Below are 57,671 nucleotides of genomic sequence, written 5' to 3' on the forward strand. Positions count from 1 at the left end.
TAGCGTCTCACTAAGACTCCAATTTCAGTAATTCTTCGTAAGTATCTCCCTCAATCCCTAACAGTTTTGCAAAGGCCGGTTCTGTTTTATAACCTTGCTTTTTTAAGGAGATAATTTTCTGTCTGAATGCTTCTCCTTTTTCCAAAAGTAATTTATATTCAATTAACATGTGGCGGTAAGCATTTTGCTGCGTAGTGGGGATGTTTTGTCCGAATATTTCTATTTCAAAATCCTCAATTTTAAATGTCGCTTTGATTGCATCGAATTTGATACTTTCGGTAACCGAGAAATCTTTTTCGGGGCCAAAAATGGCCATTAATTGATCAATAAATTCATTTTTGTCATATACTTCACAGATAATATCCAGGTCGCTGTTTTCGATGTCAATATTGATTGGAATGGTACCCACCAGGATTGGATGATAGAAAGCAAGTTTTTCTAAAATCTTATTATCCATTAAAACCTGATAAGCTTTTATCTGTTTTTCGTTACCAGATTGGAGATAAGATATATCGAGGAAGTTGATCATTGTTCTTTTATATTTAGCTTTAGGTCGGTGGGCCACCGACCTTGGAATTCGGATTTTTTTGTTATGCCTATTGCTTACCAAACTTTTGTTGGCTGGTGTGACACCAAATAATAGAGAAGTGCAGCTAACCAATGGGTTTTATTCTAATTGCACGAAAGATCCTGAAATAAATTCAGGATGACGATCTGGTGCGTTGATTTTTCTTTCGTGCATTACCCAAAGTTACTAAACCCGATAGGATGAATGCCAATGCTTTCTGGTATTATCCTGATTTTTTTGATGAAACACAGTTAGAGCACAGGCTTCAGGCAGTAAGGATAGCGGGAACGAACTTAAATAGCTGCTGCTGTACCTGCTTTCCAAATGAATTTAAGGTATGTTCTCTTTTTGGTCGGTGTGACACCAACCAATAGGATTTAGATAAAAAAGCCCATCTCAATTAAGAAATGGGCTTTTCAATATTATAGGCAAAGATGCTGAAACGAGTTCAGCACGACGAGTAGTTTATTTAATCTTCTACAATTTCACTGTTAATGCTTACCTCATCTTTTACATCTTCTTTAAAGTAGTTTTTCTGGAAGATTAGGATAAGTATTACACCAACTGAAATGGCTGCATCTGCGAGGTTAAAAACAGGTCTGAAGAAAACAAATTCTTCTCCTCCCCAAATCGGTAACCAGCTAGGGAAGTGGCCTTCTGCAATCGGAAAGTAGAACATATCTACCACACGGCCGTGAAACCAGCTTTCGTAGCCATAAATCTTTCCGTAAAATACAGAATCGATAATGTTTCCTAATGCGCCAGAAAAAATCAGTGCCACATTTAGGATTAAACCACGATGATATTTATGCTTAATTAGGTAATGTAAGCCATAACCAATTCCTGCAACAGCGGCAATACGGAAAAGCGATAAGGCTAATTTGCCAAATTCGCCACCAAACTCCATTCCAAAGGCCATCCCATTATTTTCGGTAAAATGGATAATAAACCATTTACCAATAATATGGAACTCCTGCCCAAGGTACATGTGTGTTTTAACCCAGGTTTTAACCAGCTGGTCGGCCAGTAAAACCAAAAAGATAAGAATTAAAGGTTTTGTATAGCCTTTCATTAACTCTGCTTTAATTTAGCTTCCATGCTTAAAGTAGCATGAGGAACAGCACGTAAACGCTCTTTTTGGATTAATTTACCCGTTTCGCGGCAAATACCATAAGTTTTGTTCTCGATACGCACCAATGCGTTCTCCAGGTTGTCAATAAATTTTTTCTGACGGGCAGCCAACTGATTGATCTGCTCTTTTTCCATTGTTGCCGAACCATCTTCCAATGTTTTGTATGCACCAGAAGTATCTTCCGTACCATTTGCATTTGGATTACTCAACGATGATGTTAAGGCATTAAGTTCTTCTTTAGAACTGCGTAATTTATCTTGAATTAATTCTTTAAATTCTTGTAACTCACTGTCTGAGTAGCGTGTTTTGTTGCTGTTTTCCATGTTTTTAATTTAGTTTTCTAATATATGGATTTATATTTTAGTTACTGAAATGCTTAACTCAACATCGTCGATAACGATTTTGTTTGCATTATTTACAGTATCTGTTAATTCTAATTCATCAGCCAATATTTCCGCGCAAATATAGCCCTTGTTTTTAGCAACTGCATTAGCTACCAAGTTATCATTTTGTAACGAAACTTTAATCCTATCGGTTACTTCGAAGTTTAATTCTTTGCGTAGATTTTGGATACGATTAACCAATTCGCGGGAAATACCTTCTTGTTTCAGTTCTTCTGAGATGGTCACATCCAAAGCCACAGTTAGACTGCCCAGGTTGGTTACCTGCCATCCCGGAATATCTTCGGCAAAAACCTCTACATCATCATTTATGTTGATGGTAAATTCTTCTCCGTTGCTTCCAACTACGATGATGAAACCATCACTTTCTAAACGCTGGATGTCATCCTGATTTGAGTTTTCTAAAGCCTGTTTAACCAGGCTCATGTCTTTACCTACTTTTTTACCTAATGATTTAAAGTTTGGTTTCAGCTTTTTCTTAACAATACCATGCGTATCAGTAATAAACTCGATATGTTTTACATTCGTTTCAGAAAGGATATAATCTGCAACCTTTGATATTTTTTGTTCAAAATCGCCACTTAAAGATGGGATTAAGATTTTTTCAAGTGGTTGACGTACATTAATGCCTGATTTTTTACGGAGCGATAAAACCATTGATGAAATATCCTGGGCGTAAACCATACGCTCGTTCAAATCGGTATCGATTAAACTTTGATCAGCCTCTTTCCATAAAGTTAAGTGGACAGATTGCTCCGCATATGCATCGGTAACAGTTAAGTTTCTGTATAACCAATCTGCAAAGAAAGGCGCTACAGGGCTCATCAACTGTGCTAAGGTTTCTAAACAGGTATATAATGTTTCGTAAGCTGCACGTTTATCATCCGTCATTTCGCCTTTCCAGAAACGGCGGCGACTTAACCTGATGTACCAGTTACTCAAATGTTCATCAACAAAAGCCTGAATAGAGCGGGTAGCTTTCGTTGGTTCGTAAGTGTTGTAACTTTCATCAACTTCGTTAATTAAAGTTTGCAATAACGAAAGAATCCAACGGTCTAATTCCGTTCTGTCTTCCACTTTGCTTAAATTATTTTTATCGATCTCAAATTTATCGATATTGGCATACAAGGCGAAAAAAGCATAGGTATTGTAAAGTGTTCCGAAGAATTTACGGCGCACTTCAGCAATTCCATCAATGTCAAATTTCAGGTTATCCCAGGGATTTGCATTCGAAATCATGTACCAACGCGTTGCATCAGCACCGTATTCGTTAATGGTTTGGAACGGATCGGCTGCATTGCCCAAACGTTTAGACATTTTTTGCCCGTTTTTGTCTAGTACCAGTCCATTCGAAACTACATTCTTGTACGCTACTTTATCGAAAACCAATGTAGATATGGCATGCAAGGTATAAAACCAGCCACGGGTTTGATCCACACCTTCGGCAATAAAATCTGCTGGAAAATCTTCATTTCCATCAATGGTTTCTTTGTTTTCAAAAGGGTAGTGCCACTGCGCATAAGGCATAGCACCAGAGTCGAACCAAACATCAATTAAATCACTTTCGCGGGTCATTGGTTTACCTGATGGAGATACTAAAATAATTTTGTCGACCACATTTTTATGTAAGTCGATCAAATCATAGTTCTCTTCAGACATGTTTCCGATTTCGAATCCTTTAAAAGGATTTTCTTTTTGGAAACCAGCTACTATAGATTTTTCAATGGCGTTATAAAGTTCCTCAACAGAGCCAATTAATACTTCTTCTTTTTTATCTTCCGTTCTCCAGATTGGCAAAGGAATTCCCCAGTATCTCGAACGTGATAAGTTCCAGTCGTTAGCGTTTTTAAGCCAGTTTCCAAAACGACCTTCGCCAGTCGATTTTGGTTTCCAGTTAATGGTTTCATTAAGGTCGAACATTCTGTCTTTAACATCCGTAACTTTAATAAACCATGAATCTAAGGGGTAATATAAAAGTGGTTCATCAGTTCTCCAGCTGTGTGGGTAACTGTGGACATATTTTTCTACTTTAAAAGCTTTATTTTCTTCTTTTAATAAAATGGCGATTTCTACATCAACCGATTTTTCAGGTGCTTCGCCAGCATTGTAATACTCGTTCTTTACATATTTGCCTGCAAATGGGCCAACATGTTTGGTGAATTTACCCTGTAAATCTACTAATGGAACGGGGGTATCATGTTCATCTAATACCAGCATTGGCGGTACTTCAGGAGTAGCTTCTTTAGCTACTTTAGCATCATCTGCGCCAAAAGTAGGGGCAGTATGCACAATACCGGTACCATCTTCTGTAGTTACAAAATCTCCTGCAATTACCCTAAATGCATTTTCAGGGTTTTGATATGGTAATGCGTAAGTTAAAAGTTGTTCGTATCTAATGCCAACCAACTCAGTTCCTTTGCATTCTGCAAGTATTTGGAACGGGATTTTTTTATCGCCAGCTTTAAAATTTGTAAAATCCTCATCTTCATTGCTTTCGAAGAAAATTTTACTGAATTGCTTCCCAACCAGGTTTTTTGCCAGAATTACATTTGTTGGCAAGAAGGTGTACTGATTAAACGTTTTGACTAAAACATAATCGATTTTTGGTCCAACCGTTAAAGCAGTGTTTGATGGTAAAGTCCATGGTGTAGTTGTCCATGCCAATAAATAAATATCATCAAATCCCTGTAAGAAGCTTGGTAACGTATCAGCTAATGCTTTAAACTGCGCAACAATTGTGGTGTCAGTAACATCACGGTAAGCGCCAGGCTGATTTACCTCATGCGAACTCAATCCTGTACCGGCTTTTGGAGAATAAGGTTGGATGGTATAACCTTTATAGATTAGTCCTTTATCGTAAATCTGCTTTAAAAGCCACCATACCGACTCCATGTATTTAGACTTATAGGTAATGTATGGATCATCCATATCTACCCAATAGCCCATTTTTTCAGTCAATTCGTTCCACACATCAGTGTAACGCATTACTGTTTTTTTACAAGCTTCGTTATAATCTTCAATAGAAATAGTTTTACCAATATCTTCTTTAGTAATTCCTAATTCTTTTTCGGTTCCAAGTTCAACAGGCAGGCCATGTGTATCCCAACCAGCTTTTCTTTTCACCTGGTAACCCTTAATTGTTTTATAGCGGCAAAAAATATCTTTAATTGCACGTGCCATTACGTGGTGGATTCCAGGCATGCCATTGGCAGACGGTGGGCCTTCGTAAAAAGTAAACGGATTAGATTTCGGACGGGAAGAAATACTTTTTTCAAAGATATTTTCCTTTTTCCAAAAATCCAGTATTTCTTGCCCTATTTTGGCAAGTTCCAATTGTTTAAATTCGCTATACATCAATCAAGTACCTCAAAAAATTAAAGGTTGCAAAGTTAACAGAATTGACTGAATTTTGGTAGTTTTGGTGTAAATACTTTTAACGTGAAATTATTTAATATCGGGCTTACACTGATGATTGTTGCCGTAATAGCCTTGCCAATTGTTGCGGTAATAAGTCCTTCAGACCGGGATTTTGTACTTTATGCTTTTTATTTCTGCGGCTTGCTCGAACTAATTGGGCTAATTTTTGTTTTAATCCATATTGTAACACTAAAAAGAAAGAATCCATGATCAAGCTGTTAAAATTGCAGAAAGCCGTTTTCCTACTCATCGCTGGCGTACTTTCTTTTATTGCCTACAAAATTTTAGATGCTTACGAAGTAAAGGGAAGCATCTATCTCCAAATGCTGGCCGGTGTATTTATCATCATTGGTGCTTTGTGGTTGTTATATCCAATTTTATTCGCCAAAAAGGATAAAGATGGCAATGCCGAAATCATTACTGACCCAACAGTTGAGGTTCCGGTAGATGAAGAGGAGCAAAAGCCTGCAACAGAATAAACCTCACCCTATCTACGCTTTTTGCTTTATCATCTGTCTGTTCGGTCCCTCTCCTCGTGGAGAGGGATGCATAGTTTCTGCGTCTAACTACTAACTTGCATAGGGAGAGGTTTTGGAAAGCAATGCCTGTAATCATTTTAATGTTCGTCCTGCTGTATGCTTGTCCCGATGAAAAAAGACCTATAAGGTTTTGAAAACCTTATAGGTCTAAATCTATAAACACTTCTCTTTGATGAAAAGTTATAAACTCTTCGATTCCTCCAAACCAATCAAAAACGGCATTTCGTTCAAGTTTTGAACTTTTGTTGATTGCGATTATTGAGTTGTAAGAAGAGTAATCCCATTCTGACGGTGATTTGCAAAAACCATGATGTACTGGGTTTTGATGGATATAATTGATTAATCCGGAAAAATAAAATTCATCCTTAATTTCTTTTCTTCGAGTGAAATCTAAAAATAAAGCCCCTCTTCTGTTATACTGTTTGTTAAATGCTTTAGCGTAGCTATTTAAAAAATTACTAAGTTGTTGCATAATGAATTTATGAAAATCAAATTCATCATTATCGTTTTTTGCTAATAGTCTGATTGTATTTTCATCCCTTACCTGTATAAGTGTGTGGAAATGGTTAGGCATTAAACAATAGCTAAATGTCTTAGCAATTGGATATATATATTTATCATATCTGCTTAGGAAGAAAATAAAATTATCATGTTTTCTGAACAGATTCTCATCTCCTACGGCGTGATTATAAATATGGTAAAAATTGTCGGGATGAAATTTATCTAAATATTTCATGGCAATTTTTTTCATAAATATAACAATCCTATTAGGTTTTCCAAACCTAATAGGATTTAAAATCGACGTTTAATGGTCAAACTCGCCTGCATTCTTCGCCGATTCTTCATCAGATACCAGTTTTCTTACCTTCTTTTTATCCAGCCATAAAACCAGTGCCGGCAATAGTGTTAAATTGAAAATTAAGGCTACCAATAAGGTGATGGATAAGAGCAAGCCCAGCACTACTGTTCCTCCGAAAGTTGAAGCCGTAAAAATTCCAAAACCGAAGAATAAGATTAAAGCAATATGCGTCATACTTACGCCTGTTTCGGTAATGGTATCCGTAATTACCTTAGGTACACTGAAATTGGTCAGGTTTAATTCCTGTTGATAACGTGTTAAGAAATAAATGGTCTGATCGGATGCCAAACCAAAGGCAATTGTGAAAATTAATATGGTCGAAGGTTTTAAGGAAATTCCAAAATAACCCATAATTCCTGCGGTAATAATTAAAGGAACAATGTTCGGAAGCAAGGAAATAAACATAATGCCCAAGTTCTTAAACTGTGCCAGCCTTAAAAGAGAGATCAATACAATGGCAAGCGCAATACTTTCTACCAGGTGCCGTAACATATAATCTGTTCCTTTAGAAAAGATAATGCTTGATCCCGTCAGCTCTACATCAAATTTAGATGGAGGCAAAATGCTATCGATGCGCGGTTTTAACTCGGCCATAATGGCGTCCAAACGTTTAGAGCCAACATCAGCCATTTGAAAACTGATCCTGGTGCTTTGATTCCCTTTGCTGATAAAGTTGGTTAACAAACTTGCATTTCCTTTTCCGCCATTGGCAATGTAGGCCAGGATAAAGTTCTTTTCTAAATTGTCTGGTAAACGGAAAAAGGTAGAGTCATTATTGTAGAATGCCTGAGTGGCATATTTTAAGCCCATGTTTACCGAAATAGAACGAGAAAACTCCGGATAGGCAGAAATCATCTTCTCCAGTTTTTCCATTCTTTTCAGATTGGTTAGGTTGAAAACGCCGTTTTTTTTCTTGGTATCTACACTTACTTCTAAAGGTAAAATACCTTCAAAATTTTTCTCAAAGAACTTTAAGTCAGTTAAAATTTCAGAGTTTTTGGGCAGGTCATCAACCACATAGCCGTTTACATTTATTTTCATCACCCCAATAAAGGCAATGATGGAGATGATAAGCGTTCCGATATAAATTAATCCGCTTTTACTTTGAACAAGTGTATCGGTTTTAACTAATAGTTTATGCAAAAAGCCTTCCTCAACATGGTTTTGCGCTTTTAGTTTTGGCGCTGGTAAGTAGCTGAAAATAATTGGAATTAAACATAAACACATTAACCAGGTAACCATTACGTTGATAGAGGCTACACTGCCGAATTGCATCAATAACTCACTTCCTGTAAAGTATAACACCCCAAATCCGATAGCTGCAGTAATATTAGCGATCAATGTGGTGATGGCGATCCGCTCGATGGTTATGCTTAAAGCTTTTTGTTTATCGCCATGCTTTCTGAGCTCATTCTGATATTTATTTAACAGCAAAATACTGTTAGGGATACCGATAATTACGATCAATGGTGGAATCAATCCTGTTAAAATAGTCAGTTCGAAGCCAAACAATACTAAAGTACCAATGCTCCAGATTACACCCATTATTACCACTAAAATAGGGAAGAATACGGCATAAAATTTCTTGAAGAAAATCAATAAGATTAAGGCCGAAACCAGGATTGAAAGACCCAGAAACAGTACGAATTCGTTACTCACCAATTTACTCACCGCCGTACGGATATAAGGCAAACCGGAAATGTGCACCTGAATTTTGGTAGATGCCTGAAAAGCTCTTGCTTTAGCTTCAATTTCCTTTAAAATGGGGTTACGTTCGGCGGTATTTAGGATTTTGGTATCGAAAGTGATGGCCATTAGTGTGGCATTCTGCCGGTTGTACACCAGTCCTTCGAAAAACGGGTTGCTATAAATGGTATTCCTGATCGAATCCATTTCAGCATCGGTTTTAACCAGACCGCCAGGGAGCGGTTTTAAAACAAATTTTTGGTTAACGGTATCTTTTTCCAGTTGAAAAATGCGTCCTGAAGATAAAACCTGTTTAATGCCCTTTAATTTCTGAATATCGTTCGAAAGCTGAACCCATTGGTTGTAAACTTCTTTTTTGAAAATATCAGGCGATTGTATCCCTACCACCATCACGCTTCCGTCTTCTCCAAAAGTCTTTTTAAAAGCATTGTATTTTACAAATGCGCTATCAGTAATGGGCAGGATTTTGCTCCCTGTATAAGAGAGTTTTACATTTTTGGCCTGATAAGCCATGAAAATTGTTCCTAATACGAAAAATACGATGATTGCGATACGATTCTGAAGAATAAATCTCGATAGCTTAACCCACATGTGCAGCTTGGTTTAATAATAATATTAACGGCAAAACTAATCTTATTTGTAAAACCTGATTACTTTTTGCGCAATTAAATTTGCACAAATAACATACTTTTGAAAAAATTGTTTTGATCGGATGTTGCACAAAGTAAGAGGCATTGTTTTAAAGACTACAAACTACAGCGAAAGCAGTGTGGTGGTGCAGGTACTTACCGATAAATTTGGCATGCAGTCTTACCTCATTAATGGGGTTAAAAAACCAAAAGCGAAGATAAAGATGAACATGCTTCAATCGCTGCATTTGCTTGATATGGTGGTTTATCATAAAGCAAATACCAATATTCAGCGGATATCGGAAGTTCGGCAAACACCTGTTTTTAAAAGTATCCCTTACGATATGATCAAAACCAGTATCGTTATTTTTTTAAATGAGGTACTTTATAAAAGTATCCGACAACAATCAGCAGATGAAAGTTTATTCGACTACATTTTCAATTCGATAGCCTGGTTTGACGAAGTGGAAGAGATAAACCCAAATTTTCATTTATCCTTTTTATTAAAGCTTACCCGTTTTTTAGGTTTTTCGCCCAATGAGAAAAGAAGAACTGACCAGATTTATTTCGATCTGCAGGAGGGGGCGTTTACCTCCAGGCTACCAATCCACTCTAATTATTTACAATTAGAGGATGCGATTGATTTTGTTTTACTTTTTCATACCCCGCTCGAAAAAATTTATGAAATAAAAATGAGCAATGCAAAGCGACGATTTTTGTTGGATAAGGTATTGGTTTTCTATACCTTACATACCGCCTCTTTTGGGGTGGTGCAATCGCACAAAATCCTCGAAACTTTGTTAAGTTGAAAAAAAAGAAAAAAAGATTTGCAGAACAGTTTTATAGCGCTATATTTGCATTCCCAAACGGAGGATGGGGCATTAAGTTTGACAAAATTATAAAAGGGAAATTAGCTCAGCTGGTTCAGAGCACCTCGTTTACACCGAGGGGGTCGGGGGTTCGAACCCCTCATTTCCCACTAAGCCTTTCAGTAAAACTGAAAGGCTTTTTTATCAAACTTTGAAATATACCTTAAAAGGGAAATTAGCTCAGCTGGTTCAGAGCATCCCGACATTATCAGTCGGGAGGGTCGGATCGAAAAGGCCGAGGTGATTTTAAAACATTACCAACAGGGAAATTAGCTCAGCTGGTTCAGAGCACCTCGTTTACACCGAGGGGGTCGGGGGTTCGAACCCCTCATTTCCCACAACTAAAGGTCTTCGATAATATTGAAGACCTTTTTTAATTCATACAGAAATCACTGTTCTATTAAGATTTTTAAAAACAATAGACATCCCAAAATAATTTTCCAGTTGTAAAAGATGTTTTACGCCTATATTCTATATTCCAAAACGCGCGATAAATATTATATTGGTTCTACTGTTAACCTAACGGAACGGTTAAAAAAGCACAATACCAACCATTCAGGTTTTACCGGACATACTGGTGATTGGTTTATTGTATGGTTCGAGATTTTCGATAACTTAAGAGATGCAAGGATTAAGGAAAGTCAGATCAAAAAATGGAAAAGTAGGGTTATGATAGAAAAATTGATTGCATCAACTGGTTTATAGCACCTTCTTTATGCCGAGATGGTCGTCCCGATTGAAATCGGGATCATTTCCCACAACAAAAAGCCTTTCAAGTTATTGAGAGGCTTTTTTTGTGCTGTCATTCTGAACACAGTGAAGAATCTTTCATCTGAATTAAAAGTTATCTTGACTTGGAGTATATCTAAAAGGATTAGATTAACGTAAAATATTTTAAACTATGATAGTTTATTTCGTAAAGATCCTTCGCTGCGCTACCATTGACAGGACACCAATAGAAAGGTCGTCATCTCATCTCGACTGTAGCACAGCGAAATGGAGAGAACTATTTAGTTAGATTTGGCTTCGCTGAGCACTGCGTGGTTCTCGACTGCGTTGCACTCCGCTCGAAATGACGCCAACTCGAGATTTAACTAGGCTCCCATAACTCAATCTTATTACCTTCTGCATCCATAATATGGATAAATTTTCCGTAGTCATAAGTTGCAATTTCATCAAGTATGGTTACGCCGTTTTCTTTAAGTTTCTCAATAAGACCCTCAATATTCTGTACGCGGTAATTAATCATGAAATCTTTTTTCGATGGAGAAAAATATTCATCGCCTTTTTTGAACGGACTCCATTGAAGGGATTCGATCTCGTCAGGGTTGTTTAGATTTCTGGATTCAAAACTCGAGGTACCCCAGGTACTCATTTCAAATCCTAAATTTTTAGCATACCAATCTTTCGTTTCCTGAGGATTATCGGAAAAAAAGAAAATGCCGCCAATTCCTGTCACTTTTGGAGTGGTATCTGCAGTCGAATTTGAGTTGTCTTTTTGTTCTTCCATATTATTTTCTATTTAGCTGAATGTAAGTGGTGTTGCAATAAATATCGTTATTTTTAATTTTTCTTAATAGCCCAATATAGCAGAAAATTACTTTTTCTCCAGTATGTTTTTTCTCCACAGAAATGGCCTTAAAATAGAATGTAATTTATTTACCTTATTCAATTATATATCCGAAATTGCCTGACGAAAAACAGCGGTAAATGCTCGGTAAAATAATCAGGTTTATTTTCTTTGGAAACTACTTTGTAGGAATTTTGGCAGTAGCCCTTACCCTCGAAGCTACCCTGCAATTAAGGCTGCCTTTTAACTCCCTCAATTATTACCTGTTATTGTTTTTGGCACCGACTATTTATTATACCTACGCTTACAATAAAGTTTCTACTGCACCATCCACCACCAATCCCCGTAACCAGTGGTATTTCGAGCATAAGAAATTTATCAATTGGAGTCAGGTAGTGCTTTTTATTTCTTGCATGCTGTTGGCCATTAATCTGCTTTACCAAAACTTTCAGCATATTCTGGCACTTCCGCTCAGTTATTGGATAGCCATTGTAATTATCATTGTTGCAGGAGGTTTATACTACGGTTTATTGCCTAAATCTTTCTTAAAATTCAATCTGCGCAATACTGGTTGGTTAAAAGCTTTCGTCATCGGTTTTGTTTGGGCCTGTTGTGCCAATGTGCTGCCCTTAATTATGCTTAAAATTGAAACAGGGGTAGGCTATCATGATTCCGTGCTTTGGACCTGGCTGTTTATTAAAAACTGGATGTTCTGCACGGTAAACGCAATCATTTTCGATATTAAAGATTACCCAACCGATGCCAATAAACATTTAAGGACCTTTGTAGTGCGATACGGCCTGAGAAGGACAATTTTTAATATTTTGATTCCGCTATTAATTATCGGTTTAATCTCGCTAGGCATATTTGCCAGTTACAAAGGCTTCGGAATACCGCAGGTTTTATTTAATGTTCTGCCATTTATATTAACCTTTTACGTGGCCTATTCTATGCACAGGAGAAAAAACATCCTCTATTATCTGATGGTAATTGATGGATTGATTTTGTTTAAGGCAATATGTGGAATGGTAGGGATGCAGTTTGTGCATTAAGCTGAAATACCAAAGCGTATAGTCCATTTGAGAACCCTGTCTTGATACTTGATTCTCAATACCTGATACTGAATACTATGAACAACAACTACGATAAAATAGCCAAGCATTACGATACCTTAAGCCGCCTGGTGTTTTTTAAATCGCAGGTTAATGCGCAGATCAATCAGCTTCAGTATCTTCCAAAAGATAGCTCCGTTTTAATTGTAGGTGGTGGAACAGGATGGATTTTAGAAGAAATTGGAAAGATATATCCCAGTGGCTTAAAGCTGGTTTATGTGGAAATATCAGCTAAAATGATAACACTTTCTCAAAAACGGAACTGTAAAAACAACCAGGTCGAATTTGTGAATCTTGGCATTGAGGATTTTAGAACGGATACCCTATTTGATGTGATTTTAACACCATTTCTTTTCGATAATTTCGCAGAGCAACGGGCCGCAAAAGTATTTGAACAATTGAATGCATGTTTGAAAAAAGATGGCCTGTGGTTTTTGGTCGATTTTTCGCTAAACAAAAATAATGGGAATTGGTGGAAATGGCTGTTGCTCAAATCGATGTACAGCTTTTTTAAATTACTGGGAATTGTAGAGGCAAATCACCTGATCGACATGAATCCTTACTTTATAAATGCAGGTTACAAGATCTTAGAACTGCGTTTGTATTATGGGAACTTCATTAAGGCGGTAATTTTCAAAAAATAAAATGACATTTATTTAATGCATCTGTGTTGCATTTGATGTTTCAATTCAGATCTTTGTGTCAAAAGATAAGAATATGGATTTTGATGTAATTATAATTGGCGGCAGCTATGCAGGTTTATCTGCCGCATTAACTTTAGGCCGTTCAACCCGGAATGTTCTGGTAATCGATGCGGGCAAACCCTGTAACCGGCAAACGCCACATTCGCATAATTTTTTAACGCATGATGGCGATCGGCCAGCCGAAATTTCTAAGGCAGCAAAAGCCGAAGTGTTAAAATATTCAACGGTTAAATTTTTAAATGCAAAAGCCGATTCAGCCAAACAAATTGAAGGTGGTTTTAGTGTTGGCCTGGAAGATGGACAATATTTTACTTCCCGCAAATTATTATTGTCCACAGGTTTAAAAGATGTACTGCCTGATATTAAAGGTTTGGCTGAGTGCTGGGCCATTTCTGCTATACATTGTCCTTATTGCCATGGCTACGAAGTAAAGAATGAAAAAATAGGACTGCTAATGAATGGCGATCACGCGTTTGAGATGGCCAAAAACCTTCACCTTTGGAATAAAGATTTAACCATTTTAACCAATGGGAAATCCGGATTTACAGCCGGGCAGGTAAAAAAACTGAAATCTAAATCGATTACCGTTTTAGAAGAGGAGATTATCCAATTGGAACACCAAAATGGTCAGCTGGAAAATATTGTTTTTAAAAATGGAGAAAAGGTAACCTTTAAAGCGATTTACGTTAAACCTGAAATAGAACAGCATATAAATTTTAGCGTGCAACTCGGTTTTGAATTAACAGATCTAAGAACGATAAAAGTAGATGAGCAGCAGGAAACTACTGCAAAAGGCGTTTATGCAGCAGGAGATTGTACAACCTTGTTCAGGTCGTTGTCGATTGTTACAGCCGCAGGAACCGTGGCCGCAGTAATGATAAATAAAGCGTTAATTTCTGAAGATTTTTGATCAATCATCTGAAATTAAAATAAGATGGCGCCAATAATAGTGACAATAAACATCGCTGCCATTACAATTCTGTCAGCAGTAATCCATTGGTCTTTTGTAAGTGGTGTTGCAACTTTTTTTACGGTTTCAGCTTTGTGTCTCGAAAGTCTGAAAACTGATGTGTCTAATTTAATAATCATGGGATAATGTTTTAATAGGGTTGATTTTATTAAGGCAAATCCCAAGCCAAAAATTCAGAAAAATGTTAAATTGTGGATAACTAATATTTTTTCTTAACGAATTGATATTTATGCGGTTGTAAATACGATATGCAATTAAAAAAGGGCAATCAGATTGTATGGAATATCCAACAACCTGACTGCCCAATATGTATAGTAATATTTTATTGTGGCTTTTCGACCTGCTTTGCTACAGCATTTAATTTACTGTTCTTTTTACCATAGCCGAAGTAAATGGCTAATCCAATAATTAACCATACAGCTAGTCTAACCCAGGTTTCCCAGGGTAAAAATACCATCATGGCTATGCAGGTTAAAATGCCCAAAATTGGGATTAATGGCACCAAAGGGACCCTAAATGGGCGTTTGGCTTCAGGATCTGTTTTCCTTAAAATCAGGATACCTACACAAACCATCAAAAAGGCCAGTAAGGTTCCAATGCTGGTCATTTCGCCTACTACATTCATGGGTACAAATGCAGCAAAAAGTCCAATAAATACACAGAGTATAATATTCGATTTGTATGGTGTTTTAAATTTTGCGTGTACATCAGAAAACATTTTTGGCAATAAACCATCTTTGCTGATGGAATAAAACATCCGTGATTGCGCCATTAAATCGATCAGGATTACCGAAGTGTAGCCGATCAGAATGGCTAAAATAATGGCCTGACTTAACCATGCATAAGGAGTTTTTTCGATGGCTATAGCTACAGGTGCGCCGCTATTGGCAAATTCTTTGTAATTGGCCAACCCTGTCATTACATGACCAAACAAACCGAATAAAACCGTACAAACCACTAGCGATCCTATGATGCCGATCGGTAAATCTCTCGCCGGATTCTTTGTTTCCTGTGCGGAAGCAGCAACGGCATCAAAACCAATAAATACAAAAAATACCAATCCGGCGCCGCGTAATACACCACTCCAGCCAAACTGACCAAATGTTCCGGTATTTTCTGGAATGTATGGATGATAATTTGCCGGATCGATATATTGCCAACCCAGTGCAATAAATACCAATACTACGCCAACTTTAAGAAATACAATTATTCCGTTTACAATAGCCGAGCCTTTAGTGCCACGGATGAGTATGGCCGTCATTAATACCACAACCAATGCTGCAGGGATATTAATAATGCCATTAACGGTAGAGCCATCGGCAAGTTTAGCGGTTTCGAAAGGAGATAAGGTTAACTGTGGAGGGAGATAAATGTGTAAACTGGCTAAAAACCGGGTTAAATACTGCGACCAGCTAATGGCTACAGTTGCACAACCCACAGAATATTCCAATACCAGATCCCAGCCTATAATCCAGGCGAACAGCTCGCCCATGGTGGCATAAGAATAGGTGTAGGCACTACCTGCAACCGGAATCATAGAGGCGAATTCTGCATAACAAAGTGCAGCAAAACCACAGCCTAAAGCCGCAATTACAAATGATAGCGTAACCGCAGGGCCGGAATGATTGGCTGCTGCCAAACCCGTAATCGAAAATAAACCGGCGCCAAGTGTTAAGCCAACCCCAATTAAAATGAGGTTGATGGGGCCTAAAGTTCTTTTAAGCGTTCCTTCGCCGCTTTGGTTTGCCTCGGCAACAATGCTGGCAATAGATTTCTTCATGAAAATAAGTTAATACGCTACAAAATTATTAAAATATATTAAATCTATCGTATTTATGTATTTAATTCCTATGGCCAACTTCCGCAGTCTGAAATGGGCGTTTGTGATAAAAGACTTCGGAAGTTTAAAGGGCTTCAGAGAAATCTGTGGCCGCGCCAGGCTGACTTACGAAGTTTCCTTAACGCCAAGCCGGGCAAACTTCGTAAGTCTGAGCGCTCGGACTACCAACCCCTCCCCAATAAACCTGATAGAACCAAATAGCTCCCGATTTTAAGGCAGGCCAGCTTACGAAGTTTAACAGGCATGAGCAGGGCAAACTTCGTAAGTTTAGCACAGGTCCAATCGGGACTATAGGTGATAGCAGGACGGCAAAAACCGAAGCATTACAGAACCTTGCTTTTCTAAAAAACATCAAAAATTTTCAGCTTTTACAGAATTATTTCTGAAACACAAAATTTTATTTAAAATTATATGATTGATAGTCAATGCTTTAATAATTTACTTTAATTTATTTTAGTACTATGTATTGCATAGTAGTATATAAAACATATATCTTTGTTATATGATAGCAGAAAATACGCAAACGCAAATGCGGAAGGGAATTCTGGAATACTGTGTTTTATCAATCATCTCCCGGGGCGAAATATATGCTTCGGATATTATTGCCGAATTGAGGACGGCAAAGCTATTGGTGGTTGAGGGTACATTATATCCATTATTAACCAGGCTTAAAAACAACGGTTTGTTAAGCTACAACTGGGTAGAATCTACCTCAGGCCCACCGCGTAAATATTATACCTTAACCGAAGATGGTAGGGGTATTTTATCACAATTAGATCAAACCTGGCAGGAGCTGGCTTATGCTGTAGGTATTTCACAAAAAGGAGCCAATTCATAATTAGTAAAAAAGGAAATGGAAAAGACCATCATCATCAATATAGGAAACACAATTATTCACATTGAAGAAAGTGCCTACGAACGCTTAAAGGCCTACCTGAACGAAGTAAAACACTATTTTGCCAATCATGCAGATGACCTTGAAATTGTAACAGATATTGAAAACCGGATTGCCGAGTTGCTTACCGAACAATTGGAAGAACAGAAAAAACAGGTGGTAGATTCGGCCAATGTAAACGCTGTGATTGCGCAAATGGGCAGGGTACAGGATTTTGATACAGCTGAAGAAGGTGAGGAAGAACCTGTAATTAACAGTACCTACCAACACCAGTATGTAGAGAAAAAATTATACCGCGATATGGACGACCGCGTGGTTGCAGGTGTTTGCGCCGGTATTGCACACTTTGTAAATGCAGACCCTAAGTGGATCAGGCTGGCAACGTTACTGATCAGTTTTGCAGGTGGATTTGGAATATTGGTATATGCCATACTCTGGATCATCATGCCGAAAGCAAAATCCCGGATCGAACGCATGGAGATGAAAGGCGAGCCTGCAAATCTTCAGGGATTTCAAAAGAACCTGGATGAAGAATTACAAGCGGTTAAAGAACGTTTAGGAGAGGTAAACAAACATGCCCAACCAATATTTGCCCGCCTGGGCATTTTTATCGGTGAGTTTTTTGAATGGCTGGGTCGTTTTATTTCAGGCACCGGTAAGGTTATTTTTAAAGTAATTGCAGGTTTCATTATTGTTTTTGGCGTACTCTTTTTACTTACTTTAATTATCGGTACAGCTGCTTTTCAGGGGTTTTGGGATGCGAGTATTTACGAATATTTCCCCTTCTCTATTATCAATGAAGGCAATAGGGGGGCAATTTTATTTGGTGCATTTATTGTTTGCTTTGTACCGGTTTTGGCTCTGGTATTATTCTCCATCAGGGTAGCTTTTAACAAACAGGCCATTAATAAAACATTTTCTTTCGCTTTGTTAATTATCTGGTTGGCTGGTGTGGCTATAACAGGTTATCAGGCAGCCAAAATTTCATCAGAATTTAAGCAACATGCAGAGTTAACACAAACAACCGACCTGAAAGCTTATCCGGTATATACCATCAATATCGATAAAAGTAAATATTTCAGTAAAGAAGATAGTGTGGCTTACCACATTGATGCGAACAACCGCCACCAGATTGTAGTTGATGATTTTGAAGATGGACCATTTGTTTCACCGAACCATATCCGCATTGATATTAACAAAAGCGAAACCGGTACTACCCGTTTAACACAGAAGTACGAATCGCAGGGTAAAACTTTTCAAAGTGCCTTACAAAATGCGCAGAACATTAGCTACAATTATGTAGTGAAAGATTCTGAACTGACTTTTAGTCCGCGGTTTCAATTGAGAAAGGGAACCATCTGGAGAAACCAGGAAGTAAGGTTAAATCTTGAAATCCCGGTGGGAACCAGATTGATTTTAAAGCAGGATGCTTACCGTTACGTTAATAATTACTGGACATGGGATTGCAACAACAGAGAAAATGACCACAATGATTATAGTGTTTGGATCATGACAGATGATGGATTGAAATGCGTTGCGCAATTAAAAGAAGAGGCGTTAAAAAAGGAAAAGTTAGAGCAGGAGCTACGTGATTTAGACCACTTGCACCAAGATAAACCTAATGATACCCTGTATCAGGATTCTGTATCAAACCGGATTAAGGAAGTTAAAGAAGAGTTGGGTATTGAGCCTGAACAATAATCCTGGCCGACGAAACCTAATCATTCCCATACAAATTGGCATTAAGATTCCCGCCTGCGCGGGAAAGACGATCACTGATTTTATCTCCGTAAAAAAATATAACACCTAAAAAGAAGAAACCATGAAAACATTATTTACGCTAATTGCATGCCTGATGGTGTGTGGGGCTTCTTTTGCCCAAAAATTAAACATACTAACGGGGAAAATCGTCGATGAAAAGACTGTCCCGATGTCGTTTGCGATTGTAAGGGTGTTGAACTATCCGGATACCACGGTTGTGAAAAGTGTATCCACCAACATAGATGGTGAGTTTAAAATCGACCAGTTAAAAGGTGGCGATTATGTCCTTTCGATCTCGATCGTCGGTTTTAAAAATAAAAAGACTGATCGTTTTTCGCTTAGCGGAGATTTAAATCTACCTGCTATCAGTATTGAAAGTTTAACTAAACAGCTGAAAGAAGTGAGCGTACAAGGTAGAAAACCTTTTGTTGAACACCAGATTGATAAAACGGTGCTGAATGTAGAAAACAGTATTGTTTCGTCAGGCAGTACCGCCCTCGAAATTTTAGAGAAAGCACCTGGCGTGCAGGTGGACAGGCAGAATGAACAGATTTTATTGAATAATAAATCTGGTGTGATGGTGATGATTGATGGAAAGAACAATTTTTTGTCAGCATCAGACTTGACCATTTATTTAAACAGTTTAAACAGTAGCCAGATTGCAACCATTGAAATTATTACCAATCCATCAGCCAAATACGATGCGGCGGGTAATTCAGGTATTATCAACATTAAACTGAAAAAGAATAAAGCATTTGGCACCAACGGAAGTGTCTCGTCAACCTATCGCAATGCGATAAGGGCTAATCTGCCTACCAATATTTATGGATCGGAGCTTAACTTCAATTTAAATCACCGCGTAGAAAAGTGGAATTTTTATACCAATGCAAATGCCTCTAAAAACAATAATTTTTCGAATTTATTTTTAGACAGGAATACCAATTCCAACGGTTTGCAAAGTGCATTTAATCAAAACTTTCAAAAAATATATACCGGATCGCGCTTGGCTGCAAAAGTAGGGGCAGATTATTATGCCAGCGAAAAAACGACGATCGGGATTATGCTGGATGGCAGCACCAGTACACGTAAACTGGATAATTTCTCTCAAACATTTATAAACGAAACTCAGGCTGGTGTAGTAAGCAACAATTCATTGATCCAATATTCCGATGCCAATACGCCAAACAAAAATTATAGTGTAAATTTTAATATCAAACATGATTTTAAAAAGGAGGGTGCGAGCTTAAATTTCGATGCCGATTACTCTGGCTTCGATTATTCTGGTCTTGAAAATTTTAACACCAATTTTTACGACGAAAAAGGGGTGGTGTACAACAATACTATCATTAAAAATGATAGTAAAACAGCAATTGATATTTATGCGGCAAAAACAGATTTTACCTGGCCATTATCAAAAACTGCGAAATTGGAAACCGGCCTGAAAAGTACTTATGTTAAAACCAATAACGATTTTCTGTCGTCGGCATTTCTCAATAACGAATGGCAGAATATTGTAGGGCAGAGCAATAACTTTATTTATAAGGAAAATGTAAATGCAGCTTATGCAAATTTATCTAAAGATATGGGTAAATGGCAAATTCAGGCTGGTTTACGGGCAGAGTATACACAATCTACAGGCACATCGGTAACCAATAATACCGTGGCAAAACAGCATTATTTATCATTGTTTCCTACGGTTTTTGTTAGTCAGAAAATTTCAGAAAGCAGTAATTTACGTTATTCGTACGGCAGGCGGATAGATCGCCCCAATTACCAGCAGTTAAATCCTTTTAATTTTTACATGGATCCTTACACGATACAACAGGGAAATCCATATTTGAAGCCCCAGTTTACCAATAATTTCGAAGTGAGTTATAATTATAAAAGTGGGTTATCATTTTCGTTAGGTTACTCAAAAACCAAAGATCTCATTTTGGACAGCAAAACCGCACAAAACGATAGCACCAGGATTGTTACGGTTGGACAGGGTAATATAGGCAGCGGACAATATTATACAGCCGGATTATATTTTCCTTTGGCCATTACCAAATGGTGGAATTTACAAAACAATTTTAGCCTGTTTTACAATAAATTTAATGATGATAACTTAGAAGGTGCACCTTTTATGCTCAGCAAAGTATCTTACAATTTTAACATTACAAGCTCCATTACTTTGCCCAATAACTGGACTTTCGAAACCAATTTCTGGTTAAATTCTCCCCGGGTGCGTGGTTTAGAGCGGACCATTATTTACCAGAATGCCTTAAATGTGGGCGTACAAAAAAGTTTCTTAAACAAAGCTTTAAAACTTAAATTAAATGTTGATGATATCTTCCAGACCAACTACTGGAAAGGAACGCTCGATTATCAAAATGTGAATTTAAGGGTGCAGAACAATTACATTAGCAGAAGGGTATCTTTCAATATCAGTTATAGTTTTGGTAATCAAAATCTAAAATCAAACCATGACCGGAAAACGGCGGCAGATGATATTAAGAACAGAGCGGGAGGATAGCCTTTTAGTCTTTAGTCTAAAGTCAGGAGTCGGAGGTCTCGGTGAGAACCCAGTCCCCCTTTGAAGGGGGCAGGGGGATGAAAAAACAAAAATTATCCAAAAAACATGAAAAATATCTTTTACAGTATCGGAATTTTACTTGCCACTTTAATATATGGCTGCCATAATGGTGAGGGGAATTTATCGCTAAGTACGATGGATAACAATACCGATTTTAACTTTGAAGCAAAGTATGATGAAAACAAAACCGCTAAACTGGAGAAATATCTTGATAGTGCATTGAATAACGAACTTCCACTGGATCAGCATATCGACTTGTTCGTGAACTTAAATGGCAGCGACAAGTTTAATCTTAAAGCCAAAAAAGGCTGGCTGGAGATCAATTTCGATAAAAGAAATAGTTCTTTAGCAGGTTATATGAAAGTGAAAAAACTGACGGAAGGTATTAAAAAGAAGTTATCGGAATAGGCGCGTTTTTAACCGCAGAGTACACAAAGAGAAAGGCACAGAGGACGCAAAGCTGGGTGGTCTTCAACTACGCTCAGACTGACAATTTAAAAGGAAAAATCTGTGGATATCTGAGAGATCAGCGGGAGAATCCTTTCTTAATATTTTCCCGCAGATTTAAGGTGATGGGCGCAGAACTAAAGCTGTCGTCATTCCCGCGCAGGTGGGAATCTTAATGCTTACGTGCTGCTGTTGCTTTTTTAATCATGAAAGTAAAATAAGAGAAAAGGCTCAGCGGGCACATCTTTGGCTGGTCTTCGACTCCGCTCAGACTGACAATTTAAAAGGAAAAATCTGCGGATATCTGAGAGATCAGCGGGAGAATCCTTTCTTAATATTTTTCCGCAGATTTAAGGTGATGGGTGCAGAACTAAAGCGGTCGTCATTCCCGCGCAGGCGGGAATCTTAATGCTTACGTGCTGCTGTTGCTTTTTTAACTATGAAGTAAGATAAGAGAAAAGGCTCAGCGGGCACATCTTTGGCTGGTCTTCGACTCCGCTCAGACTAACAATTTATAAGGAAAAATCTGCCTATATCTGAGAGATTAGCGGGCAACTCTTATTCTTTTCTCCCACCGATTTAAGATGATCAGCGCACAGTTACGATGAATAAACATATTAATCGTCATTGCGAACCGAAGGACTGATTTGTGGGGAGCGTGAAGCAATCTATTTTGTGGATTATTCCGATTCTGGATTTCTAAAATGAGAACTGGAAGAGGATCAGTTTGGGGTTTAAAGTTTTTTTGGATCGCAAAGGCTTATGATCCTTGGGCTGGCTCCGGTCCTGCTGTCCGTCTTTTATCTCATCAAGTTTTAAGTAAAGAAATGATTTATAATTTAACGAAAGCACAAGTCAAGCCATGGCTAAGCCTGAATAAGCTAAGACTTGCGCTAGAAAGGATGTACTTGATAAAGGGTAAAGATATCTACTGCAACAACTAAATTTTTTCTAATATCGGTTAAATAGTTTTTTAAAGAACCGTTTAAAATCACTGTCATTGCAAAAGGTATTGTTTTCTAATATTCTGCAATTATTGCCAACGGTATTAGGAAAGGGATTTTCTTTACATGGAATGAATCTGTTATTCTCGTTATTATAAGTAGCATAAGCATATAAATCGGGTGTTAATGGGCCTTTAAATACCACTTTAAAGATACTTTCTCTTGAAGGTTCATCAACCCAAAGCCTAAAGCCATAAGTGTTATCACTGCAGTACGAATAGCTATACATTCGATCATTTGGCCATTTTTGATCAAAGCCAGTGTGTCTATATAGGGGGGACGCAATTTGCATCCACTGGCAAGATCCGTCTATGGAGCTAACTGCTTTGTTTAATATCGTAAAGTTCGAATTATCTTCATCTGGATATAGCGTTTTACCATAAGCGGTTTTTTTATTGCCCAGATAATCTGAATGCAGCTTATTTAAGCTTTGCGCATTCAGAATAGAGAGCTTTGATAATTGCAAGGCGTTGTAAAGGGTAGCAAATTGATCAAAATCAATCTTTTTATGTTCGTTGGCGATCCCCATTTCTTTATTGATGAGTACTGTTACATCTTTAAAGGTTAACAAATTTTTCCCCGATCCGTCTTCTTTAAATATGGCTATAAGTTTTTCAGTTGTAACAGTTTCTCTACCGGAAACCATTAAGAAGAAGTCGGTTGTTTCTTTACCGAAAATGTGGTTTGAGATTTGTACCGCCGCATATTCCATACTTTTTTTAGCTTCTTTTTCTAATTTTTCTTTTAAAGCTTTTGTAGGGTTTAACAAATATTGCAATGGGCCTAATTTTGCCATGGCTTTATCAATTTCTGAATTGAGTTTGGTATAATAATCGCTTATGGTACAAATGCTTTGCGGAACTTCGCTTGGAATGGCTGTAAATACTGGCGACCAGCATTTATACCAATCGGCATAATATGAAAAGCCATTCCCTTTATTGGATAGGATATCTTTTGAAAAATCTTCGCCCGCATTAATGTATTGTATGCAGGCCTTTTCGATATCTCCTTTCCAGTTTTCGAGCAGTAAGTGCATCAGGTTGTAACGTGCGATTAAATCTTTTGCCACATTTATAAACTGATCAACATAAGCTTCAAGGCGCCCCCTTAATTCGTCTTCTTCCTTTTTAGTTTTTTCATATATTTCACTGGCTTTGTCATAACTGAGCTGCAAAGCCTCAATTTCCTTTTCCAAAGCCTCCTCCTGCATTTTATAATTTAATTCATTTGCTTCTGCAAGGGCTATATTTGTGGCCAGGTTACTTAGTTCTTCTGTTTTTTTTGAAATTTCGTTGGTGGCGTCAACAATGCCTGATTTTGTGTTTGAGATTGTTTTTTCTGCATTGGCTATCTGATCAATTAATTTGTTTTTGGTTGTCTTAAGGTTTTCGATTGCCGGGTTAGCTATACTAACAGTCTTTTTAATAATTTCTTTAACCCAGCTACCTGTACTGCACATCTTTACACCGCATGGGTATTTTACACCCCATTTTTTACACCACTTGGTACCGCACGGATAAGGAATACCAGGAATCCATTTACTTACCTCTTCCAGTATCTCATGCTGGATGGTTAATGGGAGCAATCCAATATCTGTAGTCAGTTTTACAACACTGGCTCTTTTATCAATAATTTCATTTTCAAGGTTATTAACCAATTGGTTGCCATTGCTAATTAATTGGTGTTTTTGTTGAATGATATTTTCAATATCCTTTTTGGTTTTAATACCGTTATCAATAACGTCCCGTTCAAATTTTATCTTTTTGAGCAGGATATCGTTTGCTGCTTTTTTTAATTCGAGCGCTTCTTTTGCAAGTTTTAACTGCATACCCGCCTGGGCAGTTAGCCCTACTTTTTTGTCTAGCTCTAATATTAGCCTCTGTTCTTCTTTTAATAGGTTTAAGTAATTTGAACTTAAGGTAGAAATGATGTTTTGGTTGGCATTATCGATTTCTTTTACCACGTTATAAACACCGTTCATGGCAACTAAATGTAGGGAGCCTGATTTTAAATATTCGCCAGTTACGCTATTATTCAGGATAAAAGTCTTACTTAAAAATCCAGAGGGAGCACTTATCAATGAGCTATAATTAGTAATTATCTGGCCATCCGGCGTTACAAAGTCAGGCAGGTGATTGCCGATGTATTTTTCAAGTGCAAAATGTCTTCTTTCAACAATAATTTCATCAGTTAAAAGAAATATATCACCCGAATAAGCATTTACATAAGTGTGGGCAAAAATATCCATTGCCGCATGACAAGCATAACCGTAAGCAAAGGAAATTTCAGCAGGGGTTGTTGCCGAGTTTAATACGTGTTGTATCCAGGTGTCTGTTTTCCATCCATTATTTAATCCTGGATGGGCAGTTATCTGGCCAACTATAGGATCGGGGAAGACGTCAATGCCTAGCGTTCCCATTCTAAAATGGGCAGGATGGTTAATGAGTGAAGAAAGAACTTTGTTATTCAGTTCATACGTTTTGTTATTAATGGTTATGGTTTTGTTTTTTACAATGTCATTAAGTAATTGTTGCGCTATCCATAAATGTGTTTTCAAATCGAAGGAGTAAGCTTTTGTAGCAGTTAATATTATTATAAATACGAATAAGAAATATTTTTTCATGTCGCTCTGTATTTAAACTGTTTAAAAAATAAAAATGTGCTGTTTGGCCCTGGCCTGCATTTACTTTAAATTGTATCATAAAAAGATGTTTTTGCCATTTAATACTTTTTAAATTGGCTTGCTAGTAGGGCAAATGGTTATTCGCCAGAATAAATAATCATATCATGTGAGTTTTAATTTAGGGTTTGGTTTATGGCTTCGGGCTGGTATTACTAATACCACATAGTAAAGATGGTTACTCAAAAAACATAGTGCAATACCCGCTATTGGGTATAATCTAGTAAGCTATAAATCCAAACCTCTAATTTTTTACTATATTTAATCAACCAGACTTCTTAGCTCAGTTGGTAGAGCAACAGACTCTTAATCTGTGGGTCCAGGGTTCGAACCCCTGAGGGGTCACTAGCCGTAATAAAACAAAAACGCCCATACTTTTCAGTATGAGCGCTAGTCGTTTGTTCATTTTCTTTAATTTTTTACATCTGCCGGGGCATTCGTGGTCGAATCTGCTGTAGAATCAGTACTTGTACTATCAATTACCTTGCCTGTATCTGTGTATTTATACATACTATCAGCGTTTTCCTGATCGGCCTTTTTACCGCTACAGGCTGACAATGCCAGGCCAAAGGCGGCCATTAAGATTATTATTTTCGTTTTCATATCAAATTGTTATAGGTGTACTTATATAATTCTTTTTAAAAGGCAATTGTTTTGGGAATGGTAAATTAGTCGGGGAGTCGGAAAGACTGGGGGCCGGGGTTTGGTGCGTTACCGTGATCGTTCAATATGCGATCGCTGTTTGATCATTGAAGTTTGGTTATTGGTAATTAACTGACCCGCTTCGTCATTGCGAACTGAAGGGAAGGGCTGTTATGGTGGCGTGAAGCAATCTTTTTGGTCGGGAGTCGGGTGATCGAGGTCGAAAGTCTGGGTTCATTTTTCAAAACCAAAATCTTTTTCATCACCCTCAATTTATTTCTGCATCTGATAATATTTTACTATATTTATATCGCGAACACAGTTGGAGCAATTCAACGAATAATTTTCTTAACAATATCCCAGGCATACCGGTGAAAGTCCGGGAACTCTTCGGCTTGCCGACTGTGTTCGCGGTGACCTGGGCTTTAATTTAATTTTTCAAAAAATGCGAACACAGAAAAATCAAATTGCTTTAGCTGAACTAGAGTTCAGTTATCAAGCACTCAAAAGGCCGGTAAACGTAAACCTGGCCCAAAATTCAACTCAATTTTTAAAACAGCTCCGCGGCAAACCATCATCCGGTAAAGCCTGCGATTGGTATGTGCTGTTTGTAAACCAAAGCCACGAGGTTTTTTGCTGGTACAAACTAAAGCGGCAGGCAAAACCGATTAATTGCATACAGCAACTGGCGGGTTTGGCTGTTGCCTGCAATGCTTATGGTGTACTGGTGTTAAACTATTGCGATGTTAAAAACATTAAGGTTAACCCTCTCGATGAACTTTTTGTAAGCACCTGTTTTAATACCTGCGCAAAGCTAAACATCGAAATTATTGATTATATAATCTGTAATGCGCAAACGCATTATAGTTTTAGGGATGGGTATAGGGATTAAAATACTACTGGGCTGTTGAAAGACAGCCCAGTACATGTCTTCGTTAGCTACTTCGTCATTGCGAACCGCAAATTATGGGCAATGAAAGAATCTTTTGAAGAACTTAAAATTATCTTAAGAACTAGTCTAGCCCTTGCACGAGATAAGGCGTTAAGACTTATGCTTTCAAAAAATCTTATATTATACCTTCAAATTTAATTTCTTCCTTTTGCCGGTCTATTTGTAATTGAAAGTTATATTGTTCTTTTGTTTGTATAAAAAACCAACCGTCTATCGGCTCCTCAGCAATTTTTGTATTGCACGAAGGGCAAATTATATTTGCAACTTTTCTTTCTTCTGTGAAGAAAAGTCGGTTTTCAATTATGATTGTTTCTACATCACACTTGCTACATTTAATTTCTTTTTCCATATTAATATTCATTTTAATCAAGAAATAATCTTTTTATCTCTGATGACGATCTTTGATTTAAATAATTGTCAGTACACCAACACGATCCACAGGTTCTCATAATAAATTTACCTTTCAACTGATGATCATCAGGAATGGTTGCCTTAATCCTATGAAACATCTGGTTAAAAACATGAATTTTATCATATCCATCTGTTATCGAGACTTTTGGGTCGTCTACAATAATTCTTCGAACATAATTAAACAATATTGGTCCATTGGCATTTCTTATTGTAATCATCTTTCGTTGCCTTTGAATCCCGTCCCATTTATCTTTCAACTCGTCAATATCCTGAAAATACCTTTGCTCTAATGGGGTTTCTTTTTTCCAATAGATAGGATTATTTTTTGTTATCCAAATTTCAAAACTCTCATCTTTAATTAATTCTCTATCAAGTTCGAATAAAACCGGGCCATAATGGTTTTCACGATTAAAGTATGAATGTAAATCAGTTGTATCTATGAAAATATCATTCCAAACATCTAATACCTTGTCTATATCATCAGATGACTGAGGTGTTTGAAACAATCCTTTTGCTTCTACATATCCTCTTGAAAGTATTCCGCCACTTGAAAAATAAGTTGCCGCTGTTCCTACAGTATTAGCATGATAAAGTGCTAAAATTTCTTTCTCGACAAAAAAATTATATAGTTCTTCATTATTTAATCTCATAAATTTAATTGCTTAATATTTTAATAGATCTAAACACACGAACTTCTATTAGTTATGACATAATTTATAGCTGATATGATGTTCATATTATAGATCGATTTTTGACAAAGCTTGGGTTAAAATTTAAATAACACCAAGAATACAGTTAGATATCGACACTATTTTTGTTTTTTCCTGATAACAGCTATATAGTGATTTTGTGATACAATATTAATGTTATCCTTATTTAAATCCTTTTTAGGCAAAACGAATTTAGGAGCTGTATTTTCGGCTCTTGATAACCCATTTTCATTGTATTTAACTGCTTTTATTTTCACAATTTTAATGCCTGCTTAATTTTAGACAAAACGTTTGAACTATTTAAATTGTTGTGGCAATGAGCTTTTTCATGTTGAGTCTTTATCGTGGTGTTATTGGTTTTGGTTGTAATAATACTAATATTTTTAGGATTCCCGAAATTAACTTCCACTTTGTAGGTATGAGTTCCATTATTACGTTCCCATTGTTCTGTTGATTTACCAGCAAAAAAACGCCAATCTAGATTTTCTTCAACATCACTTAATTCATTGATCAATTCCAATACGTTTTTGTGTCTGTCAGTAATATTAATACTTAACGCCTTATTTACAATTCTTTGAAGCTTTAGGGGGATGTGTGGTAAATAATCTGTTCTACTAGGAAAATTCCCTGTTGATACTGAATTGATATAATCAGATTGGGATTTAAAGACCGCTAACTGATTATGGAAATGACTTTCTCCATTTAGAAGTCTATAAATAGTTAATCCAGCCAAATATATATCAAAATGAATGGTTTTGTCTGAGCTTGTAAAGGTTTCAGGCGGAACTTGTTTGCTGTAAATTTGTTCTGGGGAAGCAAATCCAAACGTATTCATTGCTTTAGTTAATCCAAAATCTGACAAGTGGGCTTCGTCACTGTCAGAAATTAATATATTATCAGGCTTAATGTCAAAATGTATTAAACCCTTAGAGTGAATATGGTGAAGACCAGATAAAAATTGAATTGAATATCTAATAATTTCCCTAATTGTCAGATGTTTCTTCGCAATCACTGATTTGAGTGAACCATTTTTATAAAACGGCATCGCAATATATACATGATCAGCATCTGAGCAACCGTAATTAACTCGGACTACATTACTATGGGTTGAAGTATATAGTTTCTTTGCTTCATCGTAATATTCTGTTGGATTAATAATCTTAATTTTCTTAATTTTTTTTACTACTATTTCTCCATCAAGCTGTTTGTCGTGCGCTAAAAACACTTGTGAGTTTTTACCTTCTTGACCAATCTCTCTTATTGTCTCAAAATTTAATTCGGTAGTATATAATCCTAATGGCATAATTTAAATATTTAAAGCACTAATGGCCGACATTAAACTTTCTCTTTCCTCTAGGGAATATGTTTTCCAATCATCTATCTCAAGGAAAATTTCTTTGCCTTCTGCAAATGGTTTAAATTTTACCCTGTCTATTTCTAAGTTTGCACTTATACTAGAAATTTGTCCAACATAGTATTTTATAATTGTGGAGCTGGCAAAAAGCTCCTGTATTACTCCCTCGATATATATTCTCGGAATACTAATTGATTTGGCATTTGATTCAGTAATTCTTATACAAGCATTAGTAATATTAAATTCATTAACGATATCACAGAGTGTATTTCTTAAAAACTTCAATTGTTCAGGTATATTTAAAGCTTTCGGATTGTTGATTTTATCAACAATAATAATTTCTAGCACTTCATTTTCATATGATACTATAGAGAAGTAAAGCGTTAGCGGTGTTACCCTGATTCCTATTGATTTCTGCATTTCTATTTATAATTATGCTTAATTCTATGAACTTCTGTTTTTGATTTTGTCTTAATACAAAAGTGATTTTTCGTGTATTAACTATTTCTGGCCTAAACGTTTTATATGTTTCATCCTTTAGTAATTTTAAGCATGGATGTCCTGGGGTATTAAATTATGAGATATTTTAATTTTCACTAATGTATAAAAGAAAAAATAAATGTCATTACGGGAATCAGTAAATACTCATTTTTAGTAAGAAGCATTTTTTTTCTAAAGTCCAAAGAACAGATTGGTATCTGGTTTTGTGTAGCCATTTGTTATGCATGCATTATAAATCTGTTATCTTTGCAGCTTTTATCAATTATCAGCATTCATACACCTATTCATGGGCAAAAACAGCATCGGCTCTACCATTTCGTATTTCTTTTTGGGTGAGTACTTTTCTGATGCCCTGCGCACCACCATTACCGTGGTATTGCCTATTATTTTATTCTTTTACCTGGGCAATCCCGAGGCAGCAAAAGGAATAGGGGTTGGTGCTTTATTGATCAGCCTGACCGATTTGCCCGATAACCGGCTGAACAAACTGAAAACAGCGTTATGGAGCATCATCGTTTTTTTCGCTACTACGCTGGTGGTTTCATCGGTTTTGGATCATATTTACCTTACCGCAGTTGTGGTGATTATCGCTGCTTTCAGCTTTTCGATGCTTGCGGTATACGGGCAGAAACTCTCACTGATCGGTACCATGGCCTTGATTGTGTGTGCCTTCGTGATGGGGCTTCACCCGGCGCGGCCGCTATATTTTAGCAGTTATATGCTGGTTGGTGGCGTTTGGTATTACTTGATTAGTTTGATCCAGACCCTGTTGCGGCCTTACCGCTCGCTTCACCATGCCATTTTCGAATGCCTGATGAGCAGCGCGGTATTTTTAAATGCCAAAGCGAAGAATTATGATGTGGATGTTCCGCTCGATCTGCAACAGAAAGAAGCGATAAAACTGCACATTAAGGTAAACCAGAAACACGAGCTGATCCGGAACCTGTTGCTTACTGATAAATACGCCATGAATCCTGATAATCCCAAAGGCCGATTGTTGTTGGAGCGGGCGCGGTTACTGATCGATTTGTATGAGCAGTTGAATGCGGTACATTACGATTATGCTTTAGTTCGAAAAACTTTGGCTATCGGTTCGAGTCTGAAACTGATTGCCACCTTAATTGAATTGTTGGCCAAAGAGCTGGAGCAGTTGGGCAGGCACGTTCGCTCGGCAAAAGCTTATAAAGGTGAGGTAGCTACCAATATGGAATATCACCAGAAACGCGTGATGTTATTGCAGGAAATGGAGCGTTTAAACGAAACCGAGCGATCAATTGTACTGAAGGTGGTTTCGAATATGAACGATATTGTGCGCATTATCGAAATGATCAGGGGTAATGAGCGCACGCCAGCAAAACACTTGCGGGAATTGAGCGGATCGATTTCATATCCTTTATTTATTACCGGCGATCGCTTTTCCATTAAAGAGCACCTGACTTTAAAATCGCCCATTTTCAGGTTTTCACTGCGACTGGCCATTTGTTTCCTGTTTGGTTTTTTGCTAATCTGGCAATTAGAACCCAGCAAATACAGTTACTGGCTTTTTCTTACGCTGGTTATTGTAGCCAGGCCTAAATTTTCAATTACCTGGAAACGGAATTTACAGCGTTTAAAGGGGAGTATGGGGGGCGTTGTAATCGGGCTGATCATTGTCTATTTTGTCAAGAGTCCTGCCGTGCTCTTGTCTTTTTCAGTGGTTTTTTTACTGGGCTTTTATGCCTTTAACCGGTTAAACTATACGATAAGTGTGTTGTGTATTACCCCCGCGGTAATTTTAACCCTGGGCAGTTACCAGGGCCATTTCGATCATATTGTACACGACCGGATTATCTTCACGCTGCTGGGCTGTGTAATTGCTATTTTTGCCACTTATTTGTTCCCGATTTGGGATAGCCGGCAGTTAAAGGCAAAAATTGTTAATGCAGCTAAAGCCAGTCTGGATTACCTGGAGGTTGCCATTCAAAACCGGATTGAACGGGATGAAAATCAATCGCGCATGGCGCGAAAAAATGCCAATTTAAGTTTGTCGGCCTTAAGCGAAGCGATTGAATCAGCCAGTCAGGAACCTATGCGGAAACATATCGATTTTAATGGCTTGTATGGTATCCAGTCGACCATTTACCAGATCAATGCGATTATAACCTCTATTTATCTTTCTGTTAACCATAAACCCGGGCAAGTCGATCCTCTGCTGGTTGATCGGATTGTGAGCAATTTAAGTGATGGTGAGGTGATACAAAGCAATACCGAATGGCATGCTGATGAGGTTTGTCTGGTTGATGATGGTGACCATTCCACTAACCAGAAGTTATCACATATTGGAGCTTTATCGTTCGATTTTAGCAGGTTTAGTGCTGGTTTCAAGGGATAAATTTATTTATTGTCATTCTGAACGACACAGCCATACACCAACAATACCTTAAGATAACTTTTACTTTACCTTTTATTTAGCTATTATTAACCTGCAGAGCTAAAGCGAGTTAAATCTTTGGTCTACTTGATCTCCAACAAGGGCATCACTCAACCAAAGCAAGGGTTAAGCAGTGTGCAAGCAGGTGTAAGGCAAGCCTGGCCGGAAGGTGGCATAAACGTGGGGTAAATGTGGCGTAAAGGTGGAGTTGGAATGTTTTTTTTGGGAATCTTAATCAGACGGATTGATTTGGGTTATCATCGCTTTTGATTAATCTAATATAAAAAATTATGGTGAATCGGGCAAAAAAAGAGCTTCGTAATTTTTGGCACGGGCAGCAGAAATGCAATTTGTTCGTGTCTGTCCGTAGAGTTAAACATAGCGTCTCTACGGACAGAGCGGTTTATTGCTGGTTTCCAGGGATAAATTTAATTGTTTGTCCGTCTGAGCGGAGTCGAAGACCCTACCAATCGTCAATTTTGGATTGTAACCTATCGTAAAAGATCCTTCGACTACGCTACTATAGACAGATTCCAATAGAATGGTCGTCATCTCGACTGAAACGCAGTGAAATGGAGAGATCTATCAAAACAGATTTCTCGACTGCGTTGCACTCCGCTCGAAATGACGGTAACTCGGGAGGATTTTTACACGTAGATTAATTGCTATCATTTATATTGATTTTTATAAAATAAATTACCCCTACAATAGACAGAATCCATAGCACGGTCGTCATTCCCGCGCATGCGGGAACCACTAAGTGCTCAGCGAAGCTAATCTTAAAGCGCGCTGCAATAGCATTAGGATTCCCAATTAAATTGGGAATGACGAGCTCACGCAGCATACCATTTGCCAAAGTTTTGAATAACCGGGCGTAATAAATTTGATTGAATTGATTGTAAAAAACAGGATATTGGTATATTGTGAGCCTTAAAACCTTATTCTTATGAAAAAAATATTTTTAAGCTTCCTTTTAATTTCTCTTTTAACCATAACCACTTTTGCACAAAAGAAACCCAACTTTTGGGATGATGTGCAGACCATTAAAAAATACGATCAAATGTATAAACCACCCGTTCATCCGGTGCTGTTTGCAGGCAGTTCATCTATCAGAAAATGGGACGATTGTACACGAATTTTTGCCAAATACAATGCCTTGAACCGTGGTATTGGTGGTGCGGTAATTAATGATATTACCTATTACTTAAATGATGTGGTTTTTCCATATCAGCCAAAACAGATTGTACTGTACGTTGGCGAAAATGACCTGCCAAATGAAACGGTAACACCTGATACAGTTTTAAACCGCACCATCAAATTATACCAGGCCATCAGGGCAAAACTGCCAACGGTGCCTGTTGTGTACATCTCGATTAAACCGAGCCCAAGCAGGGATAAATTTAAGGAGAAAGCAGTAGCATCTAACGCACTCATTAAAAAGTTCCTTGCCGGAGAGACCAACACCACCTTCGTTAATGTTTATCCTTTAATGTTAACGAAAGATGGAAAATTAAGACCTGAATTATTTGTAGAAGATATGTTGCACATGAATGCTAAGGGGTACGCAATCTGGCGCAAGGCGGTTGAACCATATTTACTGAAGTAGTTTTTTTGTTTAACACTTTAAGTGCCTAACGATATTTTTACCATGTAAGACATATAAGAACACATAAGCTTATATGCCCTTAAATTTCTTATGTGGTTAAAAAAACTTTTTTTTGCACATGGCTTTGGAAAAAATAACCTTTTTTTCTCACCACCTTAGCACACCTAAGTATTAAGGCATGCCTTGGTTTTATTGTACTGTCTTTTGTTAGCTAGCCCCGATTGAACGGAAAGCCCGGAGCGAAGTGAGGACTTGAAGTGAAAGCGGGATCGGAACACACCCAAGAACCACGGGTAAGCCGCTCCAAGAAAATAAAGATAAAATTTTTACGACCTCAAACAAATATCCTTACCTTAGAAATCTCTGCCAACGGATTTCTATCAATTTTACCATGTAAGACATATAAGAACACATAAGCTTATATGCCCTTAAATTTCTTATATGGTTAAAAAACTTTTTTTTGCCCGTGGCTTTGAAAAAATAACCTTCTTTTCTCACCACCTTAGGCACCTTAGCACACCTAGGTATTAAGGCATTCCTTGGTTTTATTGTACTGTCTTTTGTTAGCTGGCCCCGATTGAACGGCTCAGACTGACGACCGCAGTGCTTAACTTAATGACATTGGACACGCGCAAGCCACTGAAATTGTAAGCGCGGCTAACCGGAATTAAAATTATATATTTATTATTGCGTTTTAACCGTTCCCTAACTAAATGAAGAAACTTCTACCCGCTATATTATTTTTTTTGACTGCTTATTGTGCCCAGGCCCAGGTGCTTTTGGGAATCCCGCAGGTAGTAAACTACAATAACGAGCAGTATAGTGGGGGGATTCAAAATTGGGATGTAGAGCAGGATAAAAATGGCATCCTTTATTTTGGCAATAATGAGGGGTTACTTACTTTTAACGGCCGCTATTGGAACCTGTTCAGGTTGCCCAACTTTACCTCGGTACGTTCGGTAGGGATCGATTCTAAAAACCGTATTTACGTTGGCGGGCAAGATGAGTTTGGTTATTTCTACCCTAATGCGCAAGGTGTTTTAAAATATACCTCGCTGTTAAATCTATTGCCCGAAAATATGCGGAAACTAGCCGATATCTGGGGTGTTTCAGTTGTTCGGGATGAAGTTTTTTTTAGGTCTATACATGCTATTCTACATTACAAAGACGGGGTAATTAAAAGTTATAAAACCAATACGAACTGGCTGTTTATGGGGGCTGTAAAGAATAAGGTTTTTTCGCAGTCATCTGATTCGGGCTTGATGATTTACGACCATGCTATGTGGAAGCCATTTTGCGTGGATAGTGTTTTAAACCGTTCGGGCATTACCGCGGTGCTTCCTTATGGTGGCGATACGCTATTGGTTTCGATGTTAAAAAAAGGATTCTTTTTAGTGATTAACCATCGACTAAAACCTTTGAGGACCAGTTTAGATCAGGTTTTTTTAAACGAAAGGATTTATTTTGCCACGCAAATCAGTCCTGATTTATATGGGGTGGCCACCACTTCGGGTGGGGTGTATATTATGAACAAGCGCGGCGACCTGGTACAGAAATACAATTATAAAGAAGGCTTGCAGAACAATAACGTAAGGGGCATATTGCTTGATAAAGATAAGAACATGTGGCTGGCGCTTGATGACGGAATTGCTTATGTAGCCATAAACAGTGCGGTTAAAAATATTTTTCCTGATCGAAATAAGCAAATTACCAGCTATACTTTCCGCAAATACGATCAATCTATCTATATCGGTACCTCTAATGGTTTGTACCGGGCAAAAATTAATACAGCCATGCCCGATTTAAGCTATTCGCCAGCCAATTTTGAGGAGGTAAAGAACACCAAAGGGCAGGTATGGGGACTGGATGAAATTAACAACCAACTGTTAATGGCCCACGAAGATGGAACCCTCCTGGTGAAAGATAATACAGCCACCCCACTATATAGCCTGATCGGCACCTGGACGTACCAAACCATGGATAATGTTTATCCCAGCAAAGAGGTAATTGCAGGTACTTACGCCGGATTGCAGGAAATAACCTACGCCGGTGGCCACTTTGTTAACGGCGGTAAAATTGCCGGCATTAACGAAACCCTGCGCTTTATTGTAGCCGATAACAATAACCCCGATCTAATCTGGGCTTCGCACCCCTATCATGGCGTGTATAAAATAGAACTCAACCCCGATCATAAAAGCATCTTGCGCGCTACACTGTTCTCTGATCGGGATGGTTTACCAACTAAGCTCTTTAATTACGTGTTCTACATTAAAAACAGGGTAGTAATTGCCACTACAAGCGGGGTTTTTGAATATAATGCCGCGAGCAAAAAGTTTACCCGTTTTAAATTGTTCGGCCCGGCACTGAAAGGTGTCCCTATTCAATATCTTAAAGAGGATAACGATGGTAACATCTGGTTTGTAACCAATAAAAAAGTAGGGGTAATCGATTTCCACAGGCCGAATGGAAAAGATGCCTTCAGTATTTTATACCTGCCCGAGCTAAACGGCAAAGTGGTTGGCGGTTTCGAATCGATATACACGCCTGATAGCAAAAATATATTTATTGGGGCCAATAAAGGTGCTTACCACATCAATTACCAAAAATACATTCAGAATATTACCCGGCCAAACGTGGTGCTGGGCACCGTTAAGCTAATGGGAAATAAAGATAGCGTGGTTTTTGGAGGGTATTTTGTAAATAAGGGTGCTATTACAGCCAGGCAAGACCTGCACGAGATTCCCGAATACGTGTACAGCTTAAATTCGATCCATTTCGAATACGCTTCAACACTTTTTGAACACGATAAGAACATCAAATTCAGTTATCAGCTTATGGGTTTTGATAACGAATGGTCTGCATGGGGGACGAAAAGCGAAAAAGATTATACCAATTTACCAGCCGGAAAATATACGTTTAATGTAAAGGCGAGTACCGGTATCAGTAATGAATCTGAGGTGGTAAGTTATACTTTTATAGTGCTGCCAGCCTGGTACAATACCATTTGGATGCGGGTTTTTTACCTCATCTTAATTGTGATGGCTTTAGGGCTGATTATCAGGTGGCAGAAAAAGAAACACATTAAAGAGCAGGAGCGCATGAGTTACCTGCATCAGCTGGAACTGGACAGGAACGAAAAGGAAATTGTGCGGCTGCAGAACGAAAAGCTCGAAGCGGATGTAAATTATAAAAACAAAGAGCTTTCTACCATGACCATGCATTTGGTACAACGTGGTAAGGTATTGGCTAAGATTAAGGATGTGATATCGACGGTAATTAAAAACCACGATTTAAATGAGAGCTCGCCAAGTTTCAGGCACCTCATCAGACTGATTAAGGATGTAGAAAAGAAAGACCAGGAACTGGATCATATGAGCGTTCACTTTAACCATGTAAATACCGAATTCTTTAATAAACTCAAAGATCTTTATCCTGATTTAAGCCAGAACGATCTAAAGTTTTGTGCCTATTTATCGATGAACCTGTCTTCAAAGGAAATGGCTCAGCTGATGAATGTAACCATTAAAGCCATTGAAGTGGGCCGATATCGCTTAAGAAAGAAGCTTCAGCTTAAGCCGGAGACGAATTTATACGAATTCCTTATCGATATTGCCCGTCAAAAAACACCTTAAAAACAATGTTTTCGTTACAAATTATGATGTTTTGGGTTGAAATGTTTAAGTTTCTGATATTCAATTGTTTTCGATTTGTGTGTAGGGCTTATGTAGGTCTAAAAATTCTTTTTTTTGGTTAATTGAGTGCTGCTGTATGGTTGGTGTAGTAGTGCCAAATTGTGCTAATGCATAACACCTCTTTAGATTTGATTTATGAAACGGGCTACCAAAAGCCCCGGTCATTAAATAACCAAATATTAACCTTAAAATTAATTTCTATGAGAGGAAGATTTACATTCGTATTCTTCATTTACTGTATCATGGCATTGCCGCTGGCCTTATTGGCACAAGACATTCCCGTTACAGGAAAAGTAACAGAACAAAATGGGAGCCCTTTACCTGGCGTAACCGTTAAGCTTGATGGAACAACCAGAGCAGCATCTACCGATGCCAATGGTGTTTTTAGTATTCAGGCACCTGTTGGCGGCAAATTAACAATCAGTTTAATTGGTATGGCAACACAAACGGTAACTGTTCCGGCAGGCGGCCGTATCAATATTTCGCTGGCAGCCAGTTCGAACGATTTAACCGAGGTAGTAGTAGTGGGCTACGGTACACAGAAAAAAGCCCTTGTAACCGGATCCATCTCCAGCGTAAAGGCAAAAGATCTGGAATCGATGCCGATTAACAGAGTGGAGCAGGCTTTACAGGGAAGAACATCTGGTTTAACGATTGCCAGTGGTAACGGACAGCCAGGATCTGCATCAACAGTGCGGGTAAGGGGATTTACCTCTTTTGCTTCTTCAGGTAATAACGATCCGCTTTGGGTTGTTGATGGTGTAATTGTAGATAATGGTGGTATTGGTTATTTAAATCAATCAGATATCGAATCTATTGAGGTTTTAAAAGATGCAGCCTCACAGGCAATTTATGGCGCCAGAGCGGCAAATGGTGTAATTATTGTTTCTACCAAGAAAGGTAAAGAAGGAAGGTTATCAATAAACTACAATGGGTTTTATGGTACACAAGCTCCGGCTAAAAAGCTAAAACTACTCAATGCCAATGAATATGCTACGATCAGGAATGAAGCCTATTCAAATAGCTTTAATGCCGCAACTGATGGAACTTTTACACTTCCATATGCAAATCCATCATCTTATGGAGAAGGTACTGATTGGCAATCGGTTGTTTTTAACGACGATGCCCGCAGACAAACGCATGAGTTTAGTGTTTCAGGTGGAACCAATAAATCTACCTTTTATACTTCTTTTGGTTATATCGATCAGGAAGGTATTGTAGCCACACCAATTTCTAATTTTAATCGTGCAAACATCCGTCTTAATTCTACATTTAAGCCTGCAAAGTGGATAAGCTTTGGAGAGAACTTAGGTTATAGCCATTCAGTTAACAGCTCTTTAGGTAATACCAATAGCGAGTTCGGTGGTCCTTTAAGTTCGGCAATTCATTTAGATCCGATAACCCCGGTCATTCAAACCGACCCAGCCCTTATCGGTAAATCTCCTTATACCATTGCCAATATTATAAAAGATCCGGCAACCGGATTTCCTTATGGTATTTCGGGCCCTGTTGGTCAGGAAATGAGTAATCCGCTGGCTTATATTCAAACCAGATTAGGTAACTATGGTTGGGATCATAACATTGTTGGTAATGCTTTCTTAGAAATTGAGCCTATCGAAAATTTAAAATTCAGGTCATCGCTGGGCGCTAAACTTGCCTTTTATGGTTCGGAATCTTATACCCCATTATTTTGGTTGAGTCCGTCAAATACTAACAGTAAGGCGAATTTCTATCGCGAGATGAATATGACCTTAAATTATAACTGGGAAAATACCATTAGCTATTCTAAAAGCTTTGGTAAACACCATGCATACGCAATCTTTGGTCAGGGTTATTATATGGACAACAATAACCGCGGTTTAAACGTAAGGTTTAACAATATCATTGCTCAGAATTTTTATCAGGCCAATTTAAACTATAAACCGGCAACAGCCGATATTCAGGGCGATGGTAGTGATGCTACTTTGCATGTTGTGAATTCTCTCTTTACACGTGTAACGTATGATTATGATGAGAAATACCTATTTACAGGTATTATCCGTCGTGATGGTTCTTCACGCTTTGGTACCAACAACCGGTTTGGTTACTTCCCTTCAGCTTCAATAGGCTGGGTGCCTACAAAAGAGGCTTTCTGGAAAGAAAACAAAGTCTTTAATTTCTTGAAATTACGTGGAAGTTATGGAATTACCGGAAATGATGCCATTGGCGATTTCAGTTACGTATCATTAGTGAACAGCGGGCGTAATTATACTTTTGGCACTACAGATGTAAGTACCATTGGTTGGAGTCCGGCTGCCTTATCAAATCCTGATTTGAAATGGGAAGAAACTCACCAAACAGATATTGGTTTAGATGCGACCTTATTTAACGATTTTACACTTAGTGCTTCTTACTTCAAAAAGAAAACTATTGGTGTATTGCAAACGCCCTCTATTCCTCTTTATTTAGGTGCAGCTGGTGGTGCAGCAGAAAATGTTGGCGATATGCAGAATACTGGTATAGAATTCGAATTGGGCTACAGAAAAAAAATCGGGGAGCTTAATTTGGGTATTAATGCCAATATCTCAACCTTGAAAAATAAGGTAACCAAGCTATTGCCAGGAAGAGAGTTTATAGAAGATAATGCACAGAGTTTTCAGGGCATGGGGAACTTTACCCGTACCGGACTTGGACGTGCATTTAATGAGTTTTATGGATATGAAGTGGCTGGTATCTTCCAGTCGCAGGCAGAAGTTAATGCTTACAAAGGACCAGGAGGTACCGTGTTGCAACCTTCGGCAAAACCCGGAGATCTAAAATTTGCCAACTTAGATGGTAATGAAACTATAAATGGTAGTGATCGTACTTATTTAGGTAGTCCGCTTCCAAAATATACATACGGTATTACCATTAATCTGGCTTACAAAAACTTCGATTTTGTGGCCTTCGGAAATGGTGTAGGTGGAAATATGATTTTCCAGGGATTACGACGCTTGGATGTAACTTATGGAAACTGGCAGCAATCAATTCTTGACAGGTGGACACCAACCAACACCTCAACCGATGTTCCCCGTGTTGCAGATAAGGATCTTAACGGAAACTATACCAAGTTCTCTAAAAATTATTTAGAAAAAGGAGATTACTTCCGTTTAAAAACCCTTCAGGTAGGTTATAACCTTCCAGCTAATGTGATTAAAAAAATTGGCGCACAAAAAGTTCGGGTATATCTGATGAGTGAAAACCTGTGGACCATTACTAAATATACAGGTTACGATCCCGAAATCGGTGGAACTGTATTGGGTGTAGATCGGGGAGTTTATCCGCAGGCACGTTCGTTTATGGTAGGTTTAAATGTTGGATTCTAAAAAAAAATTAAAATGAAAAAGAATATTTTAGCTATTGCAGCCCTTTTAACCGCTTCTCAGCTTATCGTTTCTTGTCAAAAACAGCTCGATGTAAATCCACGTGAACGTATCCTGGAGACAAGTTATTATCAAAGTCAGCAGCAGGCATTTACAGGTTTGGTGGCTGTCTATGATCAATTGGGTAATCAGTCTAGTGGCTACCTTACAAAACTTAATTTATTTAGCTCCGCATCGGATGATCATTATGCAGGTGCCGATTCTCCATCAGATTTGGGAGATATGCAAGCGATGAATAATTATACGGTAAACTCCTTATCAGGAGCTCCAAGTTATTTATGGAGTAAAGGGTTTACTGGTGTTTACCGTGCAAATGTTCTACTGAAAAAAATAGAAGGCATTACAATGGATGCTTCAACCAAGGCAAGGTATATTGCTGAGGCTAAAGCGTTGCGTGCTATATTTTATTTTGATTTGGTACGGATCTTCAAAAATATACCGTTAATCTTAGCACCTATTGAGCCTTCTGGCATGTTCGATGTTACGCAGGTTGCCCCTGCAGATGTATATAAGCAGATAGAAAAAGATTTAGGAGAGGCATTAACTGCGCTCCCTGTAACTATCCCTACTGCTGAAGCAGGGCGTTTGAGCCAGGGTGCAGTTCATGCCGTTTTAGGTAAGGTCTACTTGTGGGAAGAAAAATGGGCCCCGGCAGCTGCAGAGTTTGCGCTGGTAAATGGTACAGCTCCTGGTGCAAGTACCTATGGCTATAAGCTGCTTCCAAAATTTGCTGATTTATGGAATGTTAAAAATAAGTTCAATTCAGAATCTGTTTTAGAACTCAGCTACAATACTACCTCTAACATGGGTTGGGATAACGTTGGCAGCCGTGAAGGTAATGTTATGGGCATTCTGGTAGGGCCACGTAACTATGTTCCTGTAATTGCTGCACAAGCACCAGATTATGTTTCGGGTTGGAGTGTAATGCCAATAACTAAAGAATTGTTTGACTTAATTCACTACGATCCGCGTAACAAACCTACGGTTGCCAATTTAGATAGTTTGGAAAAAGCAGGTATTGTAACCTATAAACATGCCAATGATAATACCGGATATTTTGTAGAGAAATATGCCGGCAGAGTTTCAACCAAAGCTGCTGTTGGCCAGTTGGAATTAAACTTTGGTCAGAATATGTACGAAATCCGTTTAGCTGATACCTACTTAATGGAAGCTGAAGCGTTGTTGAAAAGTGGTGCTGCAGTTGGCGCAGGTACCAGGGCTTATATTTTCCTTAATGCAGTAAGAGCCCGCGTTGGTTTAAACCCTGTTGCGGTAACGATGGATAATATCATGAAAGAAAGACGTTTGGAACTGGTAGCTGAAGGACAAAGATGGTTTGATTTGGTTAGATGGGGGCTTGCTCCAACTAAACTGGCCTTTAAAGGATTTCAGGCAAATAAAAACGAGACCTTACCTATCCCACAGGCTGAATTGAACAATACCAAAATTCTTCAGAGCAAAGAATGGGGCGGCACAAAATAAGTTGTCTTCTAAATAACCTTAATGTTTAATTGTTAACAGGGAGAAAGCGAGTTCTTTCTTCCTGTTTTTTATCAAATCATCTTCCTTATGCTATTCACCAGGTCCTTTGGGCTCCTAATAGGCTGTGTTTTTACTTTTTCGGCTATGGTTATGGCACAAGGCCAACCACAAGTGTGGTTAACCAAAGCAGATCGTACGGCATTATTTACCCATCAAGCTACCGGCTTAAGTTTGGCCACCGCCAAAAACAAGCAAACCACCATTTTTGTAAACGATAAAGAAACTTATCAAACAATTGATGGCTTCGGTTATGCCCTAACCGGCGGAAGTGCACAGCATATTATTAAAATGTCGGCACCAGCCAGGGCGGCTTTATTGAAAGAGTTGTTTGCTACTGATGGCAACAACATTGGGGTTAGTTACATCAGACTAAGCATTGGCGCTTCTGATTTGAATGAAAAAGTGTTTTCTTACAATGATCTTCCCGAAGGACAAACCGATTTAACGCAAGCCAAATTTGATATCGGGCCTGATAAGGTGGACGTAATTCCGGTAATGAAGGAAATCCTTGCGATCAATCCAAAACTAAAAATTATGGGTTCGCCATGGTCTCCTCCCTTATGGATGAAAACCACTTACGACGCCCGGGGCGGGATGTTAAAGCCCGAATATTATGATGCTTATGCTAAGTATTTTGTGAGGTATGTACAGGAAATGCAAAAAGAAGGAATTCCAATTGATGCGATTACCGTTCAAAATGAGCCTCTGCACCCGGGCAATAACCCCAGCTTGCTTATGGTTGCTCCAGACCAGGCACTTTTTGTAAAAAAGTTTCTCGGGCCTGCTTTTGCCAAAGCGAATATTAAAACAAAAATTATTATTTACGACCATAATGCCGACCGGCCAGATTATCCGATCAGTATTTTAGATGACGCAGAAGCCAGAAAGTATATTGATGGATCTGCTTTTCATTTGTATGGGGGAAGAATCGAAGCTTTAAATGATGTGCACCATGCCCATCCTGACAAGCATATTTACTTTTCTGAGCAAATGGTAGTAGAGCAGCCAGACGCAGCGGAGATTAAAATTGTTAATCCAGTTAGTCGCTTAATTATCGGGGCTACACGCAACTGGAGCAAAAATGTACTGGAATGGAATTTAGCCGCCGATCCTGAAAATAAACCCTATACCGACAGGGGTGGCTGTTCGATGTGTCAGGGCGCAATAACCATCGATAAAGATAACTATAGCAGAAACCTGGCTTATTATTCCATTGCCCACGCTTCTAAGTTTGTAAGGCCTGGTGCTGTTCGGGTGGCTACAAACAATTTAACCGATCTGCCAAATGTTGCCTTTAAAACACCTGATGGGAAACATGTTTTAATTGTTGCCAATAACGGCAAGAGCGCCAATACCTTTAACATTACTTTTAATGGTAAAATACTTGTCGCAATGCTCGATAAAGGATCTGTAGCTACATACATCTGGTAATTCTCTAAAACCTAATCTTATTGTTATGTCTTTCAAAAAAACGATATTATATATTTTTCTGCTCAGTGCCATTTCGTTTACGGGGTTTAGTCAGGGGTTTTTAAAAGCCGAGGGTAAAAAAATAGTGAACCAAAAGGGTGAGAATGTTTTACTCCGTGGTTTTGGCTTAGGTGGCTGGATGTTACAGGAGGGTTATATGCTCAAAATTAACAAAGAATCACAGCAGTACCGTATTCGCGAGCGCATAGAAGAACTAATGGGGCCAAAACAGACTCAGGAATTTTACGATGCCTGGCTGGCCAACCACATGCGTAAAATAGATGTGGATTCGATGAAACGCTGGGGTTTTAATTCCATCCGTTTGCCCATGCACTACAATTTATACACTTTACCAGCAGATAAAGAACCTGTTGCCGGCAAAAATACCTGGCTGGAAAAAGGCTTCGCTTTAACCGATAGCCTGTTATCCTGGTGTAAGTCCAATAAAATGTATTTGATTTTAGATTTACATGCTGCACCTGGTGGACAAGGAAACGATTTAAACATTGCCGACCGCGATCCGTCAAAACCATATTTATGGGATAGTGCGGCTAACCAGGAGAAAACCATTGCCCTTTGGAAAAAACTGGCAGAGCGTTATAAAGATGAACCTTACATTGGTGCATACGATATTTTGAATGAACCCAACTATGGTTTTACCAATCCTGAAGAGGATAAAAACGGAACAAAAGAAAAAGTGAATGCACCATTGCGTAAGTTAATGGTCGAGATTACCAAAGCCATCCGTGAGGTTGATCAAAAACACATTATTATTATCGAAGGAAATGGCTGGGGCAATAATTACAATGGCATTTTTCCATTATGGGATAAAAATATGGTTTTGAGTTATCATAAATACTGGAATTATAATGATCAGGCTTCAATAGCACACATTATTAAAGCCAGGGATGAGCAGAATGTTCCGGTTTGGCTGGGTGAAACAGGAGAAAATTCGAATGTCTGGTTTACGGATGCCATCCACCTCCTGGAAAAAAACAATATTGGCTGGGCCTGGTGGCCATTGAAAAAGATAGGTGCAAATAACCCGATGGAAATTAAATCGAATCCTAATTATGATGAGTTGGTAAAGTACCTTAATAATGGTGGAAACAAACCTAAGGATAGTAATGTATATAGCGGTTTAATGGAGTTGGCCATTTATTCGAAATTAGAAAATACAATTATCCACAGAGACGTAATTGATGCCATCATCCGACAGCCCTTTAGGAATGAAACTAAAGCTTTTAAGCCCAACTTAATTAAAGATAAAAGTATTGTTTATGCTGTAGATTACGATTTGGGTAAAAACGCTTTTGCTTATTTCGATACCGATACGGCCGATTACCATACCTCAACAGGAAAACGAAGTGCTGGCAACCGCGGCCATATTTACAGAAATGATGGGGTAGATATTGTTAAAGATTCTACACAGTACGAAAAGTATTATGTAAACCATATCGAAAAAGGGGAGTGGTTGCAATACACCATAAACGTTGCAGAAAAAGGAGCATATACCTTAAAAATAAATGCTGCGGCAAATCATGCTTCAGGTAGAATGACCATTATGATCGACGACAAAGTGGCAGCTAAAAATATTGCGGTTCCAGATACCGGAGATAATAATAAGTTTGCAACCTTTGAGGTGAAGAAAGTGGTTTTAAAGGCTGGAAAGCAAAAAATTAAAGTACTGGCAGATGCAGGGGGCTATAATTTTAGTTATCTTCAATTCATAAAATAAAAACGAAACATCACCTTGAAAGGCGCAAAACGGATCCTGTTTATTTTAGGGGCAATTGCTGTTGCAATAGTTATTCTTTCAAGATGTATGAATGCGGCCGATCAATTGCCCGCAGATGTGCGGGGCGAGGCCTACACCGGGGCAGCTACCTGTGTTAAATGCCATAAAGATTTATCGCAGTCTTATGCACATAATCCGCATGGTTTAACTTCTAAGCCTGTTGCAGATGCAGCTTTGTTAAAAATTTTCGCCCCTGATTCGAACAGTTTCCAATATGATGCAAGCCAAAAAGTAGTAGTAGAGAAGAGAGACAGTGGGATATTTCAGGTTGCTTATCAGGATGGTAAAGCTGTGCGTGCGCAAAAGTTCGATATGCAGTTTGGTTCGGGCGAGAAAGCCTATACTTATACTTATTGGCAAGGCAAAAAAATGTACGAACTGCCTTTATCTTACTTCACTACTATTAAGAACTGGGCCATCAGCCCTGGTTTCCCAAAAGAAAGCTTTTATTTTGACCGGGCGATAACGAGTCGTTGTTTGGAGTGCCATGCCTCTTATGTAGCTATTAAAGTCACGCAAAAATCTACTTTTGAAAAGGATGAAGAGATGGAAAAAGGAACTGTTATTTATGGAATAGATTGTGAGCGCTGCCATGGCCCCGGGAAACAGCATGTTGTTTTTCATATGGAAAACCCTAAAGAAAAGACTGCAAAATTCATCACCCTTTATAAAACACTTACCCGTAAGCAAAAGATGGATGTTTGCGCCGTTTGCCATTCGGGCAATACTTTGGTGGCACAACGATCGGTATTCGGTTTCCAGCCGGGCGACGATTTAGATGCTTATTATTCGCAGGATTTTACAGGTTTTGGTGGTGGTAATATTGATGTACACGGTAACCAAAGTGCCATGCTAAAGGGCAGTAATTGTTATCGGAAAAGTGAAACCATGACCTGCCAATCGTGCCACAATACACATGAAAATATTAAAGGCAATTTAGCAGTTTACTCACAGCGCTGTATCAATTGCCATAAAACGACCAACCACAGTAAAGCTACTTTAGCCAAGGGATCCCTGAGTACCAATTGTATCGACTGCCATATGCCTATGGAACCTTCAAAACTGATCACCTTTCAACAGGCAGGTAAAGATCATTTAAGTCCTTACCTGTTACGCTCACATCATATTGCCATTTATCCCGTTATTAATAAGTAACCAGATGTGTAGTAAGAAATCTCCCTGTTCGCCATTAATAGGACTTGGATTTCGTACATTTGGTTTCTACCTTAAAAATTAGATAGTAGCCAATATGTCCTTAAAATACTACTTAGCTTTATTCTCCTTCCTTTTTCTATCCACCTCTATTTTTGCACAAAAGAAATTTACCCTCAGCGGCACTATTCGCGATGCGGGCACAGGCGAAACCTTAATTGGTGCAACGGTAAGAATTTCCGGAGCATCTACCGCAGCAACCTTAACCAATAATTATGGATATTTTGCTTTAACACAAACCGAAGGAACCTACACGGTGGCGGTAAGTTATACCGGCTATGCATCCATTGTTAAAACCATCAGTTTAACAAAAGATACCAAGTTAAATGAGGAACTAAAAAGTACAAATGATTTAGATGAAGTAACAGTAAGCGCCAATAACCGTAAAAACGAAAACGTTAAAAGTGCGCAGATGGGTTTGGAAAGGATTGATATGAAAACGCTTAATTCTATTCCGGTGTTGCTGGGCGAAAAGGATATTTTAAAAACCATCCAATTGTTACCAGGCGTAAAATCGGGTGGAGAAGGGAATACAGGTTTTTATGTTCGCGGTGGTGCTGCCGATCAGAATTTAATTATTTTGGATGAGGCTGTGGTGTACAACTCATCACACTTACTTGGCTTTTTCTCTACTTTCAATGCCGACGCGATTAAAGATGTAAGTTTATACAAAGGTGGCATGCCAGCGCAATATGGTGGCCGGTTATCATCGGTTTTAGATGTTAAAATGGATGATGGGAACAATAAAGAGCTTAAGTTTGAGGGAGGAATTGGTTTAATCGCCTCACGTTTAAAAGCAGAAGGACCGATTGTAAAAGACAGAGGTTCGTTTATGGTGAGTTTCCGCAGAACTTATATCGATCTGTTTTTAAGGGCTTCGCCAGATTCGTCGGTGAATGGAAGCACACTAAATTTTTACGATATTAACGCAAAGGCGAATTATAAAATCAACGATAAAAATACCATTTATATTTCGGGCTATTTTGGTAAGGATAATATTGGGGTGAAGGATTTGTTTGAGAATAACTGGGGCAACGTAACCACCACCATCCGCTTAAACCACATTTTTAACGACCGCTTGTTTTCTAATACTTCGTTAATTTACAACAACTACAATTATACCGTTCGTTTGTTAAATGATGCGACTAATTTTAAGGCGACTTCGCTGGTACGCGATTTCAATTTTAAAGAAGATTTTCAGTATTTCAGCAACAAACATATTCTCAGGTTCGGGCTAAATGCTACCCAGCACCGCATATCGCCGATTGATATTGATAGCGATGTATCCTCGCAGGTAAATTCGCTTACACAAGAGCGTAGGTATGGGATAGAATCTGCTGCCTATATTTCTGATGAATGGAATGTAAACGAGCACCTTAACTTTTTATATGGTGTAAGGTTGGCTGCTTTTTCTTTAATGGGGCCTGGTAATTTTAGCACTTATGATACTGATGGGAATATCGCATCAACAGAAAATGTAGCCAAAGGCAAGTTTTACAAAAACTATTTCAACCTGGAGCCCCGCTTTTCTATGAGTTACCTGCTTAACGAAGAAAATTCTATTAAAGCATCGTACAACCGCAATACACAGAATGTTCACATTTTAACAAATGCCACTTCCAGTTCGCCAACCGATCAGTATGTGTTGAGCAGTAATAATATTAAACCAGAAATTGCCGATCAGGTGGCGCTGGGGTATTTTAAAAATATTAAAGAAAATACCTATGAACTCTCTGCAGAAATTTATTATAAATGGCTGCAAAACCAGATCGATTACAAAAATGCCGCCCAGTTACTGGCCAATTCGAATGTAGAATCGGAGCTGATATACGGCGTAGGTAGAGCTTACGGGCTGGAACTGTTTTTTAAAAAGAAATTTGGCAAGCTGAATGGCTGGGTAGGATACACCTTATCCCGCACTGAACGCAAATTTACAGAACTAAATAACGGCAAATATTTTCCGGCCAGGCAAGACCGTACACATGATATTTCGGTGGTTGGTATTTACAACATGACCCCAAGGTGGACATTTTCATCAAGCTTTATTTACAGTACCGGCAATGCAGTTACCTATCCGGCAGGTAAATATACCGTTGGTGGGCAACCAGCCTATTATTATACCCAGCGCAATGCCGGTCGCATGCCTTACAATATGCGTTTAGATATAAGTGCAACATTAGAAGGCAAGAAAAAAGGCAAATACCAATCGAGCTGGAATTTCGGTATCTACAATGTGCTGGCCAGAAAAAATCCTTACTCCATAGAATTCATTACTGACCCGCAAAATCCGAACAAAACTGCTGCACAGCAAACCTCTCTTTTTGGACTTATTCCATCTGTTACCTGGAATTTTAAATTTTAATGCCATGAAAAAACTGACCATATATTTTGTCCTATTTACCTTGTGCCTCGCTTCATGCAAGAAAATTATTTCCATCGATACGGAGAATGCCGACCCACAGTTAGTAATTGAAGGGATCATTAATAACCAGTTGATGGACCAGGAAATTAAAATCAGCAAAACGATAGGTTATACCGAGGAAAATGTTTTCCCTAAAATTTCGGGTGCCACGGTTACCGTTACCGATAGCAAGGGAAATACCTTTGTATTCAAAGAAGGAACTAAGCAGGGTACTTATGTTAGTCGCATGAAGGGTGAGCCAGGTGTTACCTATAATTTAAATGCGACTGTTGAAGGACAAAACTATACCGCCAGTTCTAAAATGCCTAATGTGGTTAAAATGGATTCAATTGGGATCATTAATAACACCTTTTTTGGCCGTGAACGTAAAACAGCGGCAGTCTTTTTTAAAGATCCGGTTAATGAAGTAAATTTCTACCATTTTAACCTGTATGTAAACGATGTTTTGTCGCGACGCTATTATGCTAGTAACGACAGGCTAACCAATGGTAATGATTTGCGGATTCAGCTCTTTTTTAAACCCAATAACGATCACGACAGCGACGAGCTGAACACCAATGATAAGGTTAGGGTTGAAATGGAATGTGTTGACAGTAATATTTTTAATTATTGGTATGCACTTAGCCAGCAAGCAGACCGCGGGCCTAACCAGGGTACCACGCCGGCCAACCCCACATCAAATCTTTCGAATAATGCATTGGGTTATTTCAGCGCAAATACCTATCAGGTACTCACGGCTACTGTAAAGTAAACATTAAGCAAAACTCCTGTTCAGATTTACTGTTAAATTAATATGAAAGTATTTATAAGCGGCAACATTACTCCGGTTGGAATAAAAGAACTGGAAGAAAACAATATCTCCATCACCCAGTGGAAAGAAAACAGGCAGATTACTGCCGAAGAACTGATTGAAGCCTGCCAGGGACAGGATGGCTTGATTAGCGTTGGCCCCAATAAGCTTAATGCTGCATTTTTAAATGCCTGTAGCCATTTAAAGGTGATCGCACTACACTCTGTAGGTTACGATCAGGTTGATGTGGCTGAAGCTAAAAAATTAAATATTCCAATTGGTAATACACCCGGAGTTTTGAGTGCAGCAACTGCTGATACTGCTTTTTTATTGATGCTCGCTGTATCACGAAAGGCTTTTTTCTCACACAAAAAAATCATTCAAGGCGAATGGAAAAACTACGAGCCTTCACCAGAACTAGGAATTGAAGTAAATGGCAAAACCCTCGGTGTTTTTGGCCTGGGCAAAATTGGTTTAGAAATGGCCAAAAAATGTGCTGCAGCCTACCAGATGGAGGTGATTTACCACAACCGATCGCGTAACGAAGAAGCCGAAAGAGAAATCGGTGCAAAATATGTGTCTTTTGAAGAACTTTTAGCACAAAGTGATGTGTTATCCGTACACACCGCCTTAACACCAGAAACCAAAGATAAATTTACGCTCAATGTTTTTAAGCAGATGAAACCCAATTCGATTTTCATTAATACAGCCAGGGGAGGTATTCACAATGAAAAGGATCTAATTAAGGCCTTAGATGAGAAAATGATATGGGGTGCAGGTTTGGATGTAACCAACCCGGAACCAATGGATAAAAACAATCCTTTGCTGGCTATGGAAAACGTTGCCGTTTTACCACATATCGGCTCGGCCACCGAAGAAACCAGAGCAGCCATGGCGCAGATTATTGTGCAGAATATCGTTGCCGGGTTGAAAGGGGAGAAGCTGCCTTTTGAAGTGAAGTAAGATGTGAAATTGAGATTTGAGATGTGAGATGGATGAGGGGCGAGAAGCCAATTCCATCATCCATCTTACATTTTTCATTTAGGGTTATTAACCATTGACTATCAGACTATGAACCATTTGCCTATATTCTATTTTACGAGATATTTAAACACCGCTCTTCCTAAATTTCCATTGGCATCTATACCTTCAATAATTACTTTGTACTGTCCTCTTCCATCAGCGTTATAATATTCAAAAGAAGCATTACCCGTTGCATCGGTAACTACTTTAGGGTTCCAGTAAATGGTGGTCCTTAAATCGTTTCGGTTCATGCTGGCAGGAACGTCATATTTAGGTGAGTAAAACTGTTTTTCTTTGTTATAACCCTGTGGCGAGAATGTAAGTTCATAATACTTAGGAAGCATATCCATTAATTGGGCTTTCGTAATCTTGGTGCCTTTAGGTGCTTTTTTCTGGTTAAATACAATTACACCGTTTATATTATTGGCACGGTTCACCAAACCTAAATCGTCTCTTAAAAATACTTCTACCGATTCGAGCTGGTTGACATCTATAGTATTGATCTGGTTTACATCCACATTCATACCATTGATGAAAATACCCATAGGGATTTTTTTACCCTGGTTGTAATCGCGGGTTACGTAAAAGTTATTATCGGCAAAGGTAACCCCTGCCAGCATACCCTGTAAACAGTTAATTAATAAACCACAGCCTTTAAACCGGTCTCCACTAACTTCATGATCGGCCATTTGGCTTAGTCCGCTTAGTGCGGGGTAATCCTTATGACTTACTTTCGGAACTACTGTGGCTTTAATATTTACATCTTTTAGGGTATGTAAATAAGCGTATTGTCTTTTGCTGTTATCTAAATAACTGGTTAAAGCGCTATCAATATTTAAAACCTCTTCGGCTGCACTAAAGTTTCTGGTTAGAGTAGGTACCGGTGCACCATTTAAGCTTAAGGTCATGTTTTTATAGTTTACATTATACTTAGCGGTAATGGTCACTTTAGAGGAGTCGTTAAATACCAGGTTTTGGAATTTAAAATTCCCAACAGGATCTGTTGTGCTTTCCAGATTGAAACGTTTATCAGGTATGGTTAATAATAAGGCTCCTTTTCTAACCGGAATACCATTGTTTTGACGCAAAATACCTGAAATTTCAATGCCTTGCTCCGGTAAGAAATCAATTTTTGGCAATTTATTGGCGATGATATCGGTATATTTAAAACTGCGGTATCCCTGGGTAAGGAGCAATACATCTAAATCTGCATTTTTCTTTGCGTCAGGTGCATTAAAGTAATAATTTGCTTTTTCAATGTAACCTTTAACATCGCTGCTTAACAACAGGCCAGTTAATATCGTACTGGTTGCATCCTCACTAGATGGAACTTTGGTTTCATCTACAACAGCCACCGAGAAGTTTCCTTCAACAGGAGCGCCATCTTTTTTAGCAGCAACATTTATCTTAACCTTTTTCTTGATTCCATAAGTCGTTGCAGCACTGGTTAGCGTTACCGCCATGGTATTTTTGTGCTGTACAAAAACCAAACGTTCGCTAAGTGGTTTACCAAATTCGTTAAACAGGGTAAATTGTGCAATTCCATTCGGGAATTTAGATTTAAGCACAGTGGTATTGTATTCTTTGTTTGATAAGGCTGTTTGCGCACCATAACAAATCACGCCTTTGCTCTGTGCTATTAAATAAAGCTTTTTACCCTGATTCTGTTCAAAGAAGGCATCATTAGCCGAAATTTTGATGGCTATATTATCTGCACTGCTGTTATCTATATTTACAGAAACACCATTTGCAGCAACTGCCGGTAAGTTATAATTTTGAGCGGTTCCATCTGCATAGGTAACAGCTGCTTTGTACGTTTTTCCGGCTTCGGCCAGTAAGTTAAAACTGCCCATTCCTAAATGTTGGGCAGTAAATGTTGCTACTGTTTTGCCATCATTATCGGTAACTGTACCTTTTGAACTGACGCCCAAACCATCACTCTTAATCGCTTTAAATGCCACTTTGGTAGTTAAACCTGCAATCAGACTTCCTCCCTCTGGGAAGAACTGAAAATCTTTACTTACTATGGCGTTTTTAAGTTGAAAGCTATTGCTCGCCACATCTTTATCGGTGGTATTAATGCTGGTAATCAGTTCGCCTTTTTGTAATTGATATTCCGCCTTCTGTGCATTGCTCATTGCGATGGTTAAATAACCGTTCGCATCTGTTGTACCCCTGCCTTTGGCAATAACTGTAAAACTGGTAACCACCTGCCAGCTTACATTTTTATTGGCGTAAGGTTTGTTATTGGCATCTTTAAATTGTACACGTGCATCAATTTTTTCTAATTTATCTGTAGAGGTATTTTTATAAGTGATATGGGTTTTTACCTCCTTATCAATTGCTTCGCCTACATAAAAGGTCTTGTTAAAATAAGCAGGATCTTCACTGTTGAGCATCCATAGCGTATAAGCCCTGATGTGGTAATTTCCTTGTTTATAGTTAATCTGATCTAATGGGAAACTGCCATAAGCAAAACCACCGGTAATGGGTAATTTTAGGGTTTGGATAAGTGAGTCTTTCTGATTGATTACGTCTACATAAATGATCTTACTGATTGCAGATAAGAAATTCTGGTTTTCGGTAACGTAGGCTTTAAACCAAACCGTATCGGCAACAGCGTAATAAGGCTTATCGAAATGAAGATAGATCTTTTCAGCAGGATAATCGCTTAATACCTTGTTGGTTTTGGTAATGATACTGTTTATGCTAATGGTATCGGTTTGGGCCGAAGAAGAAAAACTGAATGTTGATAAAAGTGACAGTATAATAAACGATAATCTAAAAATCTTCATGGATTGGATATTAAATGCTAGCCCGTAAATATATCCAATTATAAATAGAGCACATAAAATGTAATGAGGTTTAACATTTTTTTACAAAAATTTCTATGTTAATCGTCATCCTGATCCGATAGCTATCGGATTTGTTCAGGATCTACATGTGGAGTGCTTTTTAGGTTAATTGTTTAAACCGGTTAATCGACTCCAAACGCCAAACTCCCAACGCCAAACTAACTCTGCTAAAACAAAACAAGCCGCTAAAAGCGGCTTGTTTTAAATATAATGGTGTTTGCCTGTTATTTAAACTCGATCAGGAATTCCTCTTTAGGTGAACGTACTTTTTTAAGATTTACCAACCAATCGCCGGCTTCATCCCTGTTTCCTAATGGCAATAGGGTAACACTTTTTAAGCCTTTTTTATCTAAGCCTAAAAGTTCATCTAAGGCAGGGCCGTTAAAACCTTCCATTGGCGTAGCATCAACTTTTAATACAGCTGCTTCTGCAATAGCAATACCGAAAGCAATATAAGCCTGACGGGCTGCATGGTTGAAGTTTTCTTCCGCCGTTCTGGATAAAATCATGCCTTTAAGTTGTGCTTTGTAAGCATCTGTAGTATCCAGTGGTAAGCCACGCTCTGCATTCATTCTGTTAAAAACGGCATCTATACCTTCTTCTGTATAGTTTTCGTTTGCTGCGAAAATCAATAAGTGAGAAGAATCGATTACTTGCGATTGGTTAAAAGCAATCGGCGCAATTTTCTCTTTTAATTCCTGGTTGGTTACCACAATTAATTTAAAAGGCTGTAAACCAGATGATGTAGGCGCCAAATGTGCTGCTGCAATAATTTTATCAACTTTTTCCTGTTCAACAGGTTGACCGTTCATTTTCTTAACGGCATAACGCCAGTTCAGTGCATCTATTAAGCTCATATTTTTGAAGATTTTTTTTAAATTTTATGAAGCAAAGATGGAAATAAGGAACAAACCTATTGTTGATGTATGGTAAGAAAATAAAATAGCCAGTGATTTGATCGTCATTTGCATTAAGCTTACATATTGCTTATTTTTTTCTATCGGTTGGTGTCTCACCGACCGAAATGGAATAATTCAGAATGACAAATTATGAAAGAGTTTAATTAAAATTAGGAAATGAATGGCTTGTGGTTCTTGGAGGTTTTCAGCCCTGCCATTCGCTATAGCTCCGATAGAAAAAATCGGAGGCTGTCGCTGCTGTCAGGTTTATGAACATGGGTTCTGCACCCTGCAACCCCTAAAATGAAATGCTGTTTTGCCCACCTAGCCCCGGTTAAAGTGTTACCCTGCAGCGACGAGGCACGAGGAAGCGAAGCGTAAAAACGAAAAACGGGAAGAAACTTCTTGTTTTGCACAGGGATTGCGCTCCAAATGAAAGATTATTAAACTACCATCGAAAGCGTGATTTTTTCCATCGCCATGGTTCGTGTCCTCACGCACCATAAGATCGTAATTAAGCTTTTATCCTATAGGTTGGCGTCTCACCGACCAAAATAGAATTAGGAAATGAGTGGCTTGTGGTTCCTGGCAGTTTACAGCCCCGCTTTCGCTTATAGTCCTCGCTGCGCTGCGGGCTATTCCGCTCAGTCAGGTTTAGGAACAAGTGTTCTGCATCCTGCAACCGCAGAAATGAAGTGCTGTTTTGCCCACATAGCCCCGGTTGAAGTGTTACCCTGCAGCAACGAGGCACGAGGAAGCGAAGCGTAAAAACGGAAAACGGGAAGAAACTTCTTGTTTTGCACAGAGATTGCGCTCCAAATGAAAGATTATTAAACTACCATCGAAAGCGTGATTTTTTCCATCGCCATGGTTCGTGTCTTCACGCACCATAAGATCGTAATTAAACCTTAGGGAATAAACCTCAAATCGCTGCGCACCGGAAAGTGGTCGGATAATTTAGCCTGGGTAATTTTGTAATTTAATACCTCAAGTTCTTTAGAAGTGGCAATATAATCAATCTGGAAATTAGGAAATTTGCCATTATAGGTTTTACCAAAACCGTTGCCCTTTTTAATAAAACTATTGTTTAATCCGGCTGTAATTTGGGTAACCACGTAAGATGCCGGCGTATCGTTAAAATCGCCCGCAATAAGGTAAGGTGTTTTGCAGGTGGCCATTTCCTTTTTCATAATATCTACCTGACCGCTGCGTTTCAAAAAGGCACTTTTCAGCATTCTTAAAATCCGTTTGGATGGTTGCAGTTCGGTATTCATTTCTTTCACCTTATCCAGGTATTCGTAATCCTGTTTTTCAAAAGAAATAGATTGAAAATGCACATTGTAAACCCTTAATGTTTTTCCTTTAATGTTTAAATCGGCATAAATACTCATGTTATTGGAGAGACCTTCAACAAAAGGGATTTTACCCGAATTGTTAATCGGGAATTTAGAAAATATAGCTAAGCCGGTTGCTTCGTAATCATTTTTATTAGTAGGTACAAAGTAGTAATATTTTGTATTTAACAGTGCTTTAAGGCTGTCAACGGTATCAAAAGCACCTTTGTAACGGGTAAAAAATTCTTGAAAGCAAATAATATCAGGGTTTTGATCTTTCACCACCTGAAGCATTTTTTCTTTTACAGATTCAGTATTGTCTTCGCCGTATAGTTTAAAGCTATGCACGTTGTAAGTCATCATTCTGATGCTATTCTCTGCTTTTTCAGTGCCTCCCTCATTGCCACCAATGGCAAAGGTGGCTTTTAAAGTTTTAGCACCGAGCGCAATAATGATAATAGTTGTGATGGCAAAAATCCATTTTTTGCTTAAAAACCACCAAACGAGGAAGATAATGTTAACGAATAAAACGAAAGGATAGGCAAGACCAAAAAAAGCAATAATGGCATGTTTTCTTGGGTCCATATTTCCGGCAAGGACCCCCAATAGTAAAGCGATTGCCAACATAATGGCAACAGGCAAGAGGAGTTTATCCAGGAAACTATATTTCTTCTTGTTCGTGGCCATTAATCTTTACTTGCCTTAAATAGTTTTTCTTTTTCTACCGCTGTTAATTTATCGTACCCTGAAGTCGATATTTTGTCTAAAATGGTATCTATTTCCTGTTGAGAAACGCCACCTTTGAATTCGGGTTTTTTAACAGGTTTTTCATTCCGAACCACTTTTAATTTTGGCTTACGCTCAAAGAGCTTGCTCCAGTCCCTTCCGTTTTGCAAACTTTTAATGAAGGTAAAACCTAAAAGTGCACCACCAATATGCGCTAAACTTCCACCTGCATTTACGGAGCC

General features: G+C 38.4%; 44 protein-coding genes and 3 tRNA genes (1 of these 47 running past the window's edge). 27 read left to right on the forward strand and 20 right to left on the reverse strand.

Features of this window, described 5'->3' with window-relative positions; translation table 11 throughout:
• Nucleotides 1-10: 10 nt before the first annotated feature.
• The 4 genes from IM793_RS21935 to ileS form a co-directional block, all read right to left on the reverse strand.
• A complete protein-coding gene (locus IM793_RS21935; protein WP_193425096.1) occupies nucleotides 11-529 on the reverse strand; it encodes a DUF4269 domain-containing protein in 519 nt (172 codons plus the stop codon).
• A 508-nt stretch (nucleotides 530-1,037) separates the two neighbouring features.
• Nucleotides 1,038-1,640, reverse strand: a complete 603-nt coding sequence (locus tag IM793_RS21940; protein WP_193425099.1) for a lipoprotein signal peptidase — start codon at nucleotides 1,638-1,640, stop codon at nucleotides 1,038-1,040.
• Nucleotides 1,640-2,023, reverse strand: coding sequence for a TraR/DksA C4-type zinc finger protein (locus tag IM793_RS21945; protein WP_029286865.1), 384 nt, complete (start codon nucleotides 2,021-2,023; stop codon nucleotides 1,640-1,642). Before IM793_RS21945 ends, IM793_RS21940 begins: the two co-directional genes overlap by 1 nt.
• A gap of 30 nt (nucleotides 2,024-2,053) precedes the next feature.
• Nucleotides 2,054-5,455, reverse strand: coding sequence for an isoleucine--tRNA ligase (ileS, locus tag IM793_RS21950; protein WP_193425101.1), 3,402 nt, complete (start codon nucleotides 5,453-5,455; stop codon nucleotides 2,054-2,056).
• Between the two features lie 84 nt (nucleotides 5,456-5,539).
• On the opposite strand from ileS, the gene IM793_RS21955 reads away from it, so the two are divergent.
• Entirely contained in the window at nucleotides 5,540-5,728 is a 189-nt protein-coding gene (locus tag IM793_RS21955) for a hypothetical protein (protein ID WP_134380444.1), read from the forward strand.
• A complete protein-coding gene (locus IM793_RS21960) occupies nucleotides 5,725-5,997 on the forward strand; it encodes an isoleucyl-tRNA synthetase (RefSeq protein WP_193425104.1) in 273 nt (90 codons plus the stop codon). The genes IM793_RS21955 and IM793_RS21960 overlap by 4 nt, the downstream gene beginning before the upstream one ends.
• A gap of 199 nt (nucleotides 5,998-6,196) precedes the next feature.
• Here the strand turns inward: IM793_RS21960 and IM793_RS21965 are convergent, their stop codons facing one another.
• Both IM793_RS21965 and IM793_RS21970 read right to left on the reverse strand, forming a co-directional pair.
• A complete protein-coding gene (locus IM793_RS21965; protein WP_227256347.1) occupies nucleotides 6,197-6,808 on the reverse strand; it encodes a hypothetical protein in 612 nt (203 codons plus the stop codon).
• Nucleotides 6,809-6,862: 54 nt separating this feature from the next.
• A complete protein-coding gene (locus IM793_RS21970) occupies nucleotides 6,863-9,214 on the reverse strand; it encodes an RND family transporter (protein WP_227256348.1) in 2,352 nt (783 codons plus the stop codon).
• A 121-nt stretch (nucleotides 9,215-9,335) separates the two neighbouring features.
• Here IM793_RS21970 and recO point away from each other — a divergent pair, with 121 nt between their 5' ends.
• From recO to IM793_RS21990, 4 genes are all read left to right on the forward strand, one after another.
• Nucleotides 9,336-10,061 carry a DNA repair protein RecO gene (gene recO, locus IM793_RS21975; RefSeq protein WP_193425107.1) on the forward strand — a complete coding sequence of 242 codons (726 nt, stop codon included), beginning with the start codon at nucleotides 9,336-9,338 and terminating at the stop codon, nucleotides 10,059-10,061.
• 95 nt (nucleotides 10,062-10,156) lie between these two features.
• Nucleotides 10,157-10,231 (forward strand) — tRNA-Val (locus IM793_RS21980).
• 153 nt (nucleotides 10,232-10,384) lie between these two features.
• Nucleotides 10,385-10,459, forward strand: a tRNA-Val gene (locus tag IM793_RS21985).
• A 115-nt stretch (nucleotides 10,460-10,574) separates the two neighbouring features.
• Nucleotides 10,575-10,826 carry a GIY-YIG nuclease family protein gene (locus IM793_RS21990; protein ID WP_193425110.1) on the forward strand — a complete coding sequence of 84 codons (252 nt, stop codon included), beginning with the start codon at nucleotides 10,575-10,577 and terminating at the stop codon, nucleotides 10,824-10,826.
• A 385-nt stretch (nucleotides 10,827-11,211) separates the two neighbouring features.
• Here the strand turns inward: IM793_RS21990 and IM793_RS21995 are convergent, their stop codons facing one another.
• Nucleotides 11,212-11,631 carry a VOC family protein gene (locus IM793_RS21995; protein WP_193425113.1) on the reverse strand — a complete coding sequence of 140 codons (420 nt, stop codon included), beginning with the start codon at nucleotides 11,629-11,631 and terminating at the stop codon, nucleotides 11,212-11,214.
• A gap of 200 nt (nucleotides 11,632-11,831) precedes the next feature.
• Here IM793_RS21995 and IM793_RS22000 point away from each other — a divergent pair, with 200 nt between their 5' ends.
• From IM793_RS22000 to IM793_RS22010, 3 genes are all read left to right on the forward strand, one after another.
• On the forward strand, nucleotides 11,832-12,743 hold the full coding sequence (locus IM793_RS22000; protein WP_193425116.1) for a hypothetical protein: 912 nt from the start codon (nucleotides 11,832-11,834) through the stop codon (nucleotides 12,741-12,743).
• A 77-nt stretch (nucleotides 12,744-12,820) separates the two neighbouring features.
• Nucleotides 12,821-13,447, forward strand: coding sequence for a class I SAM-dependent methyltransferase (locus IM793_RS22005; protein WP_193425119.1), 627 nt, complete (start codon nucleotides 12,821-12,823; stop codon nucleotides 13,445-13,447).
• A gap of 73 nt (nucleotides 13,448-13,520) precedes the next feature.
• The gene (locus tag IM793_RS22010) at nucleotides 13,521-14,417 is read left to right on the forward strand and encodes an NAD(P)/FAD-dependent oxidoreductase (protein WP_193425122.1); all 897 of its coding nucleotides are present in this window, start codon (nucleotides 13,521-13,523) and stop codon (nucleotides 14,415-14,417) included.
• Nucleotides 14,418-14,431: 14 nt separating this feature from the next.
• Here the strand turns inward: IM793_RS22010 and IM793_RS22015 are convergent, their stop codons facing one another.
• On the reverse strand, nucleotides 14,432-14,596 hold the full coding sequence (locus IM793_RS22015; RefSeq protein WP_193425124.1) for a hypothetical protein: 165 nt from the start codon (nucleotides 14,594-14,596) through the stop codon (nucleotides 14,432-14,434).
• A gap of 203 nt (nucleotides 14,597-14,799) precedes the next feature.
• Nucleotides 14,800-16,257 carry an amino acid permease gene (locus IM793_RS22020; RefSeq protein WP_193425127.1) on the reverse strand — a complete coding sequence of 486 codons (1,458 nt, stop codon included), beginning with the start codon at nucleotides 16,255-16,257 and terminating at the stop codon, nucleotides 14,800-14,802.
• Nucleotides 16,258-16,819: 562 nt separating this feature from the next.
• On the opposite strand from IM793_RS22020, the gene IM793_RS22025 reads away from it, so the two are divergent.
• From IM793_RS22025 to IM793_RS22045, 5 genes are all read left to right on the forward strand, one after another.
• Entirely contained in the window at nucleotides 16,820-17,155 is a 336-nt protein-coding gene (locus tag IM793_RS22025; RefSeq protein WP_029275299.1) for a PadR family transcriptional regulator, read from the forward strand.
• A 15-nt stretch (nucleotides 17,156-17,170) separates the two neighbouring features.
• Nucleotides 17,171-18,913, forward strand: coding sequence for a PspC domain-containing protein (locus IM793_RS22030; protein ID WP_193425130.1), 1,743 nt, complete (start codon nucleotides 17,171-17,173; stop codon nucleotides 18,911-18,913).
• Nucleotides 18,914-19,034: 121 nt separating this feature from the next.
• On the forward strand, nucleotides 19,035-21,488 hold the full coding sequence (locus IM793_RS22035; RefSeq protein WP_193425133.1) for an outer membrane beta-barrel family protein: 2,454 nt from the start codon (nucleotides 19,035-19,037) through the stop codon (nucleotides 21,486-21,488).
• A gap of 105 nt (nucleotides 21,489-21,593) precedes the next feature.
• On the forward strand, nucleotides 21,594-21,956 hold the full coding sequence (locus IM793_RS22040; protein WP_193425136.1) for a hypothetical protein: 363 nt from the start codon (nucleotides 21,594-21,596) through the stop codon (nucleotides 21,954-21,956).
• A 743-nt stretch (nucleotides 21,957-22,699) separates the two neighbouring features.
• A complete protein-coding gene (locus IM793_RS22045) occupies nucleotides 22,700-22,939 on the forward strand; it encodes a hypothetical protein (RefSeq protein ID WP_193425140.1) in 240 nt (79 codons plus the stop codon).
• 7 nt (nucleotides 22,940-22,946) lie between these two features.
• Here IM793_RS22045 and IM793_RS22050 read toward each other — a convergent pair whose 3' ends face one another.
• Nucleotides 22,947-25,622 carry a hypothetical protein gene (locus tag IM793_RS22050; protein ID WP_193425143.1) on the reverse strand — a complete coding sequence of 892 codons (2,676 nt, stop codon included), beginning with the start codon at nucleotides 25,620-25,622 and terminating at the stop codon, nucleotides 22,947-22,949.
• A gap of 329 nt (nucleotides 25,623-25,951) precedes the next feature.
• On the opposite strand from IM793_RS22050, the gene IM793_RS22055 reads away from it, so the two are divergent.
• Nucleotides 25,952-26,024, forward strand: a tRNA-Lys gene (locus IM793_RS22055).
• 66 nt (nucleotides 26,025-26,090) lie between these two features.
• Here IM793_RS22055 and IM793_RS22060 read toward each other — a convergent pair.
• On the reverse strand, nucleotides 26,091-26,282 hold the full coding sequence (locus IM793_RS22060) for a hypothetical protein (RefSeq protein ID WP_193425146.1): 192 nt from the start codon (nucleotides 26,280-26,282) through the stop codon (nucleotides 26,091-26,093).
• Between the two features lie 484 nt (nucleotides 26,283-26,766).
• Between IM793_RS22060 and IM793_RS22065 the strand changes: the two genes are divergently transcribed.
• A complete protein-coding gene (locus IM793_RS22065; RefSeq protein WP_193425149.1) occupies nucleotides 26,767-27,213 on the forward strand; it encodes a hypothetical protein in 447 nt (148 codons plus the stop codon).
• 175 nt (nucleotides 27,214-27,388) lie between these two features.
• On the opposite strand, the gene IM793_RS22070 is transcribed toward IM793_RS22065, so the two are convergent.
• The 5 genes from IM793_RS22070 to IM793_RS22090 all read right to left on the reverse strand — a co-directional run bounded on the left by IM793_RS22070 (nucleotide 27,389) and on the right by IM793_RS22090 (nucleotide 30,168).
• A complete protein-coding gene (locus tag IM793_RS22070; protein WP_193425152.1) occupies nucleotides 27,389-27,622 on the reverse strand; it encodes a hypothetical protein in 234 nt (77 codons plus the stop codon).
• A 13-nt stretch (nucleotides 27,623-27,635) separates the two neighbouring features.
• Nucleotides 27,636-28,334 carry a hypothetical protein gene (locus tag IM793_RS22075; protein ID WP_193425154.1) on the reverse strand — a complete coding sequence of 233 codons (699 nt, stop codon included), beginning with the start codon at nucleotides 28,332-28,334 and terminating at the stop codon, nucleotides 27,636-27,638.
• A gap of 158 nt (nucleotides 28,335-28,492) precedes the next feature.
• Nucleotides 28,493-28,651 (reverse strand): hypothetical protein, encoded by a 159-nt coding sequence (locus IM793_RS22080; protein ID WP_193425157.1) that lies wholly within the window; start codon nucleotides 28,649-28,651, stop codon nucleotides 28,493-28,495.
• Nucleotides 28,648-29,697 carry a serine/threonine-protein kinase gene (locus IM793_RS22085; protein ID WP_193425159.1) on the reverse strand — a complete coding sequence of 350 codons (1,050 nt, stop codon included), beginning with the start codon at nucleotides 29,695-29,697 and terminating at the stop codon, nucleotides 28,648-28,650. The genes IM793_RS22080 and IM793_RS22085 overlap by 4 nt, the downstream gene beginning before the upstream one ends.
• A 3-nt stretch (nucleotides 29,698-29,700) precedes the next feature.
• Complete coding sequence (locus IM793_RS22090) at nucleotides 29,701-30,168, reverse strand: hypothetical protein (protein ID WP_193425162.1); 468 nt, start codon at nucleotides 30,166-30,168, stop codon at nucleotides 29,701-29,703.
• A 367-nt stretch (nucleotides 30,169-30,535) separates the two neighbouring features.
• Between IM793_RS22090 and IM793_RS22095 the strand changes: the two genes are divergently transcribed.
• The 11 genes from IM793_RS22095 to IM793_RS22145 all read left to right on the forward strand — a co-directional run bounded on the left by IM793_RS22095 (nucleotide 30,536) and on the right by IM793_RS22145 (nucleotide 51,555).
• Complete coding sequence (locus IM793_RS22095) at nucleotides 30,536-32,620, forward strand: FUSC family membrane protein (protein WP_193425165.1); 2,085 nt, start codon at nucleotides 30,536-30,538, stop codon at nucleotides 32,618-32,620.
• Between the two features lie 985 nt (nucleotides 32,621-33,605).
• Nucleotides 33,606-34,265, forward strand: a complete 660-nt coding sequence (locus IM793_RS22100) for a GDSL-type esterase/lipase family protein (protein WP_193425168.1) — start codon at nucleotides 33,606-33,608, stop codon at nucleotides 34,263-34,265.
• Nucleotides 34,266-34,978: 713 nt separating this feature from the next.
• Entirely contained in the window at nucleotides 34,979-37,897 is a 2,919-nt protein-coding gene (locus IM793_RS22105) for a triple tyrosine motif-containing protein (RefSeq protein WP_193425171.1), read from the forward strand.
• 260 nt (nucleotides 37,898-38,157) lie between these two features.
• A complete protein-coding gene (locus IM793_RS22110; protein ID WP_193425173.1) occupies nucleotides 38,158-41,301 on the forward strand; it encodes a TonB-dependent receptor in 3,144 nt (1,047 codons plus the stop codon).
• Nucleotides 41,302-41,313: 12 nt separating this feature from the next.
• On the forward strand, nucleotides 41,314-42,840 hold the full coding sequence (locus IM793_RS22115; RefSeq protein ID WP_132398478.1) for a RagB/SusD family nutrient uptake outer membrane protein: 1,527 nt from the start codon (nucleotides 41,314-41,316) through the stop codon (nucleotides 42,838-42,840).
• 150 nt (nucleotides 42,841-42,990) lie between these two features.
• Entirely contained in the window at nucleotides 42,991-44,331 is a 1,341-nt protein-coding gene (locus IM793_RS22120; RefSeq protein WP_227256349.1) for a glycoside hydrolase family 30 beta sandwich domain-containing protein, read from the forward strand.
• Between the two features lie 25 nt (nucleotides 44,332-44,356).
• Nucleotides 44,357-46,108, forward strand: coding sequence for a cellulase family glycosylhydrolase (locus tag IM793_RS22125; protein ID WP_193425179.1), 1,752 nt, complete (start codon nucleotides 44,357-44,359; stop codon nucleotides 46,106-46,108).
• Nucleotides 46,109-46,123: 15 nt separating this feature from the next.
• On the forward strand, nucleotides 46,124-47,323 hold the full coding sequence (locus tag IM793_RS22130) for a multiheme c-type cytochrome (protein WP_193425182.1): 1,200 nt from the start codon (nucleotides 46,124-46,126) through the stop codon (nucleotides 47,321-47,323).
• 94 nt (nucleotides 47,324-47,417) lie between these two features.
• Entirely contained in the window at nucleotides 47,418-49,742 is a 2,325-nt protein-coding gene (locus IM793_RS22135) for a TonB-dependent receptor (RefSeq protein ID WP_193425184.1), read from the forward strand.
• Between the two features lie 4 nt (nucleotides 49,743-49,746).
• Nucleotides 49,747-50,553: a DUF4249 domain-containing protein gene (locus IM793_RS22140; protein ID WP_193425187.1), complete on the forward strand. Its 807-nt coding sequence runs from the start codon at nucleotides 49,747-49,749 to the stop codon at nucleotides 50,551-50,553.
• 42 nt (nucleotides 50,554-50,595) lie between these two features.
• A complete protein-coding gene (locus tag IM793_RS22145; RefSeq protein ID WP_193425189.1) occupies nucleotides 50,596-51,555 on the forward strand; it encodes a D-glycerate dehydrogenase in 960 nt (319 codons plus the stop codon).
• Nucleotides 51,556-51,683: 128 nt separating this feature from the next.
• Here IM793_RS22145 and IM793_RS22150 read toward each other — a convergent pair whose 3' ends face one another.
• The 4 genes from IM793_RS22150 to IM793_RS22165 all read right to left on the reverse strand — a co-directional run.
• Nucleotides 51,684-54,410, reverse strand: coding sequence for a carboxypeptidase regulatory-like domain-containing protein (locus tag IM793_RS22150; protein ID WP_227256350.1), 2,727 nt, complete (start codon nucleotides 54,408-54,410; stop codon nucleotides 51,684-51,686).
• Nucleotides 54,411-54,694: 284 nt separating this feature from the next.
• The gene (locus tag IM793_RS22155) at nucleotides 54,695-55,327 is read right to left on the reverse strand and encodes a nitroreductase family protein (RefSeq protein WP_121283905.1); all 633 of its coding nucleotides are present in this window, start codon (nucleotides 55,325-55,327) and stop codon (nucleotides 54,695-54,697) included.
• A 950-nt stretch (nucleotides 55,328-56,277) separates the two neighbouring features.
• The gene (locus IM793_RS22160; protein ID WP_193425191.1) at nucleotides 56,278-57,390 is read right to left on the reverse strand and encodes an endonuclease/exonuclease/phosphatase family protein; all 1,113 of its coding nucleotides are present in this window, start codon (nucleotides 57,388-57,390) and stop codon (nucleotides 56,278-56,280) included.
• Nucleotides 57,390-57,671 carry the final stretch of a rhomboid family intramembrane serine protease gene (locus tag IM793_RS22165; protein ID WP_193425194.1) on the reverse strand. 573 nt of this gene lie beyond the right edge of the window, so only the last 282 of its 855 coding nucleotides appear in the window; its start codon lies beyond the right edge, outside the window; the stop codon is at nucleotides 57,390-57,392. The genes IM793_RS22160 and IM793_RS22165 overlap by 1 nt, the downstream gene beginning before the upstream one ends.

Origin of the sequence: Pedobacter sp. MR2016-19, from assembly GCF_014947265.1 — a bacterium.
Taxonomy (GTDB): domain Bacteria; phylum Bacteroidota; class Bacteroidia; order Sphingobacteriales; family Sphingobacteriaceae; genus Pedobacter.

What these genes read in the sequence shown, in the direction of transcription:
- IM793_RS21935 (WP_193425096.1), bottom strand. Translation starts at nt 529, where the DNA reads ATGATCAACTTCCTCGATATATCTTATCTCCAATCTGGTAACGAAAAA.
- IM793_RS21940 (WP_193425099.1), bottom strand. Translation starts at nt 1,640, where the DNA reads ATGAAAGGCTATACAAAACCTTTAATTCTTATCTTTTTGGTTTTACTG.
- IM793_RS21945 (WP_029286865.1), bottom strand. Translation starts at nt 2,023, where the DNA reads ATGGAAAACAGCAACAAAACACGCTACTCAGACAGTGAGTTACAAGAA.
- ileS (WP_193425101.1), bottom strand. Translation starts at nt 5,455, where the DNA reads ATGTATAGCGAATTTAAACAATTGGAACTTGCCAAAATAGGGCAAGAA.
- IM793_RS21960 (WP_193425104.1), top strand. Translation starts at nt 5,725, where the DNA reads ATGATCAAGCTGTTAAAATTGCAGAAAGCCGTTTTCCTACTCATCGCT.
- IM793_RS21965 (WP_227256347.1), bottom strand. Translation starts at nt 6,808, where the DNA reads ATGAAAAAAATTGCCATGAAATATTTAGATAAATTTCATCCCGACAAT.
- IM793_RS21970 (WP_227256348.1), bottom strand. Translation starts at nt 9,214, where the DNA reads ATGTGGGTTAAGCTATCGAGATTTATTCTTCAGAATCGTATCGCAATC.
- recO (WP_193425107.1), top strand. Translation starts at nt 9,336, where the DNA reads ATGTTGCACAAAGTAAGAGGCATTGTTTTAAAGACTACAAACTACAGC.
- IM793_RS21990 (WP_193425110.1), top strand. Translation starts at nt 10,575, where the DNA reads ATGTTTTACGCCTATATTCTATATTCCAAAACGCGCGATAAATATTAT.
- IM793_RS21995 (WP_193425113.1), bottom strand. Translation starts at nt 11,631, where the DNA reads ATGGAAGAACAAAAAGACAACTCAAATTCGACTGCAGATACCACTCCA.
- IM793_RS22000 (WP_193425116.1), top strand. Translation starts at nt 11,832, where the DNA reads ATGCTCGGTAAAATAATCAGGTTTATTTTCTTTGGAAACTACTTTGTA.
- IM793_RS22005 (WP_193425119.1), top strand. Translation starts at nt 12,821, where the DNA reads ATGAACAACAACTACGATAAAATAGCCAAGCATTACGATACCTTAAGC.
- IM793_RS22010 (WP_193425122.1), top strand. Translation starts at nt 13,521, where the DNA reads ATGGATTTTGATGTAATTATAATTGGCGGCAGCTATGCAGGTTTATCT.
- IM793_RS22015 (WP_193425124.1), bottom strand. Translation starts at nt 14,596, where the DNA reads ATGATTATTAAATTAGACACATCAGTTTTCAGACTTTCGAGACACAAA.
- IM793_RS22020 (WP_193425127.1), bottom strand. Translation starts at nt 16,257, where the DNA reads ATGAAGAAATCTATTGCCAGCATTGTTGCCGAGGCAAACCAAAGCGGC.
- IM793_RS22025 (WP_029275299.1), top strand. Translation starts at nt 16,820, where the DNA reads ATGATAGCAGAAAATACGCAAACGCAAATGCGGAAGGGAATTCTGGAA.
- IM793_RS22030 (WP_193425130.1), top strand. Translation starts at nt 17,171, where the DNA reads ATGGAAAAGACCATCATCATCAATATAGGAAACACAATTATTCACATT.
- IM793_RS22035 (WP_193425133.1), top strand. Translation starts at nt 19,035, where the DNA reads ATGAAAACATTATTTACGCTAATTGCATGCCTGATGGTGTGTGGGGCT.
- IM793_RS22040 (WP_193425136.1), top strand. Translation starts at nt 21,594, where the DNA reads ATGAAAAATATCTTTTACAGTATCGGAATTTTACTTGCCACTTTAATA.
- IM793_RS22045 (WP_193425140.1), top strand. Translation starts at nt 22,700, where the DNA reads ATGAGAACTGGAAGAGGATCAGTTTGGGGTTTAAAGTTTTTTTGGATC.
- IM793_RS22050 (WP_193425143.1), bottom strand. Translation starts at nt 25,622, where the DNA reads ATGAAAAAATATTTCTTATTCGTATTTATAATAATATTAACTGCTACA.
- IM793_RS22060 (WP_193425146.1), bottom strand. Translation starts at nt 26,282, where the DNA reads ATGAAAACGAAAATAATAATCTTAATGGCCGCCTTTGGCCTGGCATTG.
- IM793_RS22065 (WP_193425149.1), top strand. Translation starts at nt 26,767, where the DNA reads ATGCGAACACAGAAAAATCAAATTGCTTTAGCTGAACTAGAGTTCAGT.
- IM793_RS22070 (WP_193425152.1), bottom strand. Translation starts at nt 27,622, where the DNA reads ATGGAAAAAGAAATTAAATGTAGCAAGTGTGATGTAGAAACAATCATA.
- IM793_RS22075 (WP_193425154.1), bottom strand. Translation starts at nt 28,334, where the DNA reads ATGAGATTAAATAATGAAGAACTATATAATTTTTTTGTCGAGAAAGAA.
- IM793_RS22085 (WP_193425159.1), bottom strand. Translation starts at nt 29,697, where the DNA reads ATGCCATTAGGATTATATACTACCGAATTAAATTTTGAGACAATAAGA.
- IM793_RS22090 (WP_193425162.1), bottom strand. Translation starts at nt 30,168, where the DNA reads ATGCAGAAATCAATAGGAATCAGGGTAACACCGCTAACGCTTTACTTC.
- IM793_RS22095 (WP_193425165.1), top strand. Translation starts at nt 30,536, where the DNA reads ATGGGCAAAAACAGCATCGGCTCTACCATTTCGTATTTCTTTTTGGGT.
- IM793_RS22100 (WP_193425168.1), top strand. Translation starts at nt 33,606, where the DNA reads ATGAAAAAAATATTTTTAAGCTTCCTTTTAATTTCTCTTTTAACCATA.
- IM793_RS22105 (WP_193425171.1), top strand. Translation starts at nt 34,979, where the DNA reads ATGAAGAAACTTCTACCCGCTATATTATTTTTTTTGACTGCTTATTGT.
- IM793_RS22110 (WP_193425173.1), top strand. Translation starts at nt 38,158, where the DNA reads ATGAGAGGAAGATTTACATTCGTATTCTTCATTTACTGTATCATGGCA.
- IM793_RS22115 (WP_132398478.1), top strand. Translation starts at nt 41,314, where the DNA reads ATGAAAAAGAATATTTTAGCTATTGCAGCCCTTTTAACCGCTTCTCAG.
- IM793_RS22120 (WP_227256349.1), top strand. Translation starts at nt 42,991, where the DNA reads ATGGCACAAGGCCAACCACAAGTGTGGTTAACCAAAGCAGATCGTACG.
- IM793_RS22125 (WP_193425179.1), top strand. Translation starts at nt 44,357, where the DNA reads ATGTCTTTCAAAAAAACGATATTATATATTTTTCTGCTCAGTGCCATT.
- IM793_RS22135 (WP_193425184.1), top strand. Translation starts at nt 47,418, where the DNA reads ATGTCCTTAAAATACTACTTAGCTTTATTCTCCTTCCTTTTTCTATCC.
- IM793_RS22140 (WP_193425187.1), top strand. Translation starts at nt 49,747, where the DNA reads ATGAAAAAACTGACCATATATTTTGTCCTATTTACCTTGTGCCTCGCT.
- IM793_RS22145 (WP_193425189.1), top strand. Translation starts at nt 50,596, where the DNA reads ATGAAAGTATTTATAAGCGGCAACATTACTCCGGTTGGAATAAAAGAA.
- IM793_RS22150 (WP_227256350.1), bottom strand. Translation starts at nt 54,410, where the DNA reads ATGAAGATTTTTAGATTATCGTTTATTATACTGTCACTTTTATCAACA.
- IM793_RS22155 (WP_121283905.1), bottom strand. Translation starts at nt 55,327, where the DNA reads ATGAGCTTAATAGATGCACTGAACTGGCGTTATGCCGTTAAGAAAATG.
- IM793_RS22160 (WP_193425191.1), bottom strand. Translation starts at nt 57,390, where the DNA reads ATGGCCACGAACAAGAAGAAATATAGTTTCCTGGATAAACTCCTCTTG.